Origin of the sequence: Bacillus sp. FSL K6-0268, assembly GCF_038005425.1 — a bacterium.
GTDB lineage: Bacteria > Bacillota > Bacilli > Bacillales > Bacillaceae_G > Bacillus_A > Bacillus_A thuringiensis_S.
Genome location: NZ_JBBOTF010000004.1, coordinates 57,672 through 101,494, shown reverse-complemented (window position 1 = coordinate 101,494; position 43,823 = coordinate 57,672). Strand labels below are relative to the sequence as shown.

Sequence of the window (43,823 nt, the reverse complement as noted above, 5' to 3'; positions counted from 1 at the left end):
AGAGAGGTGGAAAAGATGGATAAACAAAACATTTTGTCGGAACTAAAGAAAGGTATGGAAGCGGTCATTTGTGAAATAGAATTACAGGAACAATCAATTGTGAAAACTGAGGAGATTCTACAGAGCTATCTACATGTGATGAAAGATATCCTTCGTTTACCAGATGTAACCATCGTACAAACACCCCATAGAGAGAAGGAACTCACAGAACCAGAGACGAATACCCTTCATACACATTCTCTTGCTAAAACAGAACCTTTTGAAAAGAGAGAATCGTATGTGTTTCAGCGTAAATTAAAGGGAGGCGAATTACAAGGAATAGGATGTTTTGTTCCCGAACGAATTGTCAGAGCGCTCGAATTAGAACATGGGGATTTCGTGTATGTAACAAAAAATGCATCTGTGTCGGATGGACGGTATAAGCATAGATTTGAAGTGGCCGAAAGACGACATATGCCACAAAATGAAGAACGTGGTTGTTGTTCCTATGCCATTGTAGAATATGATGAAGAACGCCAACAATTTTTTGTGGAGAAAGACATGCAACAGAATCGTATATATGTCAATGGAGCTCCTTATCGATTTTGGATTCCGCCAAAAGATGCTGCTTCTGTCATCCAGGGAGATATTATTGATCTTGCCTATTCCAAGAGTTCTCCAGACATTGTCAGGGTTGCTTGGACGTATCCGTCTAGTTTTGTAAATGATTTTAGTAAACCAGCCCGTATGAAGAGAAAGCAAGAAAAAAATCAAAAAGAGTATGTACAAACGTTGGAAGGAAAGACAATTTTGATGGTAGGATTTGAACCAGGTCGAGCAGCCATTGAAGAAGAAATTACCGTTAGAGGTGGAAATTTTCAGTGGGCGCATGGGAAAAAGGAACGAGAAGTTACATTACGCAAAATGATACGGAATGCAGATATTGTCATACTCATGTTAGAACATATGGGACATGGTGGTGCAACCTCCGGTTCTAAAGGTGTGGTACGGATAGCAAAAGAATTAGGCGTTCCCTTTGGTACGACACATACATTAGGGAGAAGTTCTTTTGTCCATAATGTTCACCGTATACTAGGCATAGATAGTGTAAACATGCAATCCGTAAGCTAGGTGAAGAATGAAGTAGGGTAAAAGAAATCAAAACAAAAAATATAAACCCTGATAAAAAAGATAAGCCCGATTGGAAATATCCAGCTAAAATGAAATAACAAATTGAATAGTGACTTCCCCTGATATATAATGAATATAGACCATTCTTTTATTCAGTTGAGGGAATAAGCGGATGATACAACAGTTATACGATTCTTATTCTCTCTTATATCTTCACACATCATATGAAAAGGATGTGCTATGTGTAAATGATTTTCTTATATCAATTTGATGTAAAAGAAAATGGCATTCAATTTGTTTTAAATAAACAAATTGCTGCTGATATGCTTCCACACCATGATATTCTATTGAGACCATTAGTGACAGTATTGGCTGAAACCTTACAATTGTATTGCTTGTTACGTAAAGAGCCGACCTTATTAACGAGTAACATGCGAGAAAATGGTGAAATAGAAGTCATGTTCAATCAAGAATTAGGACAATGTATAGATGAGTATACAAAAAATCACGTGATTTTGAAAAATGGCAAACGAATTGCGGATATTTTAATAGAAATTCGGAATGCTTATACCATATACCACTAAGCTTACAGGAATAGTAATACATATATAAATTTCAATTATAAAAACAATTAAAAAGAATGTAACAGAAGAAGTGTATCGTTTGAATTTCCAGATTTCCTTTTCTATTTTTCCATAGTAACATGAAAACTATCAGTAAGTTGGATACAAATAGATATAGAAAGACAGGAGAGGAATTATACGTGGATAAGTCATGGTCTGGTAATTCTACACAATTGTTACAAGAAATTGATTGGAAAATGAGCAGAATTGAATCGATTCTTCAGCAGGTTTCTATAGAGGGTTTGATAGAAGAATCATATGAGATTCACGAGATGCTTATAAAAGTGTCTCAGTTATTGCTCATTTTACAACAAGACCTCAAAATGACACCACTGGCAAAAGGACTACATTTACAACTCCAAAGTATACAGGAACAGTATAATCAATTGTTTGATAAGGGAGAAATGAATCATAAATATTCTGAATAATAAGACAATAACAGAGAGACACCCCACCGCTTGGGATGTCTCTCTGTTATTGTTCCAAAATATGGCGTACATCCGACAGGTCCATATTCGTAAACTTGGCAATATCTTCGATATCCATGCCATTTTTATGCATGCCACGGATAAGTTGCTCTCTTTCGGCTAATTTACCTTCTTGAATGCCTACTTCTTTTCCTTTTTCAATTCCCTCTTGAAGCCCTTTTTCCATACCTTCTTCTATCCCAACCTCACGAGCATGTGCTAATTTCGCTTGTTCATCAAATAACACCTTTTCACGTGCTTCATATGCGAGACGGAAAGAACTACTCTGACTCATATTTTCCCATTTGTGGATGGCCTTTTGTAACACTGGATCTTGTTTCATAGCGATGTCCTCCAATGTGTGGGTCAAATGTTCATCCTCATGCGCTGGCAGTAAAAGTAACCAACGAGCAAATTCATTTTCCCACAGATTAATTTCTTCTTTTCTCCATTGTTGTAACAATTTAGGGATCTCAATGAAATGAATTTCCAGATCTTCAAGCAACACGTCTTGATGTTGCTTGCTCCAAAACTGTCCGACTGTATGCACATCTTCATACTGAGGAAAGAGCTTAAAATCTAATAGATTGATGGTAATAGTTTTTCGCAAAGAACGGTAAGGCATACCTTGCACTAATTGAGATGTATACAGTTTACTCCAATAATAAAGGGAACGTTTGACGATTTCTTGTGTATTTCGTAATTGAATTTCCACATTTACCTTGGTCTTATCTTGAAGTGTAGCTAATATATCTAGTATGGATAATTTATCTTCTTCATATTCTTTATGAATATGGGGATCTTCAAGTGTTAACGATATAATCGGTGTAGATAATGACTCATGCAAGATCGCATTTAAGAAAGAAATCAATAAGTCCTCTTGTCCTTGTACCCCAAATAATTGTTTGAAAGCATAATCGACTCGCAAATTCACTAAAGGTTGCGTCATAAAGTGAGTCACCTTTCTTATTTCATATTCTATATGTTTTTTGTTATTCCCCTCGTATATTAATATTTAAGCCCTATCTCAGGCTTAGTTTTTCTCTCTAATAAGAGTCCAGTAATAAAGAAAATACTTGGACGTCTCAAGATATTTCTAGATAATGGTCTTAGGATCATTTGGGACAATTCTGTATTCCCCTGTGGATTTACCACACGAAAAGAGTGTTTCTCAGTGAACGCGCGGGGCTCCCTACTCGCAGGCTGAGCAGCCTGATCCTCGAACCTAGATGTTAGTAGCTCTAGGGCGGCTTTCGATTCAGGACTAGCTCTTATACACGAGGTTGTTGGTCGGCGTACACACTAGAGATATCTCGAGACGTCCAAGCAATGATTCTAAATCGAAAGGAGGTCTCTTACGTGAGATTATTTGTTGGTCTAGATGTAAGTTCGTTTGATATGAAAGTTTGCTTTTTAAATGGTGAAGGAGAAAAGCTAGATTCTTTTTCAGTCAGTAATGACTTACCAGGTGCACAGGTACTTAAAGAACGATTATTACAGTGCACAACCAATCAAGAGGTTGAAACTTTAAAAATCGGCTTAGAATCTACATCTGTTTACAGTTTTCACCCATCCATGTTTCTCCATCATGACGAAGACTTAAAAAGATTTGGCACAAAGGTATTTCTTCTAAATCCAAAACAAGTCGCAAACTTCAAGAAAAGTTATTCAGACATGAATAAGACTGACGAAATTGATGCCTTTGTCATCGCTGATTATTTACGATTTGGGCGAAATCAAATGTCCATCGTGAAAGAAAGTCAATACGTGGCATTACAGCAATTAACAAGAGCTCGTTATCAACTCGTTAGAATGTTGACAAAGGAGAAACAACATTTTCTACAACACCTAAGTTATAAATGTAATACGTTCTCACAAGAAGTCGATTCTTCTATATTTGGTAACGCCATGATGGAATTGTTCCTTGAAAAATTCAGTCTAGAAGAGCTAGCTGACATGCCTTTAGAGGAACTCGCTGAGTTCCTACAGGAAAAGAGTAAAAATCGATTTGGTGACCCGAAATGTGTCGCATCAACCATTCAAAAGGCTGTTCGCACGTCGTACCGTTTAGATAAGGTGGTAGAAGACTCAATCGATATTCTTTTAGGAACATCAATCGAAATCATTCGTACCTATCAAAGACAAATTAAAGAACTAGAAAAATCTATTAAGCGGATCATGGCTGGATTAACGCAAACATTAGAATCCATTCCTGGAATCGGGCCTATATATGCCGCTGGTATTATCGCTGAAATTGGCCAAATCGAAAGATTTGACGATGAAACCAAAATCGCAAAATATGCCGGGTTATATTGGCGTACATACCAGTCTGGCCGGTTCACCGCTGAAAATACTTCATTATCTCGTAATGGGAATCATTACTTGCGGTATTACTTAGTTGAAGCCGCCAACTCTGTAAGAAAGCATGTATTGGAATACCAAGAATATTACGCAAAAAAGTATAATGAAGTACCAAAACATCAACACAAACGTGCACTCGTTCTAACCGCAAGAAAATTTGTGCGATTGGTGGATGCGCTACTACGTAATCACCAACTCTTTACGCCTGAAAGGTGTGTGAAAGTGTGACATAAAACTTGTCATCGCTACCTTTCAATCAATTCCAGTATTTTACATGCGGTGCTGGTCTAGTTTCGTGATGTCTTTTTTAAGCAATTTGTCCTTTGATAACTTCAAAATATATTATTTTTCAGTTGACATACTACCGCAGGTCTTTTTAGAGGGAATGGGCAAAGAAGATATATATCTATTGTAGCTGAAAAAGGAGAGAAGAAGCAACCTTTGTTGTTTTTTTGAGGGTGTGTTTTATTTTTCATTATGGTACGTGAAATTTTACAAACCACTTGTATATGCACTTATTCTCACTGATTTTTTACTACCCATCTTTTCATCCCCTTATCTAATCGTATGGACGCTTTTTATCTTTAAAGGTCAAATGGACTCGGTGCTTTCTTCTCTTTCGTTATAGAGGAATCTGAGCGTTCGTTTTTATCACCCTCGGCTAATAAATCGGATCTAATCACCATTTATTGGGTAGTATTCAAGTGAACAGAACATGATCCTGTACCTCCTGAATTACATGTGAATCGTCAAATGGGCCGAACAGTAAGACACCGCTCGTTGCTTCAACTCTTCGTACGTGCATAATCTTTGTTTCTCAAATAATTTCGGATGTTTCTGTCTATAGTATTGGAACAATTCTTCTCCATTATTCCGTATACGATACCGACGTGTTTCTCTCATTGTGCCTGGGATTTCTTCCGGATCAAATTGTCCTAGCATTTGTAATGCTTGTGAAGAGGGAATTTCTTTCCCTGTCACATAGGCATGGATAAAAATAATTTGTAACTACTCAGCCACCTTTCGGTGTCTTTTTTAAATTTTACTAGTTTCATATGCCTCCCATTTGTAAATACTGAGTATATCAAACAGGGGAGGTGAATCTTATGGTCGATCGAAAAATTATTTTAGATACATATAAAAAAGGACCTGAAGCTGTTATTTCTTTATTTGAAGAAACATTTTCTAAGTTAGAAAAACGTATACAAGAACTAGAAAATGCTTCAAAAAAAAACTCCAAAAATAGTCATAAGCCACCTTCTACAGATGGTTTGGGTAAGCCCGTTACAAAAAGTTTGCGCAAACCGTCTCATCGTCAAACGGGTGGCCAGTTGGGCCACAAGGGACATACTCTTGGTTTGACAGCGACTCCAGATCATACGATTACACATTCTCCTACATATTGTACTTGTTGTCATACTTCCTTGAACCACGAGCCTGTAAAAGGGTATCGCATTCGCCAAGTGTATGACTTACCACCTATTCAGATCGAAGTGACAGAACATAAAGTAGAACAGAAAGAATGCCCACATTGCCATTCTATCCAAGAAGCCCAATTTCCTTCGACAGTATCTCGTCCTGTTCAATATGGTCCAAATATAAAAAGACTGATTCCCTATTTAACGCATTATCAATGCATTTCTTTGAAGCGAACAAAAGAATTCTTTCAGGATTGTTTTGGACATTCTATAAGCGAAGGAACCCTGGTAAATCATACACAGGCTTTCGCTTCTCAATTGCAGCCATTCATAAAAGAAGTAAAGGAAAAGATTCTGCAGTCTCCTGTTGTCCATTTTGATGAAACTGGTATGCGTGTAGAAAACAAAACACAATGGTTACATACTGCCAGTACACCGGAGGTGACATTGCAACATATTCATCAAAAACGTGGAAAAGAAGCAATGGATGCTGGAGAAATCTTGCCATCTTTTTCTGGAATTGCGATGCATGATGGTTGGAAATCGTATGATGCGTATACAGATTGTCGTCACGTTTTATGTAATGCCCATCTCTTACGAGATTTACAAGGAATTATAGATAGTACTGGAGAACAATGGGCACAACAGATGCAGAAATTTCTAACGCAAGCGTTGACGATGAAAAAGCAATCCGAAGGTACCATGCCAAAAGCGACGCAAAAGAATCTGTTTATTATGTATCAATCCATATTGAAAGAACAACAGATTCTTTCCACGAAACAAAAGAAGAAAGGAAAGCAGACGCCTTCTCAAAATTTATGGAATCGCTTCGTCAAGTATTCTGACAGAATTCTAGCGTTTTTAGAACATCCAGCCATTCCATTTGATAACAATCAAGCAGAACGGGATATTCGGATGACGAAAGTAAAACAGAAAGTGTCTGGGACTTTCCGAAGTAAGAAAGGCGCAGAATCTTTTTGTCAGATACGAAGCTTTATGAGTACCATGAAAAAACAAAAACAATCGGTCTTACAAGCGATAAACCAAGTCATAGAAACTAGAACGGTTCCTTGGAATAACACGACTTCATAAGAGAATTTCTCTATTTGGCATAGATTCTTTCTCTGATTGGAGTATTTTCTTTTCATGTTTTCGAATCGGAAACATGTATTTGGCCTGTTTTTTTATTTGAAGAAGCTGAGTAGTTACAATAATTTCTTTTATTGTGATATACGTGTCATATAAATTTCCACCCATAGAAGAACCCCTCTCCTCGTTTTATTTTGTATCCGAACATAACTTTAGGTACACAAAATCGCGCTATTCAGCCCATCAGTACGTAAAGCGCTTGTTTCACTTGTTTATCGTCCACTCGATAAAATACTTCTGTTCCTTTGCGTTCATGTGATAACACTTTATGATTTCTCATTTTATGGAGATGTTGTGAAACCGTAGATTGCGGTAATGTTAAAATCTGTTGTAATTCGGTCACATTTAAAGTCTGTTTCCTGACTAATTGATGTACAATTTGTAGACGAACAGGATGTGCCAATACCCTCAGTATTTCCGCACTTCGTTCGAGTTCATGATTCAGATCATTGAGCTCCATATAAAAAACATTTGTCATCTTCTTTCGCCTCCTTCTTTGTTCAGGGTATGTTCTCACATCCACGTTTTTTCGTTCGCAAAAAATCTAACATGTTACACGTACAAACTATCTTGCACCGTTCTCTTTCTCCCCTTATACTAAAATAAATACAATTGACAATAAGAGGTGCTATATGAATAAAACAGAATTAATTACACAAGTAGCAGTCAAAACAGGACTAAAAAAATCACAAGCCAGTTTAGCTGTAGATACCCTATTAGAATCCATTCAACAAGCGTTGCAAAAAGGAGAGACTGTCCCACTGATTGGATTCGGTACATTCGAAGTGAGAGAGCGTGCTGCACGAGAAGGACGGAATCCAAATACGGGAGAATCCCTTACCATTTCTGCAAGAAAAGTACCTGCCTTTAAAGCTGGGAAACACTTAAAAGAAGCCGTAAGCAACTAACTATGTATCTATCTCGTATACCAAAGCAGCATGTTTTCTAACATGCTTCTTTTCTGTTAGAGGCGAATCGTTGAAATCGCATGTTTATAGATCAATTGATTTTTGTTATCGGATTCTACCAAAATAGAAAATGCATCATATTCTTTTACGATTCCTTTCATATGAAATCCGTTGATTAAAATCAACGAAATAACCTTCTTCTTTTGTATGACTTCTTGTAATAACCGTTCCTGCATCGATACGGTATTTCTAGCTCTTTCTTTTAAAACAGGTTGTGATTTTTTCTCCATCCGCCATTCCCCCCACGTATTCTCAAACTCTTTCCAGATACTGTTCTAATTCCTCCAGAAGCTGTTTCGCTCCTTCTGGACTCAACGTTAACTGTCCGTCTGCTAGTTTGATATTCTGGGAAGAAATTTCTCCTGTTACGAGACACGTACCATCCGATTTATATTTCTGTAAAATGATACTTTCCTCTTCTACAAATATTTCTATGGCATCTTTTTCGTGGATATCAAGCGTACGCCTCGTTTCCCTCGGTATCACAATCCGTCCTAACTGATCTATTTTCCGTACAATACCTGTTGATTTCATTCTTCTATTTTTCCCCTTTTCAAATAGAATATTTTCTCTCTCGTTACCGTTTTCATTCCGATGAAATGTATGTATACTGTATAACATATTGTATACAGCATCGGAGGCTATTCATGTCTACATCTTATATTGCCTATTTACAAAAGAAAATGAAAAAGAAACAAAAAATACTTCGGAAATTAACAAAGCTATATGGATTCACACATCCTGTAGTTGTCGCCTATAGTCAAGAATTAGATCCATTAGTCGTTCTTGTCATGCGCTATCTTTCTTCTTGATAGTGGAGAGATTCGAATTCGGAAGAACCGAATTCAAATCTCTATACACATATCCCTTCTATTTTACCATATTTTTTCATAGAATGGTTTTTATAACCATTTTCGCATAAAATTTTTCTTTTTGCACACCCTAACATTACAATCCCATGCTACTACTGTTATTTGCACCAAAACTACACTATTTCGCGGGATTGTCATTGCTTATTTTTCCTTAACTCCATTCAAAATGAGGGCAAGACATGTCAAATATACATCGTTTTGTCCTTATTTTATGATTTCTCTCAAAAATAAAATGGCATACATCACCTAGAAAACGTATAAAAAAACAGATTTCACATATAGTAAAAACAGCAATTCCATCCTACATCTATAACAATTGTATACCGATTATCTGACACAATCAACATTGGAATTGCGCTTTCTCCCGAAAGGCTTACGGACACAGAAAGACGTACTGTATTTCAGTACGTCTTTTCTCATACATCCCTATTTACCTTAACAAATCGGCGTTCCGATTCTTTCATTTTTTAATCGAATCTGTTCCTCTTCTTCGATTCTTCTGTTTTCTAACTCACTTTCTAATTTCCGATACCACTTTCCCTTTTTACGTGTGAAATACGTCTTTACTTCTACATACGGTATCCAAATATCACATGCCTGCATTCGTTCCATCACACTATCTATCATATATTCTTCTTCAAAGCGTTTAGGTTTTCTCAAATACATGGCGATAAAACCTCGATATTCTTCTTGTAGCCATTCTGCGATCAAATTCTTCTGATTCTGCTTCAAATGTGACCATTTCTTGTTCGTTTGGAGAATTTGACCATTCACGATATCATGATTTTTCATCGTTCTCCCTCACTTTTCTCACCGTTATTTATTCTTTTATTATACCATATTCTCATTTTTTCAATGACAGACTATGCCACTATCCCCCAAAAGGCTAACAGTTCCGCAAGGAACAGGTCGTATTTTCTTCCGTTTCTCTTCAGAAAATCTCCACCTTTGGAGAAGGGCCACTTCACCTTGTTTCGCAGCCCTCTCCATCCTTGCCCAACTCTTTTCGGCACGTCAACGTATCGTTGCTAAGCTGACGACAAAAAAGGAAATCTTTGCGTTCTTCAGCTTACACGTCATATTGTACGTGCCGAACCGCCTGTACGATCGTCCATTGATTCCACGTATTTCATGTATCGTTACGTCAATCATGGGGACTAGCCCCCATACCCCCAGCTAGCTTCTGCCAAAAAAGAAGGGGCCATTCTAAAATAAAGATATGCATTATTACATATCTTTATTTCTAAGAAACATGGTATGATGTATATTATTCCCTTTAACTGTATAGCAAGTTACTACTCATTTGTATTTATCTATTTTCAGAAAACGACTGTATGATACAGTCGTTTTCTCATTCATGTCTGGGCTACTTTCTTTTTCTTCGGAAATACAAACTGAATTTTGTCTTCATCTAATTGTAAATACGCATCAAATTCTTTTTCTAATTTTCCTTTCAACCCTTTCAACAACGTCGTTTTCTTTCCCTCTAACAGCTTTATCATATTACTTTCACTAATTTTCTGTCCTAAAAATTCTTTCGAAACAGAAAACTTACAACTCTTTAGACTATCCTTCGCATATCCTGAACAACCATATATCGTTTTCTTATCTACGACTGGCTTTCCACAGGATGGGCACTCTCCTATATGATGTTCACTTTTTCTATCTTCCACAAAATCGTTTATTGCCCATGAGTTTACTTGGTCTTTTGCTTCGTTGATGAGTTTCTGCGCTAACTTTTTGGAGGTTTCTACGAAAGGCTTATCCTTTTTCTTCCCTTCTCCAATTCCCTTCAAATATACTTCCCATTTTGCAGTTAATTCTGATGAACCGATTGCAGTATCTTTAATGGCTTCCACCATCATTTTCCCTTTATTGGTTACATGTACAATGTTCTTTTCAATTTTGATATACAACAGTGTTTTGATTCTCTCTATAATTCCTGATCTCGTTGCTTCGCTGCCAATATCATGTTTTGCCATTACTGTAATCAGTTGCCCTTCTGTATATAGTTTAGGAGGTTGTGTTTTCCCTTCATGTAACTTGATCTCTGTTTTCTCTACAGATTGACCTTGTTCTACAAGAGGAAGAGTCTGTTCTTTTTGATTCTCTTCCTCCTCTTTTCCAAACACGACTTGCCATCCAAGATGGGTGATTTGCTTCCCTGTCGATTTAAAAACCTCGTGATTCACTTCAGTGAACAGTTCTGTTTGATTATACGTCATAGGTTCATAGAACGTTGCTATGATGCTACGTACAACCTCATCATAGAGCCATCTTTCTTCTTTGGATAAGTTTTCTAGGTTAGGAACTTGATTCGTGGGAATCAGTGCATAATGGTCTCCACATTTTTCATCGTCCACGTATGCTTTTTGCTGTACAATCATGTCTCTTTCTTTTTTTTCAATCAGAGTTTGATAATCTTTAATGTTCACGAGCTTTTCTAGAACACCTGGCAACTGTTCGGCTTCCGCTATATTTATATTTTTTATTTAGCTTTGCTTGTAAGCTCGACAGATTATATAATTTCGGCGCTTGTTTCGATTTTTGTTCCACTGTCACCTTTTGTATACGTGCTGTATGCTCTTGCAATTGTTGCAACTTTTCCTGTGCTTCTTCTTTTGAATGGAGTTTCATCATGTTATGATCTTGGAGGAGTTTTCCGACATAGGGTATTCCATTCGTATTAAAATGCCCATGAATTTCATAGAATGATTGCACTTTAAAATGCTCTAATTCTTTCTCCCGTTGGCGAATTAAGTGTAACAAAGCTGATTGTACCCGTCCTGCACTGAACACCTCTTTCACGCCTTTCTTGTCTCGGAACAACAACGTAAATACTCGTGAGGCATTCATGCCTATAATCCAATCGCTAACAGAGCGGGCTTGTTCTTCTAAATAATAACTATATGTTTCTTCTGCATCTCGCAAGTTTTGAAATCCTTTTCGAACAGCTTCCTTGGTCATACTCTTAACCCACAAGCGTTTTTGTGGTTTGTCGTTCACGCCTGCCATAATAATAATATTTTTTGCAATCGCTTCTCCAGCTCTAGCAGGATCAGTCGCAATAATAATTTCATCTGCTTTTTGTAGCCATTGTTTCGCATTTTGAAAAATCGACTTTTTATCTTTTGACACCTTCATTTTAAACTCTTCTGGAATAATAGGCAGTTGGTCCATACTCCAGTTTTTCCATTCTTCTTTATACTCATCAGGGTTACATAATTCGATGAGATGACCGAGTGCCGAAATCATGACGACTTCTTCGTCTCCAAAGATTTCTTTGTCCTTCACCGTAATATGTGTACCTTCTCGTTTAGCACTTTGAAATGCTTCGGAATAACTTTTCATTTGTTGCGGTTTTTCACATAGTATCACTTTCACGTGGATTCCCCCTTGAATTGAATTACAGTTAGAACTTCCGTTCTTCCTATTACTGTTCTATTTCCGCCCATCCATCTGTATAGTATTCTGTAAAAAAGTTTGCAGGGTCTGCATTCCATTCTTCGATACACACTCTACCTAAACTATTTTCTAATTTTTTGAATGTAATTTGAAAATAATCATGTAAGCGCTTCAACTCATGTAAGTTATAATTCTTCAATTCTCCTTCAATGAGTGTTTCATCTCCATAAGGAATCGTCATGAGTGCCTTGATTTTCTCCAAAAACTTTTCATTTTGTTCTTGTTCTACTAACATTTCTTGCTCAATTATTTTTTTAAAATTACGTAAGTAAAACCAGCTTGGCTCGTGAATATGTTTTAAATAAACACCTTCCCAATTGTGATGCATTTCAATTTCAACATACTCTTGATCCCACCTTCTTGTATGTGAAGTAAATCCGAAATATTTACACAATATATTTTCCAAAGGGGAACCGATGAACCAATTATCCTTTACTCGTTTACTTTTCATATTTAACACGATTTCTTCAATATGTTGTAACAGTTTCCGAACTATGATTTCAGCATGATGTGTAGATACATATATCGCTCCCTTATCATATCCTAAGCTCAAATTATGATAGATTCGATATACAATTTCTTTTCTTTCTTGCACTTCTATATATTCTTCCAACTGTTCTTGTTTCATCATGATTCACCTCTTCACATTTAGTCATTTAGCAATATACACATTCCATGATTCTAATTTTCTTTTGCAATACTCAATATGCTCTGCTACTGTACAAGTCGTACCCGTATTAATATATAACTCATTTGTTGTTTCTTTATATAGAAGGGAAAGAAGCATGGAAAAAATAAACTTCACTTCTCTCACGTAAGGTTGCAATTCAGATATCGGCATGTCAATATCGCCCATTGTAAGATAGTACCCTCGATATCCTTTGAATACATCATTCTGGTAATCTCTTGGACTGGTATGAAACTTTTCAAAATCCCCCACATAACTGCACCAATTGAATTCTGGAAGTGTTACTAAGAATCTTCCGTTCCCTTCATGGTTATACACCTGAATTTCCATATCTCCCACGTGTGGAATCCCAACTTGTGCATATACACATCCTGTAGCATCAACATGAATCCTCCATATTGCCAGATTCGCATCACCATATCGGAATTGTAACTACTCAGCCACCTTTCGGTGGCTTTTTTTAATTTTACTAGTTTCATATGCCTCCTATTTGTAAATACTGAGTATATCAAACAGGGGAGGTGAATATTATGGTCGATCGAAAAATTATTTTAGATACATATAAAAAAGGACCTGAAGCTGTTATTTCTTTATTTGAAGAAACATTTTCTAAATTAGAAAAACGTATACAAGAACTAGAAAATGCTTCAAAAAAAAACTCCAAAAATAGTCATAAGCCACCTTCTACAGATGGTTTAGGTAAGCCTGTTACAAAAAGTTTGCGCAAACCGTCTCATCGTCAAACCGGTGGCCAGTTAGGCCACAAGGGACATACTCTTGGTTTGACAGCGACTCCAGATCATACGATTACACATTCTCCTACATATTGTACTTGTTGTCATACTTCCTTGAACCACGAGCCTGTAAAAGGGTATCGCATTCGCCAAGTGTATGACTTACCACCTATTCAGATTGAAGTGACAGAACATAAAGTAGAACAGAAAGAATGCCCACATTGCCATTCTATCCAAGAAGCCCAATTTCCTTCGACAGTATCTCGTCCTGTTCAATATGGTCCAAATATAAAAAGACTGATTCCCTATTTAACGCATTATCAATGCATTTCTTTGAAGCGAACAAAAGAATTCTTTCAGGATTGTTTTGGACATTCTATAAGCGAAGGAACCCTGGTAAATCATACACAGGCTTTCGCTTCTCAATTGCAGCCATTCATAAAAAAAGTAACGGAAAAGATCCTGCAGTCTCCTATTGTCCATTTTGATGAAACCGGTATGCGTGTAGAAAACAAAACACAATGGTTACATACTGCCAGTACACCGGAGGTGACATTGCAACATATTCATCACAAACGCGGAAAAGAAGCAATGGATGCGGGCGGAATTTTACCGTCTTTTTCTGGAATTGCGATGCATGATGGTTGGAAATCGTATGATGCGTATACAGATTGCCGACATGTATTATGTAATGCCCATCTCTTACGAGATTTGCAAGGAATTATAGATAGTACGGGGCAAAAATGGGCGCAACAGATGCAGAAATTTCTCACGCAAGCTTTAACGCTGAAAAAACAATACAAAGGAAATCTGCCAAAAGTAAAGCAACAGCACCTGTTTACTGTTTATCAAGCTATATTGAAAGAACAACCAGTCTTTTCTACAGAATTAAAAAAGAAAAGAAAGCAGACGCCTGCTCAAAATTTATGGAATCGCTTCGTCAAATATGCTGACAGAATTCTAGCATTCTTAGAACATCCAGACATTCCATTTGATAATAATCAAGCGGAACGGGATATTCGAATGACGAAAGTCAAACAGAAAGTGTCTGGGACTTTCCGAAGTAAGAAAGGCGCAGAATCTTTTTGCCAGATACGAAGCTTTATGAGTACCATGAAAAAACAAAAACAATCTGTCTTACAAGCGATAGGACAAGTTATAGAAACCGGAACGGTTCCTTGGAATCGCACAACTTCATAAGAGAAATTCTCTGTTTGATTTAGATTCTTTCTCTTATTGGAGTCTTTTCTTTTTTATGTTTTCGAATGAAAACATGTATTTGGTATGCCCTTTTTCCTAATTAAGCTGAGTAGTTACTCGGAATTGTTGTTCCAAATCCTTCACCTCAATTTGTTATATAGAATCAAGTTAGGGTCAACTCACATACTGCAATTTCAAAAATAAATTGATGGTAAACTGTTTTTCCAAGCATTTTCTTATACTGATTTAAAGAATACATTCTTAGCAACACAAATGTGTTGTGCATCAATCCTGCTGCCATCATTTCCACCACTTTCTACAAAAATCAAATTGTATTCAATAATTTAATAATGGAAATGAATCTTTGGGTACCCTCGCATAACTTCCCGCTGAAGTTTCTATTTTTACATCTGAAAATGGTACAAATCTATTATTAATAAATACCTCTAACTTATCCAAACACCAATAAATTCTAAGTTCATCTTTAATTGTATCAAGAATCATATTCTCACCTTTACCAAAAACCCTGCCATAAAGATAATTTTCAATTAATCCATATTCTTTTTTCATGTCTTTTACTGCAAAAGTACACATAATAGACATCTCTTCATCAATTGGGATGTATCTTGAAAATACTAGTTCTTTGGGTTGACCGAACATCTTTAATAGCTCATTAGCATAACTAAATACCTCAGTTTTAATTACATCTTCTATTTGTTCATATTCTTCTTGCGAAAGTTCAATCTTTAATTCAAAATACAAATTATTAAAAGTACAATCTAACACTTTCATTCCGCTTCTTTCCCTTCATGTAATTTCTAAGAAAAATCATATTTCTGTAGAAAATTCAAATTGTATAAAGATTCCTCAAGCTTCTCTTCTATGTTGTCGTTGTCCCTTTGATATCCTCATACTCTTTTTCTTCGATTTTCGGATTTGCTCTCCCATGTACTCCAGAACACGAGCAGTTATTTTTTCTGGAAAGAATCCTTGTCGTTCTAACAGAATGTTCTCAATTACCCATACTTTTCTTGTGTAATACTCGTATTCTCCGCCTGTTTCATCTGCTGTCGCTTGCAAAGTACGTTCTTCTTTAGATGCTTTGTTGAGTAACTGTAAACCGTAATACGTTTGACTGCGTGCTTCTCTTACTTCCTTTAGCAACACATACAAATCGTAAGTATGATACTGCTTCAACTCTTCTACAGACTGATGAATGTGTTCTAAGAAGAGTTGTTGTTGCATCTTAGTGAACTCAAAACGCTCACCATTTTGACAAAGCTGTAAGACACCTGTTTGTTGTTCCCGAATACGACCACCACAGAATTCACAAATCTCTTGTACTACACCATTCTTATCAACTTGTATCGGAGTTGCACAGTATGGACAGTTCACGATTACCACGCTACCTTTCTGTTTATAAAATATGTTACTGATCATTCAAACGCTTCGATTTTCCTTACATGATTCTTTATCTCGCCTGTTTATTTTCTAAAATAGCTAATCGAATTAACTTCAATTTAATATGCGGACTGAGTGACATCCATTCAGACACTGATATTTTCATAGTCGTTCCTCCCGAAATAGGTTATATAACTTATATAACCTATACTACTCCTTTCTTACTCTTGTTGTCAATATAAGTTATATAACTTATACTATAAAAAGGAGGTGTACTACATGGCAGTTGACAAAGATATATATAAGCAAATTCTTGTTACATTTACACATGAACAAGTTCAGAAAATAGAGACATTTTGGCATGAAAACAAGCTCAAAAATCGAAATGAAGCGATTCGTATGTTGGTTGAAAAAGGGTTACGTCATCAAGAATGACCTAACTCTTTTTCTGTTTCCTTCATAGACATTCTGTTTTCTTGTTCCATCCCTTGGTTATTTTTTCTATAAATAGTATGATCACACTGAGTACGATAGCTACAAGCAACATAATACCGGCAAACAATCCTGTATGCATAGAATTCATCTCCTTTAACAAGAATGAATGTTCCGTATCCTATTTGTACAATACTTTCTTTTCTCACTCTAACGTGAGTTCCTGTTCTCTATACACCCTTCTCATTTTTTCAGGTCCTCTCATATATTGTTCCTCTAGTAACCGTTCTGGGCTTCCCACACTTCCTCTCACCTGCAAATACCATGTTTGATCCTCTCTTCTCAAACATACGTTTTCTCGCTGTCTCTCTTCTTTATTGTATATTTCCAGATTTACTTCATCTTTTCTCAGGTCCATACGACCATACTTTTGTTCTAACCGTTGGAATACACCTTGTTGTTCTTTGGTATATAATCCAATAGATAAGTCTCCATTTCCAGAACGCTCACAAATTAATCCTGCTTTTCTCATTGCATCTTCTGTAATCGTTAGTGCTTTGCCATCTGGAATTTCCAAATTCCCACTAATCGGCCGGATACATTCACTGTAAGTTGTTACTTCTCTAAAATCATGTTTCCGTATGACTTCCTGTAGGGCTTCTTTAAACTGTTCTATCTTATTTTCTAACTTCAGTTCATTCGATAATTGATTACATACATCCATTGTTTTTTGTGAAATACGATGCATCTCCGGTAAAAAATTCTTTACGGATTCTATATCCTTTGTTGCCCGTATCACTTGATCGAAATCAACTTCTGGATTCGGGAGCTGATAATGCTTTGCTACAACATATTTCACAGCCTGCTCTAATGCTTTTTCATGTTCCTTTAAATACACATAATCCGATTGTTTGCACTGCACTTGAATATACTGTGAAAGCATTTCTCGAAATTTCTCCGCTTCTCTCAATTTCTCCATTGTGTGCGTATGTAAAAAGGTCACTTTCTAACACATGAATATTCGTTTTGATTGCAATATGTGTTTTCAGTTTCTCATATAGTTTTTCAGCATCTAATTTGACCTTTTCTGTTAATTTGGGTTCTTGCAATTGAGCAGCATCATATACTTTTACTTCTTTTGATTCGCTCACAATCACTTTCCCATTTTCCTTGCGTAAGAACGGAACACGAAGCCGAAAGCCTTCCATTCCTTCTTTCATTTTCTGTCCTACCTGTTTCCACCGACTTTCCCCTTGTAACATCGTAATATACAAAGGTTCCTTTTGTTTCATTTGTCTCTCCCTTTCTTGCTGAAACAGCAAGATTTGATTCGCCAAACTGTAATAAGGAAAGGTAGACTGTATGTCTAAGATTCTTTTCATATCTTTTTCATTTTGAATCACTGACTGTAAATTTATTTGCATGATACTTCACCAACCCTTTCATATAGCGGTTCATAACGCTTTTCATCCCCTATGAGTACTTCCAAGAATCCTATGATTTGATATTCTTCCGTTCCATCCATCTCTTCAAATGTTTTGAAAAGACCTTTCTTCGCATACATTGGTTTTTCACTGCCTAAAATTTCATGATATTGTAGCAAACAGAATCCCTCCTTTTCTTTAAATGGGTAACTCACCGAACTTAGGTTCAGAACTTTCTACATCCCTCTGCTGAGATTCCATATCACTCGTTTCCTCATAAGCAAGCATTATATCTTCATCCTCGTCTTCCCCTTCTCTTTCTTCATTCTCTTTACTTTCAGAAGGCTTTGAACTTTTCTTAGAAGAAGGAGGGGAATCAGTGTCTGTTGTTTCCTCTGTAGAGACTAGGTTTTCTTCTTTGTTTTCCTCTACATGTTCTGACTCTGATGTATTCTCTTCTTTCTCCGTCGCTGCTGTTGTCGTTAAGACCGGAGCAAACACTGCAAAATCCTTTGCTAGTGGATTATCTTCTTTCTCTTTCTTTTGCTGTTGTACAGCGTTTCCTTTTTCATCAATTGGTTCTAACGGAACCGCTTCCTCTTTTGAAATCATGCCCTTTTTCAGCATGATTGGGCGATATTTGGTTTCATAGTTTTTCATAAAATCGTGGAAGACTTGAAACTGCCATGCTTTCTCTAATTTCACTGGATCATGTCCTGATACAAACAAGTAACAATCATTCTTCTTAATGCGAATCAAGTCCCCGACTGGGATTAAGCGTCTTTTCACATATTGCTCAGACACACTTTTTGACGTGTTTTTTGAACCATGTTGAATACTGCTCGTTTTTACTTTTGCAGTCGTATCATCTGCAATACCACTTAAATATTCAGCTGTTTTCTTATCCTTTGTTCGGAGAAACAGAATGGTATCATGGTTATTAATAATCGACCTCGTCATTTCATGCCCGTATCGTTTCTTATCTTCCAATTGTCCAAAATCCTGTACGACTGTCATCATGACTATATCCAGTCCTCGGCATGTTGATAGTACTTTTGGATACTTTTCAATTGTTCCGATATTCGAAAATTCATCGAACAAAAAGATAGAACGAATCGGCACTTTATTATTCGAGGAACGCACCGCAATTTTGTAAAACACTTCAATTAACTGATCGAAAAACATGGCAGTCAATTGCTCAAATGGGTTTTCATCCATTGGAATTTTTACATATACAATGGACTTGTGTTTTTGTAAATCCTCAAATAAAAAATCACTCGTTTCCGTTAATCCTGCCACCTTTCGCAAAGCGAAAATACCGATTTGTTGCGCCATGGTAGACATAATCCCCATTTTTGTACTTCCTGCTGAAAGACTCGCTAATCGAAACAGATGATACGCTGGATGCTCTTCTGTTAAACTTGCAATTACGTCCTCAAAATACTCCGCTTCTCTCCCTGCCCGCACTGCAAAATCAATCACATGCGTCATATTCGCTTTATCTTTATATTCATTTTTAACGTATAGAATAATGGCGCTTAGAAAGGCTAAAGCAGATTTCGTCCAAAAGTCTCGGTTTCCTTCTGCTGCATTTTTCGCAATAATATTCGCTACTGCTCTCGCATCTATATCATCTTTTACGTTATCTAGTGGGTTATATCGATGACAATTGATAAAGTCTACAAAATCCACCAGATAGACACGATACCCTTGGTCTTGCTTAATCAAATGCGTATCACGATACAATTCACCTTTTGGATCCGAACGAATGATCGTTTCCTCTGTATTGTTAATGAGATTCGGATAGACATATGCTTGCCCTTTCCCCGAACCAGGAGAACCAATAATCAGTACATTCGCGTTGTCTACTTCGGTGTCTTTTTCCATAATCAGTACTTGTTTTTTCTTTGGCACTTTTCCCACAATCGTTCCTCGTGCCATTTGAAAAGTTTCTAGGGGATCTTTTTTATACTGATTATTCTTCGAAAACACTTTTCCATTGATAAGATTTTTCATCCCCTCAAATTTCCCTTCCCCATGCACCGCATACTCACTTGCATCTTCATACTTTTCTTGCAGGAAGCTCTTTCTTTGCCAATACAGCATACTTCCTATGCTGACAAATGGGATACTATATAGAATCGTTTGTAATTGCCCCTGTGCTTCTCTTACAAAAGAAAAGAGCTGGAGGGGAGACTGCAAAATGCGTGCCATCTCTCCGCCCTTTTCCACTAAACAGAACAAACCAATCGCAACATAACTCAAAATCAAGGAAGTGATACAACAAAATGTAATGACTTTCCATGCATCCTTTTTTACATTCACTTTGGTTGTCCTCCCTGCTGTATTTGTTCTGATAGTTTCTTATTTTCAGATATCGCTATTTTTAGCTGCGCTACCAATTCTTTTACTTCTTTTTCATATTTTTCTTTCTCTTTCTGCACGTTTTCCTTTTCTTCTTTTACTTGCGTGATTTCAGACTGGACAGCTTTCTGTTCTTGATTGGCTGCCATAACAGGTTGCACATTCTTTTGTACAAAGAATACGTTCAATCCAATGGAACAAACCAACGTTCCCAGCAACACTTGTTGCTTTCTAGAAGAAAAGAATGTTGGCCATCTTGTTTCCTGTTCTTCCGCATGAGATCTTTCTTTTCTCCGAAACGGCATCTGCCATGTTTTCCAGAATGTCAAGGACGGAAGCGTAATAACTACCTTTCTTTCTACTGGTTCTCCTACTACAGGTACATGCGCTTCCAAAGCTCGTTCTATCTCTTCTATTTCTTTACAACGTAATAAGTCTTCCGCAAATGTAATCACGTGATCTCGTTGGTCAAAGAAATCTGCTTTTTCTGGTTTTCCAAGTATACTGGTACGATTTGTCATCGCAATCAATAATAACTCCCGCAAGGCTTCTACTTTATCTTTTTTCTGGTGAATGGGGATTTTCTCTATTTCCACCATGTACGTTTTCACCATTTCTTCTTTCACATCTACCAAGAAATTCAAAGGATGTAATAATACTTCTATTTCTTGTTTGACAATATGAACCAAACTTTTAAAATACAACAATTGCTTTTCAAACGGAATACTTCGTAAATGGCTATATCCTTTTAAACCCTGTACCTTAAAAAAGAATACCACTCGGTCGTTCACCATCTCAATTCGGTCAGCAACTACATAACCATTCGACTGTAATACCCGACTCATCACGTCTTTATAGAGGGTTTCTGCTTCTTGTTGATCGACGATTTTGCTTTGGGTCACAGAATAGCTATAACGTATTTCATTTTGCAAAATTTCAAGTTCACCATATCGGTTTATCGACATTTTCTCGCTCATTCTTGCGTCCACTCCTTTATCTATTACTGTACGCCGTCTTTCTCAATTTCTTTTCTTAAGCCTTCCTTTTTTACTCCATCATAACGAGCATCTTCATTATATTTTGACAGTGCTATATTACTTACAAAATCACCTTCATAAATGGTAATTTTCCCATCCTTCTGTTTAAGGAATTCTAGGTACATACTAACTTCTTGGGCATTTGCATTTGGTTTCGGATGAGAATACGAAATTACTAAAGTATGAACCCCAAGATATGGATAATACTTTTCTTCCACTTTCTCCACTTTTAACTGTTTGACACAATATTGTACCGTACACATATTATCAGTTGGTTTATCTGTACAACTTATATGTGAATTCATGTCAAACATTTTTGGTAGACGAATGTTCGAATCAATCATTTCTTTCCCCTCAAAAATACGATTCTTATTCTTCTCCTGTAACTGATCTTGTACACCTTCTATATCCCGAAACGTGTACGTCTTTTGTTCTTCTACAGTCGTAAAGAAATCGAGACCTATCTGTTCTGCTTTCTTCATATCTCTCTTGGTAAATATTTTTTCTGTATGCTTTGTACTCTGTTCTTTTTTAGAAACGGTTTCTGTTCCAGTATCACTTGTGCATCCTGCTAACAAAGTCATAGCTAACATCCCCGTCATCACTAATTTCTTCATTCTGTTCCTCCTATCGTCTTCTTACAAATTTCATCATGGTTCGTGTCGTATTGGTCGACATACCAAATTGCCCCAGTATAGAAGGAATGGTTAACGCTAAAACAAAGAAGGCTAGACCAAGAAATAAATTTTCATTTTCACCGTATCCGATTGGTGGTGTTAAGAGAAAATTAAACCCTAATGTCACTGCTAATACTTGCATACCAAACGTCAGAAATGTCGCTAACCATAATCGAATCCAAAAATCATAGAAATTGAGATTATCATTTACTTTCGTTACGATGGCTAACGGTCCCATAATAAATAAAATACCTACGAGTGCTGTCCGATATAAAAATTGTAACACGAAAATGAAAATCAAGATGCCCATGATAAACATAACGTAAAAAGCAAATTCCCCCGCAAAAATGGTTTGGACCGCAATTCGATCAATAAAATCCCCGTCCACTAACTGTTCAGTAATCCCCTCTACAAAAAATTGCTGCGCTTTTAATACCCACCTCAAAATATCTTGATACAAGTACAGAACGATACATGTCACAAAGATTTGTACGATCTTATCATTTAACACGACAGAACCATCTTCTGCATCTAGCATTCTAAAACTCATAATCTTCACTGCATGAAACATAATAAAAATGATTAAGAGTGTTTTACAAAGTCCCGATACCCCTTCCTGATATTTCAAATATCGTTCATTCTGTAACACATCATCGGGTTTTAAAATAAAATGATTAATCTGCTTCTCTGTAAATTTCATCGCCCCTACGCCAAACTGGAAGAAAAAACTATTGATATTGCACATAAATTCTAGTTTTCCACACGTAAAAGCTTTTTGTTTACTATCATAATTTTTAATTTGTTCCTGATATATATCTGGGGCTTTTTTAAGCTCTTGTTCATGCTTTTTATATAAATCACCTTTCTCTGCATACGCTACAGACGAAGAAAAAGGTGAAAATACAGAGCTGATCAGGACCACAAAAGACAGACATACAAGTATTCGTTTCCACATAGTTACAATCCCCTCCCTTTTTGTTACAATATAAATAAGTAAATGGTTAAGAGTATCCCTGCTATGAGACAAAGAAAATGAAATTGATACTCTTTTACTTCCTTTTCCGTCATTTCTTTGTTGTAAGTTAAGAGAAATTCTCTTTTCTTACGGTCAGCCATCTTGTTTAGAAACGAAACAAGATGGCTTTCTATTTGTTTTCCTACCCTCATACAACCGATACACACCCTCTGACCGATACGCTTCATTCTCTCAACTCCTACTGTTGGATTTGTTTCCGCAATTCTTCATCTCGGCTATCGGCGCCTAACACCGTTTCATACGTTTCACATTTCCATTTCCCATTTTGTAATACCCAGTTTCCTTTTACCGTAATGACTTGCTTATATACAGACGGTACATCTTCTCTCCCAATATCATAAGTCGCTTCATACGTTGCATACGAAATCGCTTTTGTTTTTTCCTTATTCGTAAAAGATGTGTACACTTGCTGGATTTTCGTATTCTTGACAACAACCTTGCTATGTTCATGCTCCTCGACTTCTTTTTGTAGCTTCTTTTTTGCGTCATCTGTTAAGTATTTAGCCATTCCACCTTCAGATACAGCCGTTGTAAACTTTTCAGCATCTTTTTTTAATTGTTCTTCAGATTGATATGTTGCTAATTTTGCTTCTAACTCACTTTTATCTCGGTATGCATCGATTGCAAACAGGGCAACACCTAGCGTAAGTAACGAAATGAAAATCATCAACAGTTTATCCCTCACGATTGTTTCTCTCCTTTCAAATAGGGCTCTGGGTCTACTCGTTGCCCATACGGTTTCCCAAATTGTACTTCCCAGTGCAAATGAGGTCCTGTAGAGTCACCTGTCGTCCCGCACGTGCCGATTTGTTGTCCTTTTGACACCGAACTACCCATTGACACTTGAACGTCCGTCATATGCCCGTATAGGGTGTAATAATCACCATGATTTAACACCACATGATGACCGTATCCACCACCCCATCCACTTGGTATCGCAACTTCTACTTTTCCTTCTCGTGCCGCTTTTAGAGGGTCACCTTTTTTGCAAGCTAAATCAAGTCCCTTATGAAATTGTCCTCCTGAACCTGTCGGGTTATCACGGCCTCCAAATGTAGAAGTAATTTGAAACGTTGGAGTTGGAATGGCAAGGTCACCACCTGTTGTACTACCCGTGCCACCTGTTCCCCCAATCACTTGACAATTCATAGAAAGACCACCGAACTCATTCACTAGTTTATTAATCGTGGGAACCCAGTATTGATTTTGACTAAATGGGTCATTGCTTGCTCCAATCGGCGCATATTTCGCCCCAATTTTCTCAACGGTCATAAGTCCTTGGGAAATGTAATTTTTATAGAGGTTGCGAGCCATAAATTCAATTCCTTCTCCAAGCGTTCCAAATCTACGAATAGTTCTCATTGCGTTTTCCCAATCCATAATCCCACCTGGATTATTGTATTCTCTCACCGCTCTTGATTTTCCGAATCCTGTTTCATGAAAGGCAATCGAGATGAGTAATACGGGATCAACCTGATTTTTCTGACCTGCCTGAATAAAATCATCTGTATGCCCTGAAAATGCCCCGGCTGCATCTATTTTTTGCTTAAGAACATCCATGTTATATGTACCATTCGTACAAATTGCACCTGTCGTTCCTGCGCCGCTGGCTGATTCCTCTTCCCCCATACTGAAACATGCCATCACAAGTACAACGAGAAGTGCGATAAAGCCAACTACACAAAGTGGTATGCTCATTTTTTTGAGTATCATGCCTTTCACAACACTCTTGGCTGTATCTTTTAGCATATCAACTCACCTAATTTTTTCTTTTGAAACCATAACTGTTCTTCCACACCTGTGAGCACGACTTCCAATTTGATTCGTTTTGCTCCAGTAGAATAAATACCTTTTCCTACTTGCTCCTCTTTCTTTCCATCTATAATTTCTAGCGTATTCAATTCTTCTTGGGAAAACTTCACACCAATTGTGTTCTCTACTGTTTGAATCTCACTTTTCTTCATCGGTAAATACAGATGCTGAATACTTTCAGAAATGACCGCCCCACCATAATTTCTTATGCCATCTGTCGCCGATAAAAAATCCACAATACTTTGCGTTGCGGTTACAACACCACAATTAAAAGAACGTAATACTTTTAGCATAAAGTAGAGGTATTCCATCGCAACTGGTACTTTCGGATCCGCAATAATATGAGCTTCATCGATATACAATTTTGTCGGTCTTTTATCTCCTCCTGTAATTTCTGCCATTAATCGGCTCAGTAAGATAAAATACACCACTCTCTGTGCTTTCTTTCGGTTATTGAGTGCGAAAATATCAAATGCAAGGAGCGGATTGGAAAAGTCTACTTTTGTATGTCCATTGCAGATTTTTGCATATAACCCATACGCGTAAGCGTATAAGGTAGAATGAAAGGATTCTAACTTTTGATAATCTTCCGTTTGATTGGCATATTCGCTGATTTCCCCGTTTTTCATCTTCGCTAAGTAATCATACAATTCCGACATGATAGGATAATCCTTTGCTTCTAAACGTGAGCTATCCGTTTCTTCTGTGATACCATGCTCCGCATAAAAGGCAATCAATATTTTAGAAAGAACATCCTCTTGCAGATCCGTCATCTCAGGGTACATCAATTGAAACAATGTAAGCAGTGTGGAAATGTTACTATATAATGGATTTGTCCGTCCTTCTTCGCTATAGGCATACTTAGGAAGATCGAAGGGATTGACAACCTTCGTGCCTTCAAAACTAAATTTCACATGCTCCCCGCCTAATGTTTCAAAAATCGGACCGTACTCTGCTTTCGGATCAATCACACGGACCAAAATATCAGCCATAAAATCACGCATCATATCGGTAAAAATGGCTGTACTTTTTCCTACACCAGAAGCACCGATTACCAATTTATGTTTATTAAATAACGCTTCCTCTTCTACCACCACTACGTTACCCGTCGTAATATTCTTTCCTCTGACCACTCCCCGTTCATGAAAATACTCGTTCTCATGAAACGGAAAAAATTGTGCCACAGCTTCTGCATTCATCTCCCTTTTCGTCAAGGATTCTACCTGATTGTGATTGAGGGGAAGAAACGAATCGAATGCCTTCTTCGCCCGTATCGTTGGAGAAAATGTCTTACTAAACGAACCAAATTTTGTCTTCACTGTCGTTGTTAAACTTTCTAATTCTTGTAGCGAAGAAGCCACAAGATGAATCAATAGCGAAAATTCAAATACTTTTTCATTTTTGAAGTTCAACATATGAAGTCTCATTCTGGCCGCTTCGATCTGCGCTTTTGCTTCTTCTTCACTATTTGCATTTGTTGCATTCTCTAACTTTTGTTTGTTTTCTGTAATGGAGGTACTGAGTTTCTTTTTGACAATGGCAGCATCCATTTCTCGAATGTAACAAATGACGGAAATATTATCACTCATTTCATTTGCTTTCTCAATTTGATGATGGTCTAACACTGTACCATATTCTACTACCACCAGTGTTCTCGTATAATTACTTCCTGATCGCACATACGTCTCTGTTTCGTGAATACTATCTGGTGAAATTTGATTTAATACATGATTGTTATAATCCGCAAAGGACTTCTGGATACTCCCCTTCGATTTCACAAATGGTAAAGGAATTTTGTTTCTCCATTTTGAAAGTCTATACCCCACTTTGCATACCCCTCTCTACGTAATTTTGTATTGCATATCCGCTTCCCAACGTTCTCTCTCTTCCCTTTTTGTTTGTTCCCCGATTGACATCGGGAAGGCCGACGCTTGAAAACTTGTATTCACTTGTGCATTTTCATAATCAATACAGGTATACATCAGACGAAATAATTCATCATTATTTAATGTTTGCGCTGATAATTTGTAATACCCTGTCAACATATTCTCAACCAATTGCTTCATCACATCTGCTTGGTTTTTCAGTTCCTGCAATACCTTTTCTTTCGAACCTTCCGAAAATTTCTTCGAAATGATGATATACCGTTTTTGCGTGACCATATTTTTTGATTTTTGAATTTGTTCGATGTGTTGCAAGTACCCCTTTTGCATACAGCGCTTCGCATGATCTGCCGTCACATCGCCATCGAATTTCTCTTTATACATATTGTAATAACTTTTCAAATTGACAGGTTGCGAGATTCTTGCGATTTGAATATCAATCTCTCTTGGCTTCTCATTCAGAAATGTTTCATACGAACCATAAATTCTTTTTTTATCTTCTGCATGTAGCAAAGATAAATTGACACTCGAAACTTCTATCACTTTTACTAACGTATCTTCCCTCGTTTCATAACAGTCATTATAAATATTTCGAATGCCTAGTACTTCTCGAATATCCTGTTCTTTTTGTTTCCGCCACCACATGAGTTTCTGCCACCATTTTTGTGCCATCTTCCCCTCTCCCTTTGTATAAAAAAATTGTTTCTTTCTCCATTTGTACTGCGCTTTCCAAATCACCCGATATTCCAAAAAAGATAAATTTTTACGAACAGGATGTGGAATGAGTAAAAAAGTTAATACAAAACACATGGGAGAAAATGCGAGAATTGCATAATCTAGTTTATATTCTCCTAACATATACAGTGTGCCAACTACAAGTCCTCCGAAAATGGCAAATGGTAGCGTAATAAACACATCTCTCCATGCAATTTTCCAAATTAAATACTTTTTTGTATCAATAGCAAGGGGAAGATCAACCTTCCCCTCCTCCTTCATTTTTTCTTTCCGATTCATGGCATCTACTATTGAATGATTCACAGCGTCTCACTCCCGATTAACCTAATTTTGCTTTTACATAATCAATAATCTCTGGAGCAAGTAAATATAGCACTAAACAAATCACAATTGTTTTTAACGCACTTTTGAATTTACCAGCATGTTCATCCCCACCAAAACCTGCACCAGCTGCACACACCAAAATACCAATAATAAAGATTGTGATAAAGGTAGATTTCCAGTCCGTCATAAATGCGACCAATAAAGCGTTTAATTTCCCAAACATATCATTCCCACCTTCCCTATTTATTTTTTTGTTCGCTCTTGTTGTGCCTCTCTCCCGTTACATCTCCTACGAAATAAGCGGATCTATTCCCTGTATCCTTTCCCAATCAACCAAATAAAGTGTTACGTATACCCCCACGATGAATAGGACTGTACAAAACAAAACAATCATTACGGTTCTTCCTACCATCCAGTTCTCTCCTTTCTTCGGCTCTCTTGTCTCTTACGTTGTTTCCACTTCTCCTTCCATTCCACTGCATTTGCTTTCGGATCGATAATATACACAGGAGATTTTTTCGCTTCCCTTGTATGTAACAACAGCTCATTGTATGTGTGCTGTCCCATTCCCCTCATGACATGTCACCTGTTTCCTTCTCATTCGGTGTCCTTTCTGTCTGTACAGGCTTTTCCTCTTCTGGTTGTTGCTTCTCTACTGGTGGTGTAGCAGGTGGGTCTTGCTTTGGTTCTTCTACTACTTTGACTCCCACTTTCGTAACAGAACGATTTCCCGCTTGATCAGCTGCCATCACTTCTACTGAAATATCTCCTGCTTTACTCGTATCATACGCTCCAATCGTTACGGTAGGGTTTGCATCCTGATTATCTTGTACGGTAACCAAATCTTGCGGTAATACTTTCGCTCCAACTTTTACGGTGACATTCTCTTTTGGTTTAATGACAGGCGCTTCGGTGTCTTTATTTTCATTTACATCTATTACTTTCACCGTAACCATGACACTTGCCTGATTGCCAGAGCAATCTACCGCAATGACTTCTACTTGTATCTCTCCCGCTTTGCTTGTATCGTACTTACCAACAGAAACAACTGGATTTGCATCCTTGTTATCACTTACCGTAACTACATCTTGTGTGGAAAGAATATGGCCAACTGGCACTATAATATTCGTAACTACTCAGCTTCTTCAAATAAAAAAACAGGCCAAATACATGTTTCCGATTCGAAAACATGAAAAGAAAATACTCCAATCAGAGAAAGAATCTATGCCAAATAGAGAAATTCTCTTATGAAGTCGTGTTATTCCAAGGAACCGTTCTAGTTTCTATGACTTGGTTTATCGCTTGTAAGACCGATTGTTTTTGTTTTTTCATGGTACTCATAAAGCTTCGTATCTGACAAAAAGATTCTGCGCCTTTCTTACTTCGGAAAGTCCCAGACACTTTCTGTTTTACTTTCGTCATCCGAATATCCCGTTCTGCTTGATTGTTATCAAATGGAATGGCTGGATGTTCTAAAAACGCTAGAATTCTGTCAGAATACTTGACGAAGCGATTCCATAAATTTTGAGAAGGCGTCTGCTTTCCTTTCTTCTTTTGTTTCGTGGAAAGAATCTGTTGTTCTTTCAATATGGATTGATACATAATAAACAGATTCTTTTGCGTCGCTTTTGGCATGGTACCTTCGGATTGCTTTTTCATCGTCAACGCTTGCGTTAGAAATTTCTGCATCTGTTGTGCCCATTGTTCTCCAGTACTATCTATAATTCCTTGTAAATCTCGTAAGAGATGGGCATTACATAAAACGTGACGACAATCTGTATACGCATCATACGATTTCCAACCATCATGCATCGCAATTCCAGAAAAAGATGGCAAGATTTCTCCAGCATCCATTGCTTCTTTTCCACGTTTTTGATGAATATGTTGCAATGTCACCTCCGGTGTACTGGCAGTATGTAACCATTGTGTTTTGTTTTCTACACGCATACCAGTTTCATCAAAATGGACAACAGGAGACTGCAGAATCTTTTCCTTTACTTCTTTTATGAATGGCTGCAATTGAGAAGCGAAAGCCTGTGTATGATTTACCAGGGTTCCTTCGCTTATAGAATGTCCAAAACAATCCTGAAAGAATTCTTTTGTTCGCTTCAAAGAAATGCATTGATAATGCGTTAAATAGGGAATCAGTCTTTTTATATTTGGACCATATTGAACAGGACGAGATACTGTCGAAGGAAATTGGGCTTCTTGGATAGAATGGCAATGTGGGCATTCTTTCTGTTCTACTTTATGTTCTGTCACTTCGATCTGAATAGGTGGTAAGTCATACACTTGGCGAATGCGATACCCTTTTACAGGCTCGTGGTTCAAGGAAGTATGACAACAAGTACAATATGTAGGAGAATGTGTAATCGTATGATCTGGAGTCGCTGTCAAACCAAGAGTATGTCCCTTGTGGCCCAACTGGCCACCCGTTTGACGATGAGACGGTTTGCGCAAACTTTTTGTAACGGGCTTACCCAAACCATCTGTAGAAGGTGGCTTATGACTATTTTTGGAGTTTTTTTTTGAAGCATTTTCTAGTTCTTGTATACGTTTTTCTAACTTAGAAAATGTTTCTTCAAATAAAGAAATAACAGCTTCAGGTCCTTTTTTATATGTATCTAAAATAATTTTTCGATCGACCATAAGATTCACCTCCCCTGTTTGATATACTCAGTATTTACAAATGGGAGGCATATGAAACTAGTAAAATTTAAAAAAGACACCGAAAGGTGGCTGAGTAGTTACTAATATTCTCTTTTGGTTTAATCACAGGCGCTTCCCTATCCTTATCTGCTTCGGGGTCGATCACGGTTACTGTTACCCTCATACTAGAACGGTTGCCTGCTTGATCAATCGCCACCACTTCTACTTGGATGTTCCCTTCTTGACTGGTGTTATACGTTCCATTGATGGATAATAACGGATTGTTATCCCGATTGTCCATGACCGTAACTAGATCATGAGGATTTAGATTCTGTCCTTTTTGTACCATACGGTTCTCTTTTGCTGTCAGTTTCGGTGCTTCTTTGTCTACAGGGATTGTTGGTTCTTTTGGTGGGTCAATCACAGGAGGCTTCGGCTTCTCTCCCTCATCCCTATCTGTTGGCGGATCTATGACTGGTGGCTTGGGTTTATCCCCTTCTCCATCACCTATTGGTGGCATAACGACCGGTTGCTTAGGCTTATCGGGTTCTTTTGGCAGTTCTACCGTCACCTTTGGCTTCTCTATATCGGTTGATGGCATAGGTTTTTCAATTGAAATGGATTCTTTTGCATTGGGTGTATTCTCTAATGGTGTCAAAATAACTGGCGGTGATAGTTCAATTTTTGGTGGTTCGATGGCAGGCGCTGGTAACTTCTCTTGTTCTACCTTCGCTTTTTGATTCGTCTGAAGGATGGTTGTTAATTGTTTCGTTTCCTCTTCTGTCAAATATTTTTTGGCGATATTCGTTGATACAACTGGCATGGCATCTTTTTTTGTTACAGACTTTGTACCACCTACTTCTGGCCCAGAAATCTCTTGCTTCTGCCCTGTCTCTTCCTCTTTTTTTATTGTTTCTGTTTTCTTGTCTTTCTTCACTTCTTCCGTTTTTTTCTGATTCTTTTCTTTGGGAGACGCTTCTTCTTTCCCAAAACACCCTGTCAGAGAAGACAGGGCCAACACCGTTCCACTTACAATGGTGACCTTTTTCAAAAAATCATGTTTTTTACTCACTTTCGTTCCTCCATTTGTCTAGTTTTCTAGTCATCTAGTACTTGCAATCAACCTGTTGTATGGGTAGTTTTTGAGGGGTATGATGATATGCTCCCATGACAATTATTTCATTTTGTAATAAAAAGAGTTCCATCTGATCGTATCCACTGATACGACTAAAATATTCCGCATCTTGCATGCTATTTGTTCCAAAGAACAGCTTTCGATCACAATTCGTCAAAACCTGATTTGCAACGTCTTTCCCATGAATCTGTTGTAGTTGTGTGTGATATTTGACAACAATAGAGATTTCCATTTGATAGCCTCTCGTTACACACAATACTTTAGCTATATGTGGAATCGGATACATGTCATACTCATCCAAATACACTTGCATTGCTTGTATAGATGATTGTTCCAGGAAGATTTGAAGCATATTTTGAACTCGTTCCCCTCGTTCTTCATACGTACTTCCAACTACATCGACATGAATGTATAGAATAAATTTTTGCTGTGGATGACAAGATAACAATTCTTGAAGCCTTTCATGAAAACACGGACTGAGTAAATCTAACCGTAGTACTTGATACCCTTGTTCTACTTTCATTTGATGCGTGAAATAGTATGTTTCCTTCTTCATACTCTCTATGACAATGATATTCTTTTCCTTTTCTTGCCCAACATTCGTATGGATGTACAACCGCGTTTTACCTGTTTCCGTAGCACCCACTACATATACATTCGAATTGTTCCTCTTATCAAACTTTAATTCCGTGGTACCGATTAACATCTTTTTCACCTATCCTTTTCTCATTTCGTTACCTATCATTTCTCAACTCATACCCATTGTACATTTCACTTTTTACCCGCCATCCCTTTGCAGTTGAGACATTCAATCCAAATCTACTAACTTGCTTTTTTATGAGAACGATAGGCACGAATTGCTACAAGTCCACCTACTAACATGACAACTCCACCAATCCACATCCAATATGGATTCTCTTCTTGACCACCTGTCGTTGGAAGCTTATGTTCTACTTTCTTTGGTGCTGGTTCTGCTGCTTTCACAATTGGCTTTTCTTTGACAGGGTGTTCTACTACTTTTGGTTGTTCTGTTTGCACGGTTACATTTGGTGTCTTTGATGGTGTTTGGGGTTGCTCAGGTTTAGGCTGTACAGGCCGATTCTTGAACGTAACGGTTTGACCTTTATCTTGGATGTCACTATGCCTTGCCACTAACACATCGTTTTGATACACATCTTCAAATACCACCACTTCTTTCCCTTCCAGCGCAGAAGCACCGAAGGTGAAGTCTACTGTTGCAACACCATCTTTTTCTTTTGCAGTAAATATATGTTCCGCTGTTACTTCTTTTCCATCTACTACGAATGGTTGGTTTGTTGATTTATCCATGAGCTTTCCTTTTACCACGTACTCTTTCCCTACGATGAAGTCTTTGTACGCCACTTTATCTTGGATTGTGACAGCATTCTTAGCTTCTAACTCTTTCGAGCCATCCTCTTTGTTTGTTGCTGTTGTTTGAACAGAAGGTTTTACAAACTGAATTGTTTGACCTTTATCATTTATATCCGCATGTGACGTAACTATTTTTCCGTCTTTCCATACTTCCTCAAATACCACCACTTCTTTTCCCTCTAAACCAGTTGCATCAAAGGTGAAATCGAGTGCAATCGCACCATTCGCTTCTTTTGCTGTAAATGTAGATTCTGCTGTTACTTCTTTCCCCTTTACAACTAGGGGTTGATTTGAAGCTTTCTTCATTAATTTCCCTTTAATCGTGTATTCTTTTCCTACTTGTAAATCTTTGTAGACCACTTTATCTTGAATCGTGACAGACTGAGACGTGTGCATTTCTTTTGCTCCGTCCGTTTTATCTGTTGCTGTTGTTTGAATCAATGGAATCTTTTCATCAGCAACCGTATGCTTCACGATTTCCCCATTCTGCTTGATTTCAAACGAGAAGGCTTCTTCGTTCAACATGAATCCTTCGGGCGCTACAACCTCACGGTACGTATATGTACCGAACGGGATTTTACTAAACTTCGCAATTCCTTCTGCATTTGTCTTACCTTTTGCTACCATGTCCCCTTTTTCATTTCGAATCTCAAATTCTGCATGTGGTAGTTTTACATTCCCATCTGCAACATCCACTTTGGTTACTTCTAATTCCCCATAGATCGGTTGATTCTCAGCTGTAATCGTTGCAATTTCACCTGTTTTTACTTCTACTGTTTGTGGTGTATCCTGTAACACGTAGCCTACAGGACTTTTTACTTCTTTCACGACATAGGTTCCCATCTCAATATTATCTAAAGAGGCAATGCCTTTGTCGTTTGTTGTAATCGTTCCCATACTCTTCTGGTCGCTAGTTAACACCTCAAATACTGCTCCTGCCAATGGTTTCTTATTTTCATCCACTTTTCGGATTTCCAAACCACCCATCGATTTCCAAAAGACCTGTATATCCTGACTCACTTTCTGTTGACTGCGTTCTAATAGAACTGTCGCATCCTGAATGCTTTCCGTCCCCTTATATACAACAGCATGTTGATTTGTCAGGTTCGCTGTTACTTTCAATGACAATTCTGCACTTTTGGAGGATTTCGGCACTTGTACACGGAATGTTTCTCCTAAGGAAAACGTTTCTTTTGCTTCCCCTTGTTCTGTGACAATGCGTGTGCCAACTGGAGCTTGATTCAGCGCTACCTGATACGTCCCTTGCTTCGCATTACTTTCTACTGCATACACTGTTGTCTCAAAGTACGCACCATTCAACTTTGCTTCTTGCTTGTCAGTTGGTTTCACATTCATAAATACATCTTGTGTATCTTCCGTGTGATCCGCTGCATAACGAATGGCTTTCACAGCACGTTCTACTTCTCCATCCTTGAATTGTAAATCGGCTGGCTGTAGCTGACCTAGTGCCACCCATACAGAGAGCTGCGTGGCGTAATGTGCCTGTTGCCAAGTGGAAACCCCGAGTTGTTCTGGTGTTTTTTGCGGGTATCCATTTAGTAACACGCGATACACCACATCATCGGTACGTCCGATTTCGGGCAAGTCTTGCCCATCAGGAGATTTCTTCCCATAGACTAAACAATAGGCAATGTGCCCATTAGCATTTTTTAGGAGCTCTGTTCGGACATCTTTCCCATATTGTGGACTGTATGCCCACGCTATTTCGTATTTCTCGCGGTGGATGACTTCTGCACTCGCAGATTTCAGCGGAATCAGTACACTTATGAAGAACATACAGATACTCATCAAGACAGTAAAAGGTTTCGAATACACAATTTTTTTCGTCATATACTAGTAGCTCCTTTTTGAATATGCAATTGTCAATTTACAAAACTGAAAAGAACGAATATTCAGTTTTAATAGAACAAAAAAATATATCTTTTGAACAAATGTGCAATTACCAAATTCAAGTCTTGGAAATTGCTTATTTTTTATATAGAATGTACATTGTATGTATATTCTATATATCGAAGTATCCACATGGTATTAATTCGAATTATGTAGCTTTTGCTCGATAATACGCAGGAATAAACAACTGATCAAGTGGTTCATCTAGGAACTCAGCAATTTTTTGTGCTCTTTGTGCTAGGACACTCTTCCTTCCAGTTTCTACATCATATACTGTGGTAAGTGGCACATTACAAGCAATCGCAATACTTTTTGCACTAATACTTTTGGTTTCACGTATTTCACGTAATTTAGTCATGTCATCACCCCCTACTAACATTTTATTCGGCTTAAAGCGAAAAGTCAACACTTTAGTATTATTTTTACACAGAAAGGAATTCAGGTGGATATTATGGAAAATACTACATTCGGAAAAAACCTAACTAAACTCCGCGTAATTAGAGGCTTATCAAAAAAGGAATTTGCCAAAGCAATCAATACTCCATATAGTACCGTGGCAAGTTGGGAACGTGGGGAAAAGATACCCAAGATTGAACGTTTACCCACTATCGCTAAATTTTTTAATGTTAGCGAAGCCTACTTATTAAATAATGTCACAGATGATAATGATATCTTAGAATCTACAGAACTTCCAACTGACCCTATAGAACGAATGGCTCAAATTTTAATTGAAAAATACAGAAACATTCCTGATGAACATAAACCAAGAGTAGAGAAAGAAATATTAAGAATAGCTCAACTATTAAGGATTGAAATTGAAATGAATTCGCAGAACGGAAAATAAAAAGACTCTATGCAAGAGTCTTATAAACATCCAACTAGTTCTCTTCATTAAAAGAATCGAAAAAGTCCATTAAGTATTCATAAACCGTATTTTTGTCATCACTAATATTAATAATTTCAAGAATCATTTTTTCATAAATATTCATAAAAATCCCCCTAATTATGTATAATCGTTTGCCGAAATGTATTTTTCTAAAATTAAAAACAGTAATTAAACTAACAAAAGACACCTTTAAAGGTGTCTTTTGTTAGTTTAATTACATATTTTCCATATTAACCCATTCCTCCAGGGTCGCTTACCACTCTAGTTCCTATGTTCAATTCTCCTGTTTTAGCTACATATTTCTCACTCGTAATAGTTTTATATTCACCAATTGCCCCACTAATAAACATTACCAACATGATAGCTACAAGTATCCTCATAATACGCCCCCAAGGCATTGTTTATTTTTATACTCTTCATATACTTTTTTAGTATATTGCAAAAAGAAATAATCCTTTTTTTCAATGCACATTTCATTTGCTCTAGCGAGTAAGTTTAAATTATTAGTAGCCTGCCCCAAATAACATGTCTGTATTGCCGAAAGCTCCCCTTGTTCTTCTAAAAGCTTTTTTAAAATCCTTATTGCTTTCTTCATTTTACCTTTTAAAATCCAATACAAAGCTAATTCGGCTGGATGTAGATCTTCTATACAAATAGTATCCAAATCTCGATTATGTATTAATTTCAAGAAATTTAAATTATTTAAAGCAATTCTATACTTCAACTCACATTTATACTCTCGTAAAACTTGTAATCCATTAGACAAATATCTTCTACTTTCTTCATAGTTCCGAAACATACTTTCTTCCCCTTTACGTACATCCATCATAGCTGATACTACAGGGAAAAATTTCAATTCTTTATTTTCATGTAATTGTTTATGACTTTCTGTAAACCCTTTTACATCAAAATTCCTTAATAACAAATATCCCCATATATCATCAATCCACATTATGTATATAGAATATATTTCTTTGCCTCTTAATTGTTCTATATTTTCTTTTACTCTTTCTACATAAACTTGCAACATACCAAAATCTCCAATATCCCCTGCAGCTAATAAATAGAGAATATCACATAAAATTCCCATTTCCACTTGTTCTTTTGTGCTAATATTCGCTCTAACTTTTTCTAGTTCTTTTAGAATTTTCTTATTACATTGTTGATCCGCTCTTTTTTTAAATAATTTAAAAAGATTTGCGTAATGTCTTATATGTGGTTCATGATGTGTACTAGCAATAGTAATTAAAGTCTTTTGCATTTGCTTGTAACCATTAATATATGAAATAACAAATAAAAGTTTTAAATTACAATTAATATTCTTTTTATAATCAAAAAAAACATTTGAGCAATATAACTCGATGTTTTCTTTTTGTTCATTAATTAATATTTGAGTAAACTTATAAACTGTATACATAGATATTTCTTTATTATGTGTGAAAAAATCAGTAAATACAGAACTAGAAGCATTAATTTCCTTTGCTAGACCATTTTGGGTATAGAGTGAATTCTCCAGGATTTTTTTCAAAAATATTCGAATATCTTTCATAATAATAACAACCACCTATAAGACTGATTTTTCAGAAAATATACTCAGATATTATTATAACACAACTAATATTGAAGGACTATTGAGAAAGTTTTCTCCAATAGTCCTTCAGATACTTCCGTACAATATTTTCATTGCAGTGTTGATATTATTCGGGAATCGCTTTAAAATAGATATTAACTAAAAAAAACCCCACTCACCACATTTTTAATTGGTTTCAGCTTACCAGGCACAGTACCAATTAAAACGAAATAGAAAGTAGAGGTTTCTTCTTCAAACTAATTATTCACTTATCATACAGTATAACATGTACTTGATATTCTGTGAATACAAACGCCTATTTTCTAAAATTTTCATCTGAGTTGGGAAAATGGGAGGATTTTTCATGTTTACAAGTCAGCCAAAAGTAGCTGCAAGTGATTTTACAAACGGTATTCAAATTGGCACAAACTCATTTCAAACAAATATGCACTTTAAAAAGACTAATACACCGTCTAAGTTCCTCATGCATGGACCAAAGTTTTTTGACGAGCTTCGTATCTATTTACTGAAAAATAACAAGCTTGGCGAATATGCTTTGCCATCTTCTGCTTTAGCTACACTCATTTTACTTCATTATAAGGTAGATGATTTAGGGCGACTTCCTCGTAACTTTACATTATCGATAATCGCCAATGAATCTGATATCCCTTATTCTACGATTCATACAGGCTTTCAAGCCTTGCTTCATGCTGGGCTAGTTCGAGAAATTTTCATTCATGGCATTCCCGTATATGAAATTTGTAATTATGCAAGGTACAATCGTACTGCAAAAGAAGGGAATACACATGCGGACAAACTCTCTTATTTCCGTATTCCCAACTTATTATTAGAGACTTCTATTTTAAAAGAGTTAGTTTCCCATCGCGACAGCAAAGGTATTATTGAACTTTTAAATCTATGTAATACTTTCACTCGTGAGCTTAAATTTAAGAGTAAAGATTCCATTGAAACATACACGTTACCTCGCTACATGGACGGCTTAAAGGAACGTTTAGGGCGTAATGCAAAAAAAGTTCGTAACTACATAGAGATTATTTCGCCAATCTTTACATTTGATGCTGCTATAAAAAAGGTTAGAAACCCACGTAAAGGACGCATAGCTCGTATACGTGAAAAGATTCAACAAATCGTTATCACGAAATTTACGGTTAGTATGAATCCTGCATGTGTGATTGAAAATGACCGAGCTGAAATTAGACAAACTGAAGCTAAAATGCGTAAAGAAGCAACAGCCCGTCTTGAATCCATTGGCATAGCATTAACCAATAAAGATCGTAAAGACATTGTTGTTTCTTATAAAGGAGAAGTATCACGAATCGCTACATATATTAAAAACAAACAACTTCGTGATGATTTTATGACTTATACCATGAGTTATGCAATGGATCAATGTGAAAGTTTCTTAGCACTTGGAGAAAAAATAAAATCAATCGGTGGCATGATACGAGCAAAACTGCGTGAATCGTTTGTTCCATGGGCGGAACGATATTTAGACGATGATACACGTCATGCACTTGTACTGGAACTCGTTTCTCATGATATTGATGTACCTGATGCTTTCCGCCTTACTTAAATTTTTAAAAATGAATAGACTATATGCCTTGTTCAAAAAAAATCATTTGGACAGGGCTATTTGTCATGTTGAAATCAATTAGACAATCATTCTATTACCTTATAATTCTTAAAAACAGTAGGGTTATTTTTCCTCCCCTAACTGTTTTTTTATGTTTCTATATACTAGATTACGTTTTAATACTTGTGGAATTGTTAGTAAACCTATAATTCAATTGTGTAAACCTTAGTATATTGTTATAAAGTTTGTGTAAATCTGCATAGTTTGTAGCTGTAGTTATGGATAAGTTGGTATTCCGATTCAATTTTTTAGACAATTTATCTGGTCTTAGAGCCACAAGAGTTTCCGAGGTTCTCTTTTTATCTATATAGTATTTGTATCTTTTATATTATTAATGAGACTTTTATATAGTATTTGAAATTAGTACTTAATAAATGAATTTATACATAAACAATTGAAAAATTAATAAACATTCTATTTTTTCATATATTTAAAATTTATAGGGAACTTTGACAAAGCTCGTAAATAGAATTAAAATTTTTAGGGAAGTTCGACTAGTTTTAGCGAAGCACAAGGGTTTTCATAAATCCCCAGAATTGCTACAGCAACTCACGTAATCTTCAAATCTTAAATTAGAAGTTGATTGTATGAGTCAAGTCATGCCCCTTAGAACGGACGTATACGGGGCATTTCAGACGTTTGGGACATACATTCAAGAAAAAGAATGACCGAATATTGTATTCAACCCGTGATGTAGAGCTACTTAAACAACTGATGGAGTTACATATTCAGGAATTGTGAGGACACAGTAGACAACGTGGACGAACAATATAAACATGTTAATCAACCTCAGAACACCCCTTCACCAATTGACACGGCAAATAAGATAGCAAGAATCAGGCAAGAAATGGAGGAATTACGGAAATATGTAGATGAAAGTATAAAAAAACGAGATAAATTGTTGCTGCAAACATTACGGGAAGTATTAGAATCAAAACAAAAGAAAAAAAAGAAATGGTGGCAATTTTGGAAGTAATTCTTCTCCTGTTTAATTGTGGAAATCAATTTTTTTAAATAAAGAGTCTTAGATAATAATTATTATCTAAGACTCTTTATTTTTGATTAGACACAAAAATTCATAGAACGAGAGCCTTTGTATTTAAATTAGTTTCCAGAAATAATATATAAAATTTGTAGAGAAAGTAGTAAAAGGAACTGATTCTATAATTAGAAACGTAGAGTTTTCTTTCATATTAAAAGTGATCAAAGTATAAAAATAACTTTTGGTCATCATTAAGTGATTGAAAGGTAATTCGTTCTGTTGTTTTTCTTATCTCTAAGAACACCTTATCACTAAATGTTGTTTAAATAACTTATTAATTACAAAAACAACCTTTAAAAATACTTAGAAGTAATAAAAAAGTAATCATTTTGAGTTTTTTGATAAAAACATGATTGTACCACTAGGAAAAACGTGGTAAAATATCATTAAAGCATTGATAAGTAATGTTTTTGTGATCAATTAGTTTTTACAAAAAGAATGGAAGTGTTATTAAAAGGAGAGATAAATATGAGTATGGTATTTCACTTAAAAGCGGATATTGGAAATAGTACAGTTAAGTTCAAAATTGAGGATAAAGTTCAAAAAGTTCCAAGCGTATACAAACGTTTGTTCAAACCTCTTACTCCAAGTGAAACTGACATCGAAAAATGTGTTGTGAATTTACTAGACGAATTAAATGTCCATATTACAAGTTCTTCAATTAAACGTAGTGGCCAATTTCTTGTAGGAAAACGTGCTATGAATTTTGCTAAAGATACAACCACAATGGATATTGAAGAAGGGGGAAAACATGAAGATGATCTACCGATTATTCATTTAGTTAGTATCGTGGCTGCAAAGGCAATCCAGAAGGATTTTGGAGAAACTAGAAATTTACCCAAAACACTTGATGTAAAAGTGAATCTAACTACAGCTATCCCAGCTAGCGAATGGAAACCGGAACACGCTAGAGAGTTAGAGAAAAGATTTGTGGAAAAATCACATATTGCAATCGTAGATGTTGCCGAAGAAAAAGTGACAGTAACAGTTAATTTTGAAAAAGTAACAGTAACACGCGAAGGGGTTCCGCCATTATATCGAATGATCCGTGCGATTGCTGACAGCGATAATAAAATGTTTGATAGATATGTAGAGTTTTGTGAAAAAGAATTAAAGTATAGTAAAGATGAAATTCAAAATTTATTGACTGTAGAAGTATTCTCTACAAAGAAAATTCTTCATGCTGATATCGGTGATGGAACAACGGAATATATCTATACAGATGGTTTAAATCCAATTCCAGATTCTTGTACTGGTGAACGAAGAGGGATTGGACACGCATTACTAGAGGCAATCTCATTATTACAAGACAAAAGGCCAGGAGTTGGAGAACTTACTCGCCAACAATTTGCTGAGATTTTATTGAAAACAGAGCATAAATTCCATAAAGAATCTAAAGAATTTTTCTATGAAACACGCTTTGTGCAAGCTGAAAACATTTTACGTGATATTCGTAATAAATACAGAAACAACACGGCTAGTGAAGCTGAAGTAATTGCAATCTATGGTGGTGGTTCAATTGCATTAGAGGATGACTTAAAAAATGAATTAGTATCATTCTGTAAGAAAAACAAACTAGAATTGCTATGGATTCCAGCTGAATATGCTGTTGATATGAATATTGAAGGCTTAGATGTACTAGCAAATGAAGTGTTAGTTTAGGTAGGTGGTAAGGTATGAAAGCAAAAGGAAAACCAGAACAATATGGATGGAAACTAAAAAAAGTAAATGATCCGGATTTTTGGGAATGGTACGAAAACCAAGATAACATAGGTGACTCATTAGTAACTTTGGCACAATTTTTCATTAAGCAATATGGCACGTTAGATGTGAAAAGTTTTGAAGCACAACAAGCAATGCATAGAGATTTATTGATGAAAGATGAATTCTATCAAGAACTTCACCAAATGAAAGCTTTATTGCAAGGTAATACAGTTATGACCGTTCCTCAAATGACTGTTGAAAAACCATCTGTTCAAAATGTTAAGTCTTCAAAAAATGAACCAGTAGAAACAGAGAGTGTAAGTGAAGAAGAAACGAAACCAAAAGTGAAGCAAGAATTACCAAAAAGAAATTTATTTGGCGGTGTAAATAAAGAAAATCTGATTTAAAAAATCAAATAAAAACCTTCTTACTGATAGATTTGAAGTAAGAAGGTTTTTTTACATTTGTTTTATCAGGATATTTGAAATTCTCGAACGCTAGATGTTACCGTAGGTTCTTTCAGTTCATCTTCAGAATCATCTTTTTGCCTTGGAAAGTTCTGTGTAATCTCATTGTTCACATATGATGAAATGGAAGAAAATAATAATTCGCGTTCTTCCAGTGATAGATGTTCAACATCAAAACATTTTTCTATTAGTTCGCCAGTATCTTTGCACAACTTATCTCGGTTTTTCTTTTCTTCAGCCTTTGCTTTTCTTTTCAAATCTCGTTCTTCTTCTTTTAATCGTTTCATTTGTTCTTCTAGTTCTTGTAATTTTTCTTTTGCACTTTTCTTCGCCATATTGGACGCCTCCCTTATTATTTTTATTCTTCTGTTTGATATTTACGCAATACATAATTGTCTCGAATGATTTTTTGTTTTTTTACCATTGCTCCAAATTGTAGTGCAATTTGTTCTGCTTCTTCTACGGAATGACAATCAAAATATTTTTCAAATATAGCCCCTGTTTCAATCAAACGCTTTGTTCGCTCTTTTCTCAATTCTCCACCATTCACTCTTTTTTGTAGGTCATGTTTTTGTCTTTTCAGTATGGTTTTCTTTCTTTGAATTTCTTGAAGCTTAGCTTCAATGCTTTTTTCCTTCATGGAAAACTTCTCCTCAGAAAAATCCTATTTTTTCCAGAATACCATTGTCAGAAGATTATGTAAAGTGGTATAATTATTCCGAACAGTATTTTGTGAGTGCGCATCTATACACCTTACTACGTAGGTGTTCGAAGCGTACTCGCTAACGCTCGATCCAAAATCTAAAAATATATTGACCCGCAGGGGCATTTGAAAGGAGGAGAAAGTGATATGGCGATATTTTATTATGATGTAAATATATTAAATAAAGCTGACCATTCAGCAGTTGCAACCGCAGCATATGATTCGGATCAAAGTTTATATTCCGAACGTGATGATGAAATTAAAAAATATCGTCCTCGTGAAGTTGCACCTGAATCCTATATCCTTGCTCCTTCTCATGCTCCTGTATGGGTTAAAGATCGCGAGAAGCTATGGAATGAAGTAGAGTTTGTGGAGAAACAATGGAATGCACAATTAGCTCGTCGTCTTATCTTCGCTTTACCAGTTGAACTTTCAGAACAAGAACAAACTGAAATTCTTTTACAACATTGCCAAGAATGTTTTGTAGATGAAGGAATGGTAGCTGATATTTCCATTCATCGAGAACATGC

At 36.5% G+C, this 43,823-nt stretch carries 52 protein-coding genes and 1 pseudogene (1 of these 53 only partly in view); 15 read left to right on the top strand and 38 right to left on the bottom strand.

What is annotated here, in order from left to right; genetic code table 11:
• The 3 genes from MHI28_RS34705 to MHI28_RS34695 all read left to right on the top strand — a co-directional run.
• A partial coding sequence (locus tag MHI28_RS34705) for a hypothetical protein (RefSeq protein ID WP_340829123.1) occupies positions 1–1,110 on the top strand: 1,110 nt, incomplete at its 5' end.
• A gap of 248 nt (positions 1,111–1,358) precedes the next feature.
• Positions 1,359–1,694: a hypothetical protein gene (locus tag MHI28_RS34700; protein WP_127064286.1), complete on the top strand. Its 336-nt coding sequence runs from the start codon at positions 1,359–1,361 to the stop codon at positions 1,692–1,694.
• 179 nt (positions 1,695–1,873) lie between these two features.
• Positions 1,874–2,161, top strand: coding sequence for a hypothetical protein (locus tag MHI28_RS34695; RefSeq protein WP_065486599.1), 288 nt, complete (start codon positions 1,874–1,876; stop codon positions 2,159–2,161).
• A 46-nt stretch (positions 2,162–2,207) separates the two neighbouring features.
• Here the strand turns inward: MHI28_RS34695 and MHI28_RS34690 are convergent, their stop codons facing one another.
• The gene (locus MHI28_RS34690; protein WP_127064315.1) at positions 2,208–3,149 is read right to left on the bottom strand and encodes an Rpn family recombination-promoting nuclease/putative transposase; all 942 of its coding nucleotides are present in this window, start codon (positions 3,147–3,149) and stop codon (positions 2,208–2,210) included.
• A 410-nt stretch (positions 3,150–3,559) separates the two neighbouring features.
• Between MHI28_RS34690 and MHI28_RS34685 the strand changes: the two genes are divergently transcribed.
• Positions 3,560–4,789 carry an IS110 family transposase gene (locus tag MHI28_RS34685; RefSeq protein WP_100909797.1) on the top strand — a complete coding sequence of 410 codons (1,230 nt, stop codon included), beginning with the start codon at positions 3,560–3,562 and terminating at the stop codon, positions 4,787–4,789.
• Positions 4,790–5,296: 507 nt separating this feature from the next.
• Here the strand turns inward: MHI28_RS34685 and MHI28_RS34680 are convergent.
• Positions 5,297–5,542: a hypothetical protein gene (locus tag MHI28_RS34680; protein WP_340829119.1), complete on the bottom strand. Its 246-nt coding sequence runs from the start codon at positions 5,540–5,542 to the stop codon at positions 5,297–5,299.
• A gap of 125 nt (positions 5,543–5,667) precedes the next feature.
• Here MHI28_RS34680 and tnpC (MHI28_RS34675) point away from each other — a divergent pair, with 125 nt between their 5' ends.
• Positions 5,668–7,071, top strand: coding sequence for an IS66 family transposase (gene tnpC, locus MHI28_RS34675; protein WP_100910632.1), 1,404 nt, complete (start codon positions 5,668–5,670; stop codon positions 7,069–7,071).
• On the opposite strand, the gene MHI28_RS34670 is transcribed toward tnpC (MHI28_RS34675), so the two are convergent.
• Together MHI28_RS34670 and MHI28_RS34665 are read right to left on the bottom strand one after the other, a co-directional pair.
• Complete coding sequence (locus tag MHI28_RS34670; RefSeq protein WP_340829116.1) at positions 7,066–7,236, bottom strand: hypothetical protein; 171 nt, start codon at positions 7,234–7,236, stop codon at positions 7,066–7,068. The genes tnpC (MHI28_RS34675) and MHI28_RS34670 overlap by 6 nt on opposite strands.
• Before the next feature lie 67 nt (positions 7,237–7,303).
• Entirely contained in the window at positions 7,304–7,606 is a 303-nt protein-coding gene (locus tag MHI28_RS34665) for an ArsR/SmtB family transcription factor (protein ID WP_065487137.1), read from the bottom strand.
• Positions 7,607–7,760: 154 nt separating this feature from the next.
• Here MHI28_RS34665 and MHI28_RS34660 point away from each other — a divergent pair, with 154 nt between their 5' ends.
• Positions 7,761–8,036, top strand: coding sequence for an HU family DNA-binding protein (locus MHI28_RS34660; protein WP_061659252.1), 276 nt, complete (start codon positions 7,761–7,763; stop codon positions 8,034–8,036).
• A gap of 56 nt (positions 8,037–8,092) precedes the next feature.
• Here the strand turns inward: MHI28_RS34660 and hfq are convergent, their stop codons facing one another.
• Both hfq and MHI28_RS34650 read right to left on the bottom strand, forming a co-directional pair.
• Positions 8,093–8,326, bottom strand: coding sequence for an RNA chaperone Hfq (hfq, locus tag MHI28_RS34655; protein WP_061659251.1), 234 nt, complete (start codon positions 8,324–8,326; stop codon positions 8,093–8,095).
• A 22-nt stretch (positions 8,327–8,348) separates the two neighbouring features.
• Positions 8,349–8,630 carry an AbrB/MazE/SpoVT family DNA-binding domain-containing protein gene (locus tag MHI28_RS34650; RefSeq protein WP_000843032.1) on the bottom strand — a complete coding sequence of 94 codons (282 nt, stop codon included), beginning with the start codon at positions 8,628–8,630 and terminating at the stop codon, positions 8,349–8,351.
• A gap of 113 nt (positions 8,631–8,743) precedes the next feature.
• Here MHI28_RS34650 and MHI28_RS34645 point away from each other — a divergent pair, with 113 nt between their 5' ends.
• Complete coding sequence (locus MHI28_RS34645) at positions 8,744–8,908, top strand: aspartyl-phosphate phosphatase Spo0E family protein (RefSeq protein WP_065486608.1); 165 nt, start codon at positions 8,744–8,746, stop codon at positions 8,906–8,908.
• Positions 8,909–9,403: 495 nt separating this feature from the next.
• On the opposite strand, the gene MHI28_RS34640 is transcribed toward MHI28_RS34645, so the two are convergent.
• The 5 genes and pseudogenes from MHI28_RS34640 to MHI28_RS34620 form a co-directional block, all read right to left on the bottom strand.
• Positions 9,404–9,760: a transposase gene (locus tag MHI28_RS34640; protein WP_065486610.1), complete on the bottom strand. Its 357-nt coding sequence runs from the start codon at positions 9,758–9,760 to the stop codon at positions 9,404–9,406.
• 563 nt (positions 9,761–10,323) lie between these two features.
• Positions 10,324–10,641, bottom strand: a complete 318-nt coding sequence (locus MHI28_RS34635) for a topoisomerase C-terminal repeat-containing protein (protein WP_340829132.1) — start codon at positions 10,639–10,641, stop codon at positions 10,324–10,326.
• 138 nt (positions 10,642–10,779) lie between these two features.
• Positions 10,780–12,319, bottom strand: a pseudogene (locus MHI28_RS34630) (DNA topoisomerase); the annotation flags it as partial.
• A gap of 82 nt (positions 12,320–12,401) precedes the next feature.
• A complete protein-coding gene (locus tag MHI28_RS34625; RefSeq protein WP_340829111.1) occupies positions 12,402–13,064 on the bottom strand; it encodes a hypothetical protein in 663 nt (220 codons plus the stop codon).
• A 21-nt stretch (positions 13,065–13,085) separates the two neighbouring features.
• Positions 13,086–13,460, bottom strand: coding sequence for a hypothetical protein (locus MHI28_RS34620; RefSeq protein WP_340829108.1), 375 nt, complete (start codon positions 13,458–13,460; stop codon positions 13,086–13,088).
• Between the two features lie 191 nt (positions 13,461–13,651).
• Between MHI28_RS34620 and tnpC (MHI28_RS34615) the strand changes: the two genes are divergently transcribed.
• Positions 13,652–15,055 (top strand): IS66 family transposase, encoded by a 1,404-nt coding sequence (gene tnpC / locus MHI28_RS34615; protein WP_340828062.1) that lies wholly within the window; start codon positions 13,652–13,654, stop codon positions 15,053–15,055.
• A 163-nt stretch (positions 15,056–15,218) separates the two neighbouring features.
• On the opposite strand, the gene MHI28_RS34610 is transcribed toward tnpC (MHI28_RS34615), so the two are convergent.
• The 3 genes from MHI28_RS34610 to MHI28_RS34600 form a co-directional block, all read right to left on the bottom strand.
• Positions 15,219–15,356 carry a hypothetical protein gene (locus MHI28_RS34610; protein ID WP_157452966.1) on the bottom strand — a complete coding sequence of 46 codons (138 nt, stop codon included), beginning with the start codon at positions 15,354–15,356 and terminating at the stop codon, positions 15,219–15,221.
• A 35-nt stretch (positions 15,357–15,391) separates the two neighbouring features.
• Complete coding sequence (locus MHI28_RS34605) at positions 15,392–15,847, bottom strand: hypothetical protein (RefSeq protein WP_340829106.1); 456 nt, start codon at positions 15,845–15,847, stop codon at positions 15,392–15,394.
• 75 nt (positions 15,848–15,922) lie between these two features.
• Positions 15,923–16,450, bottom strand: coding sequence for a hypothetical protein (locus MHI28_RS34600; RefSeq protein WP_340829104.1), 528 nt, complete (start codon positions 16,448–16,450; stop codon positions 15,923–15,925).
• Between the two features lie 285 nt (positions 16,451–16,735).
• On the opposite strand from MHI28_RS34600, the gene MHI28_RS34595 reads away from it, so the two are divergent.
• Positions 16,736–16,891, top strand: coding sequence for a hypothetical protein (locus tag MHI28_RS34595; RefSeq protein ID WP_176545705.1), 156 nt, complete (start codon positions 16,736–16,738; stop codon positions 16,889–16,891).
• Between the two features lie 202 nt (positions 16,892–17,093).
• Here the strand turns inward: MHI28_RS34595 and MHI28_RS34590 are convergent, their stop codons facing one another.
• From MHI28_RS34590 to MHI28_RS34495, 20 genes are all read right to left on the bottom strand, one after another.
• Positions 17,094–17,831, bottom strand: coding sequence for a hypothetical protein (locus MHI28_RS34590; RefSeq protein WP_340829102.1), 738 nt, complete (start codon positions 17,829–17,831; stop codon positions 17,094–17,096).
• On the bottom strand, positions 17,767–18,312 hold the full coding sequence (locus tag MHI28_RS34585; RefSeq protein ID WP_340829100.1) for a hypothetical protein: 546 nt from the start codon (positions 18,310–18,312) through the stop codon (positions 17,767–17,769). The genes MHI28_RS34590 and MHI28_RS34585 overlap by 65 nt, the downstream gene beginning before the upstream one ends.
• The gene (locus MHI28_RS34580; RefSeq protein WP_065487010.1) at positions 18,303–18,491 is read right to left on the bottom strand and encodes a hypothetical protein; all 189 of its coding nucleotides are present in this window, start codon (positions 18,489–18,491) and stop codon (positions 18,303–18,305) included. The genes MHI28_RS34585 and MHI28_RS34580 overlap by 10 nt, the downstream gene beginning before the upstream one ends.
• Positions 18,492–18,510: 19 nt before the next feature.
• Positions 18,511–20,637: a VirD4-like conjugal transfer protein, CD1115 family gene (locus MHI28_RS34575; RefSeq protein WP_340829096.1), complete on the bottom strand. Its 2,127-nt coding sequence runs from the start codon at positions 20,635–20,637 to the stop codon at positions 18,511–18,513.
• A complete protein-coding gene (locus MHI28_RS34570; protein WP_340829093.1) occupies positions 20,634–21,653 on the bottom strand; it encodes a hypothetical protein in 1,020 nt (339 codons plus the stop codon). The genes MHI28_RS34575 and MHI28_RS34570 overlap by 4 nt, the downstream gene beginning before the upstream one ends.
• A gap of 23 nt (positions 21,654–21,676) precedes the next feature.
• Positions 21,677–22,330, bottom strand: a complete 654-nt coding sequence (locus tag MHI28_RS34565; protein WP_340829090.1) for a hypothetical protein — start codon at positions 22,328–22,330, stop codon at positions 21,677–21,679.
• A 10-nt stretch (positions 22,331–22,340) separates the two neighbouring features.
• Positions 22,341–23,345 (bottom strand): conjugal transfer protein TrbL family protein, encoded by a 1,005-nt coding sequence (locus tag MHI28_RS34560; RefSeq protein WP_340829087.1) that lies wholly within the window; start codon positions 23,343–23,345, stop codon positions 22,341–22,343.
• A 23-nt stretch (positions 23,346–23,368) separates the two neighbouring features.
• Entirely contained in the window at positions 23,369–23,593 is a 225-nt protein-coding gene (locus MHI28_RS34555; RefSeq protein WP_065487001.1) for a hypothetical protein, read from the bottom strand.
• An 11-nt stretch (positions 23,594–23,604) separates the two neighbouring features.
• Entirely contained in the window at positions 23,605–24,111 is a 507-nt protein-coding gene (locus tag MHI28_RS34550; RefSeq protein WP_340829084.1) for a hypothetical protein, read from the bottom strand.
• Entirely contained in the window at positions 24,108–25,175 is a 1,068-nt protein-coding gene (locus tag MHI28_RS34545) for a peptidoglycan DD-metalloendopeptidase family protein (RefSeq protein WP_340829082.1), read from the bottom strand. Before MHI28_RS34545 ends, MHI28_RS34550 begins: the two co-directional genes overlap by 4 nt.
• A complete protein-coding gene (locus tag MHI28_RS34540; RefSeq protein WP_256426097.1) occupies positions 25,169–27,064 on the bottom strand; it encodes a VirB4 family type IV secretion system protein in 1,896 nt (631 codons plus the stop codon). The genes MHI28_RS34545 and MHI28_RS34540 overlap by 7 nt, the downstream gene beginning before the upstream one ends.
• A 15-nt stretch (positions 27,065–27,079) precedes the next feature.
• Positions 27,080–28,159, bottom strand: coding sequence for a hypothetical protein (locus tag MHI28_RS34535; RefSeq protein WP_340829076.1), 1,080 nt, complete (start codon positions 28,157–28,159; stop codon positions 27,080–27,082).
• Positions 28,160–28,175: 16 nt separating this feature from the next.
• A complete protein-coding gene (locus MHI28_RS34530) occupies positions 28,176–28,403 on the bottom strand; it encodes a hypothetical protein (RefSeq protein ID WP_065487116.1) in 228 nt (75 codons plus the stop codon).
• A gap of 182 nt (positions 28,404–28,585) precedes the next feature.
• The gene (locus tag MHI28_RS34525) at positions 28,586–28,747 is read right to left on the bottom strand and encodes a hypothetical protein (RefSeq protein ID WP_340829073.1); all 162 of its coding nucleotides are present in this window, start codon (positions 28,745–28,747) and stop codon (positions 28,586–28,588) included.
• A gap of 5 nt (positions 28,748–28,752) precedes the next feature.
• The gene (locus tag MHI28_RS34520; protein WP_340829069.1) at positions 28,753–29,298 is read right to left on the bottom strand and encodes a hypothetical protein; all 546 of its coding nucleotides are present in this window, start codon (positions 29,296–29,298) and stop codon (positions 28,753–28,755) included.
• A gap of 127 nt (positions 29,299–29,425) precedes the next feature.
• A complete protein-coding gene (gene tnpC / locus MHI28_RS34515; RefSeq protein WP_100910632.1) occupies positions 29,426–30,829 on the bottom strand; it encodes an IS66 family transposase in 1,404 nt (467 codons plus the stop codon).
• Positions 30,830–30,896: 67 nt separating this feature from the next.
• Positions 30,897–31,847, bottom strand: a complete 951-nt coding sequence (locus MHI28_RS34510) for a hypothetical protein (protein WP_340829066.1) — start codon at positions 31,845–31,847, stop codon at positions 30,897–30,899.
• An 88-nt stretch (positions 31,848–31,935) separates the two neighbouring features.
• A complete protein-coding gene (locus MHI28_RS34505; protein ID WP_340829130.1) occupies positions 31,936–32,670 on the bottom strand; it encodes a type IV secretory system conjugative DNA transfer family protein in 735 nt (244 codons plus the stop codon).
• A gap of 116 nt (positions 32,671–32,786) precedes the next feature.
• The gene (locus tag MHI28_RS34500) at positions 32,787–35,207 is read right to left on the bottom strand and encodes a VaFE repeat-containing surface-anchored protein (protein ID WP_340829064.1); all 2,421 of its coding nucleotides are present in this window, start codon (positions 35,205–35,207) and stop codon (positions 32,787–32,789) included.
• Between the two features lie 208 nt (positions 35,208–35,415).
• Positions 35,416–35,625 (bottom strand): helix-turn-helix transcriptional regulator, encoded by a 210-nt coding sequence (locus MHI28_RS34495; RefSeq protein WP_065487111.1) that lies wholly within the window; start codon positions 35,623–35,625, stop codon positions 35,416–35,418.
• A 93-nt stretch (positions 35,626–35,718) separates the two neighbouring features.
• Here MHI28_RS34495 and MHI28_RS34490 point away from each other — a divergent pair, with 93 nt between their 5' ends.
• Complete coding sequence (locus MHI28_RS34490) at positions 35,719–36,111, top strand: helix-turn-helix domain-containing protein (protein ID WP_098806416.1); 393 nt, start codon at positions 35,719–35,721, stop codon at positions 36,109–36,111.
• Positions 36,112–36,383: 272 nt separating this feature from the next.
• On the opposite strand, the gene MHI28_RS34485 is transcribed toward MHI28_RS34490, so the two are convergent.
• Both MHI28_RS34485 and MHI28_RS34480 read right to left on the bottom strand, forming a co-directional pair.
• Positions 36,384–36,533, bottom strand: a complete 150-nt coding sequence (locus MHI28_RS34485) for a hypothetical protein (RefSeq protein WP_340829059.1) — start codon at positions 36,531–36,533, stop codon at positions 36,384–36,386.
• On the bottom strand, positions 36,530–37,702 hold the full coding sequence (locus MHI28_RS34480; protein ID WP_242317005.1) for an AimR family lysis-lysogeny pheromone receptor: 1,173 nt from the start codon (positions 37,700–37,702) through the stop codon (positions 36,530–36,532). The genes MHI28_RS34485 and MHI28_RS34480 overlap by 4 nt, the downstream gene beginning before the upstream one ends.
• A 466-nt stretch (positions 37,703–38,168) precedes the next feature.
• Between MHI28_RS34480 and MHI28_RS34475 the strand changes: the two genes are divergently transcribed.
• The 4 genes from MHI28_RS34475 (at position 38,169) to MHI28_RS34460 (ending at position 42,530) form a co-directional block, all read left to right on the top strand.
• Positions 38,169–39,317: a hypothetical protein gene (locus tag MHI28_RS34475; protein WP_445661818.1), complete on the top strand. Its 1,149-nt coding sequence runs from the start codon at positions 38,169–38,171 to the stop codon at positions 39,315–39,317.
• Between the two features lie 817 nt (positions 39,318–40,134).
• A complete protein-coding gene (locus MHI28_RS34470) occupies positions 40,135–40,353 on the top strand; it encodes a hypothetical protein (RefSeq protein WP_340829050.1) in 219 nt (72 codons plus the stop codon).
• A 534-nt stretch (positions 40,354–40,887) separates the two neighbouring features.
• Positions 40,888–42,081 (top strand): ParM/StbA family protein, encoded by a 1,194-nt coding sequence (locus tag MHI28_RS34465; protein ID WP_065487105.1) that lies wholly within the window; start codon positions 40,888–40,890, stop codon positions 42,079–42,081.
• Between the two features lie 14 nt (positions 42,082–42,095).
• A complete protein-coding gene (locus tag MHI28_RS34460; RefSeq protein ID WP_340829047.1) occupies positions 42,096–42,530 on the top strand; it encodes a hypothetical protein in 435 nt (144 codons plus the stop codon).
• A 65-nt stretch (positions 42,531–42,595) separates the two neighbouring features.
• Here the strand turns inward: MHI28_RS34460 and MHI28_RS34455 are convergent, their stop codons facing one another.
• Entirely contained in the window at positions 42,596–42,925 is a 330-nt protein-coding gene (locus MHI28_RS34455) for a restriction endonuclease (RefSeq protein ID WP_098679087.1), read from the bottom strand.
• Positions 42,926–42,948: 23 nt separating this feature from the next.
• Positions 42,949–43,230: a hypothetical protein gene (locus MHI28_RS34450; protein WP_340829044.1), complete on the bottom strand. Its 282-nt coding sequence runs from the start codon at positions 43,228–43,230 to the stop codon at positions 42,949–42,951.
• A 210-nt stretch (positions 43,231–43,440) separates the two neighbouring features.
• Between MHI28_RS34450 and mobQ the strand changes: the two genes are divergently transcribed.
• Positions 43,441–43,823: the start of a MobQ family relaxase gene (gene mobQ / locus MHI28_RS34445; RefSeq protein WP_340829041.1), read on the top strand. It continues 3,823 nt past the right edge of the window; the window shows 383 of its 4,206 coding nt (coding positions 1–383); it begins with the start codon at positions 43,441–43,443; its stop codon lies off the right edge, out of view.

Coding starts and splice junctions, on each gene's coding strand:
- MHI28_RS34700 (WP_127064286.1), top strand. CDS start 1,359: ATGATTTTCTTATATCAATTTGATGTAAAAGAAAATGGCATTCAATTT.
- MHI28_RS34690 (WP_127064315.1), bottom strand. CDS start 3,149: ATGACGCAACCTTTAGTGAATTTGCGAGTCGATTATGCTTTCAAACAA.
- tnpC (WP_100910632.1), top strand. CDS start 5,668: ATGGTCGATCGAAAAATTATTTTAGATACATATAAAAAAGGACCTGAA.
- MHI28_RS34670 (WP_340829116.1), bottom strand. CDS start 7,236: ATGGGTGGAAATTTATATGACACGTATATCACAATAAAAGAAATTATT.
- MHI28_RS34665 (WP_065487137.1), bottom strand. CDS start 7,606: ATGACAAATGTTTTTTATATGGAGCTCAATGATCTGAATCATGAACTC.
- MHI28_RS34660 (WP_061659252.1), top strand. CDS start 7,761: ATGAATAAAACAGAATTAATTACACAAGTAGCAGTCAAAACAGGACTA.
- hfq (WP_061659251.1), bottom strand. CDS start 8,326: ATGGAGAAAAAATCACAACCTGTTTTAAAAGAAAGAGCTAGAAATACC.
- MHI28_RS34650 (WP_000843032.1), bottom strand. CDS start 8,630: ATGAAATCAACAGGTATTGTACGGAAAATAGATCAGTTAGGACGGATT.
- MHI28_RS34645 (WP_065486608.1), top strand. CDS start 8,744: ATGTCTACATCTTATATTGCCTATTTACAAAAGAAAATGAAAAAGAAA.
- MHI28_RS34640 (WP_065486610.1), bottom strand. CDS start 9,760: ATGAAAAATCATGATATCGTGAATGGTCAAATTCTCCAAACGAACAAG.
- MHI28_RS34625 (WP_340829111.1), bottom strand. CDS start 13,064: ATGATGAAACAAGAACAGTTGGAAGAATATATAGAAGTGCAAGAAAGA.
- tnpC (WP_340828062.1), top strand. CDS start 13,652: ATGGTCGATCGAAAAATTATTTTAGATACATATAAAAAAGGACCTGAA.
- MHI28_RS34610 (WP_157452966.1), bottom strand. CDS start 15,356: ATGGCAGCAGGATTGATGCACAACACATTTGTGTTGCTAAGAATGTAT.
- MHI28_RS34605 (WP_340829106.1), bottom strand. CDS start 15,847: ATGAAAGTGTTAGATTGTACTTTTAATAATTTGTATTTTGAATTAAAG.
- MHI28_RS34595 (WP_176545705.1), top strand. CDS start 16,736: ATGGCAGTTGACAAAGATATATATAAGCAAATTCTTGTTACATTTACA.
- MHI28_RS34590 (WP_340829102.1), bottom strand. CDS start 17,831: ATGCTTTCACAGTATATTCAAGTGCAGTGCAAACAATCGGATTATGTG.
- MHI28_RS34585 (WP_340829100.1), bottom strand. CDS start 18,312: ATGCAAATAAATTTACAGTCAGTGATTCAAAATGAAAAAGATATGAAA.
- MHI28_RS34570 (WP_340829093.1), bottom strand. CDS start 21,653: ATGAGCGAGAAAATGTCGATAAACCGATATGGTGAACTTGAAATTTTG.
- MHI28_RS34565 (WP_340829090.1), bottom strand. CDS start 22,330: ATGAAGAAATTAGTGATGACGGGGATGTTAGCTATGACTTTGTTAGCA.
- MHI28_RS34560 (WP_340829087.1), bottom strand. CDS start 23,345: ATGTGGAAACGAATACTTGTATGTCTGTCTTTTGTGGTCCTGATCAGC.
- MHI28_RS34555 (WP_065487001.1), bottom strand. CDS start 23,593: ATGAAGCGTATCGGTCAGAGGGTGTGTATCGGTTGTATGAGGGTAGGA.
- MHI28_RS34545 (WP_340829082.1), bottom strand. CDS start 25,175: ATGCTAAAAGATACAGCCAAGAGTGTTGTGAAAGGCATGATACTCAAA.
- MHI28_RS34530 (WP_065487116.1), bottom strand. CDS start 28,403: ATGTTTGGGAAATTAAACGCTTTATTGGTCGCATTTATGACGGACTGG.
- MHI28_RS34525 (WP_340829073.1), bottom strand. CDS start 28,747: ATGGGACAGCACACATACAATGAGCTGTTGTTACATACAAGGGAAGCG.
- tnpC (WP_100910632.1), bottom strand. CDS start 30,829: ATGGTCGATCGAAAAATTATTTTAGATACATATAAAAAAGGACCTGAA.
- MHI28_RS34505 (WP_340829130.1), bottom strand. CDS start 32,670: ATGTTAATCGGTACCACGGAATTAAAGTTTGATAAGAGGAACAATTCG.
- MHI28_RS34500 (WP_340829064.1), bottom strand. CDS start 35,207: ATGACGAAAAAAATTGTGTATTCGAAACCTTTTACTGTCTTGATGAGT.
- MHI28_RS34495 (WP_065487111.1), bottom strand. CDS start 35,625: ATGACTAAATTACGTGAAATACGTGAAACCAAAAGTATTAGTGCAAAA.
- MHI28_RS34490 (WP_098806416.1), top strand. CDS start 35,719: ATGGAAAATACTACATTCGGAAAAAACCTAACTAAACTCCGCGTAATT.
- MHI28_RS34485 (WP_340829059.1), bottom strand. CDS start 36,533: ATGAGGATACTTGTAGCTATCATGTTGGTAATGTTTATTAGTGGGGCA.
- MHI28_RS34480 (WP_242317005.1), bottom strand. CDS start 37,702: ATGAAAGATATTCGAATATTTTTGAAAAAAATCCTGGAGAATTCACTC.
- MHI28_RS34475 (WP_445661818.1), top strand. CDS start 38,169: ATGCACTTTAAAAAGACTAATACACCGTCTAAGTTCCTCATGCATGGA.
- MHI28_RS34465 (WP_065487105.1), top strand. CDS start 40,888: ATGAGTATGGTATTTCACTTAAAAGCGGATATTGGAAATAGTACAGTT.
- MHI28_RS34460 (WP_340829047.1), top strand. CDS start 42,096: ATGAAAGCAAAAGGAAAACCAGAACAATATGGATGGAAACTAAAAAAA.
- MHI28_RS34455 (WP_098679087.1), bottom strand. CDS start 42,925: ATGGCGAAGAAAAGTGCAAAAGAAAAATTACAAGAACTAGAAGAACAA.
- MHI28_RS34450 (WP_340829044.1), bottom strand. CDS start 43,230: ATGAAGGAAAAAAGCATTGAAGCTAAGCTTCAAGAAATTCAAAGAAAG.